This is a genomic window from Streptomyces sp. NPDC005566, assembly GCF_040605575.1.
Classification (GTDB): domain Bacteria; phylum Actinomycetota; class Actinomycetes; order Streptomycetales; family Streptomycetaceae; genus Streptomyces.
Map to the genome: position 1 here is coordinate 246740 of NZ_JBEXDB010000009.1, position 55400 is coordinate 302139.

Annotated in this window: 58 protein-coding genes and 2 pseudogenes (2 of these 60 running past the window's edge); 32 read left to right on the top strand and 28 right to left on the bottom strand. The window is 70.3% G+C overall.

Features of this window, described 5'->3' with window-relative positions; genetic code table 11:
- Nucleotides 1-123, bottom strand: partial view of a sugar ABC transporter permease gene (locus tag ABZS61_RS16960; RefSeq protein ID WP_356420848.1) — the 5' portion only. 843 nt of this gene lie to the left of the window's left edge; only the first 123 of its 966 coding nucleotides appear in the window; the start codon lies at nt 121-123; its stop codon lies off the left edge, out of view.
- Nucleotides 124-157: 34 nt separating this feature from the next.
- The gene (locus ABZS61_RS16965) at nt 158-1423 is read right to left on the bottom strand and encodes an extracellular solute-binding protein (protein ID WP_356420851.1); all 1266 of its coding nucleotides are present in this window, start codon (nt 1421-1423) and stop codon (nt 158-160) included.
- Nucleotides 1424-1671: 248 nt separating this feature from the next.
- Between ABZS61_RS16965 and ABZS61_RS16970 the strand changes: the two genes are divergently transcribed.
- The 8 genes from ABZS61_RS16970 (at nt 1672) to ABZS61_RS17005 (ending at nt 8447) form a co-directional block, all read left to right on the top strand.
- Nucleotides 1672-2514 carry a GntR family transcriptional regulator gene (locus ABZS61_RS16970; RefSeq protein WP_356420854.1) on the top strand — a complete coding sequence of 281 codons (843 nt, stop codon included), beginning with the start codon at nt 1672-1674 and terminating at the stop codon, nt 2512-2514.
- A 70-nt stretch (nt 2515-2584) separates the two neighbouring features.
- A complete protein-coding gene (locus ABZS61_RS16975; RefSeq protein WP_356420857.1) occupies nt 2585-2836 on the top strand; it encodes a hypothetical protein in 252 nt (83 codons plus the stop codon).
- Nucleotides 2833-3210, top strand: a complete 378-nt coding sequence (locus tag ABZS61_RS16980; protein WP_356420860.1) for a helix-turn-helix domain-containing protein — start codon at nt 2833-2835, stop codon at nt 3208-3210. The genes ABZS61_RS16975 and ABZS61_RS16980 overlap by 4 nt, the downstream gene beginning before the upstream one ends.
- Before the next feature lie 166 nt (nt 3211-3376).
- Nucleotides 3377-3898, top strand: coding sequence for a 2-oxo-4-hydroxy-4-carboxy-5-ureidoimidazoline decarboxylase (uraD, locus tag ABZS61_RS16985; protein ID WP_356420863.1), 522 nt, complete (start codon nt 3377-3379; stop codon nt 3896-3898).
- Between the two features lie 5 nt (nt 3899-3903).
- Nucleotides 3904-4296 (top strand): hydroxyisourate hydrolase, encoded by a 393-nt coding sequence (gene uraH, locus ABZS61_RS16990; RefSeq protein WP_356420866.1) that lies wholly within the window; start codon nt 3904-3906, stop codon nt 4294-4296.
- A 5-nt stretch (nt 4297-4301) separates the two neighbouring features.
- Nucleotides 4302-5225 carry a factor-independent urate hydroxylase gene (gene pucL / locus ABZS61_RS16995; RefSeq protein ID WP_356420870.1) on the top strand — a complete coding sequence of 308 codons (924 nt, stop codon included), beginning with the start codon at nt 4302-4304 and terminating at the stop codon, nt 5223-5225.
- Nucleotides 5226-5380: 155 nt separating this feature from the next.
- Complete coding sequence (locus ABZS61_RS17000) at nt 5381-6778, top strand: 8-oxoguanine deaminase (protein WP_356420873.1); 1398 nt, start codon at nt 5381-5383, stop codon at nt 6776-6778.
- 253 nt (nt 6779-7031) lie between these two features.
- Complete coding sequence (locus ABZS61_RS17005; RefSeq protein WP_356420876.1) at nt 7032-8447, top strand: nucleobase:cation symporter-2 family protein; 1416 nt, start codon at nt 7032-7034, stop codon at nt 8445-8447.
- Nucleotides 8448-8524: 77 nt separating this feature from the next.
- Here ABZS61_RS17005 and ABZS61_RS17010 read toward each other — a convergent pair whose 3' ends face one another.
- Nucleotides 8525-9412, bottom strand: coding sequence for a chitosanase (locus tag ABZS61_RS17010; protein WP_356420879.1), 888 nt, complete (start codon nt 9410-9412; stop codon nt 8525-8527).
- Between the two features lie 173 nt (nt 9413-9585).
- Nucleotides 9586-10386 (bottom strand): chitosanase, encoded by an 801-nt coding sequence (locus tag ABZS61_RS17015; RefSeq protein ID WP_356420882.1) that lies wholly within the window; start codon nt 10384-10386, stop codon nt 9586-9588.
- 64 nt (nt 10387-10450) lie between these two features.
- On the opposite strand from ABZS61_RS17015, the gene ABZS61_RS17020 reads away from it, so the two are divergent.
- Entirely contained in the window at nt 10451-11131 is a 681-nt protein-coding gene (locus ABZS61_RS17020) for an alpha/beta hydrolase (RefSeq protein ID WP_356420885.1), read from the top strand.
- 110 nt (nt 11132-11241) lie between these two features.
- Here the strand turns inward: ABZS61_RS17020 and ABZS61_RS17025 are convergent, their stop codons facing one another.
- A complete protein-coding gene (locus ABZS61_RS17025) occupies nt 11242-11850 on the bottom strand; it encodes a TIGR03086 family metal-binding protein (protein WP_356420889.1) in 609 nt (202 codons plus the stop codon).
- Nucleotides 11851-11978: 128 nt separating this feature from the next.
- Here ABZS61_RS17025 and ABZS61_RS17030 point away from each other — a divergent pair, with 128 nt between their 5' ends.
- From ABZS61_RS17030 to ABZS61_RS17045, 4 genes are all read left to right on the top strand, one after another.
- Nucleotides 11979-12971, top strand: a complete 993-nt coding sequence (locus ABZS61_RS17030) for a fibronectin type III domain-containing protein (protein WP_356420892.1) — start codon at nt 11979-11981, stop codon at nt 12969-12971.
- 92 nt (nt 12972-13063) lie between these two features.
- Nucleotides 13064-13636 (top strand): QsdR family transcriptional regulator, encoded by a 573-nt coding sequence (locus ABZS61_RS17035; protein WP_356420896.1) that lies wholly within the window; start codon nt 13064-13066, stop codon nt 13634-13636.
- A gap of 112 nt (nt 13637-13748) precedes the next feature.
- A complete protein-coding gene (locus ABZS61_RS17040) occupies nt 13749-15113 on the top strand; it encodes a hypothetical protein (RefSeq protein WP_356420899.1) in 1365 nt (454 codons plus the stop codon).
- 246 nt (nt 15114-15359) lie between these two features.
- Nucleotides 15360-15716 (top strand): hypothetical protein, encoded by a 357-nt coding sequence (locus ABZS61_RS17045; RefSeq protein ID WP_356420902.1) that lies wholly within the window; start codon nt 15360-15362, stop codon nt 15714-15716.
- Nucleotides 15717-15750: 34 nt separating this feature from the next.
- Here the strand turns inward: ABZS61_RS17045 and aceB are convergent, their stop codons facing one another.
- The 3 genes from aceB to ABZS61_RS17060 all read right to left on the bottom strand — a co-directional run bounded on the left by aceB (nt 15751) and on the right by ABZS61_RS17060 (nt 18231).
- Nucleotides 15751-17370 carry a malate synthase A gene (aceB, locus tag ABZS61_RS17050; protein WP_356420905.1) on the bottom strand — a complete coding sequence of 540 codons (1620 nt, stop codon included), beginning with the start codon at nt 17368-17370 and terminating at the stop codon, nt 15751-15753.
- Between the two features lie 14 nt (nt 17371-17384).
- The gene (locus tag ABZS61_RS17055) at nt 17385-17531 is read right to left on the bottom strand and encodes a hypothetical protein (RefSeq protein ID WP_356420908.1); all 147 of its coding nucleotides are present in this window, start codon (nt 17529-17531) and stop codon (nt 17385-17387) included.
- 94 nt (nt 17532-17625) lie between these two features.
- Nucleotides 17626-18231 (bottom strand): nucleotidyltransferase family protein, encoded by a 606-nt coding sequence (locus tag ABZS61_RS17060; RefSeq protein ID WP_356420911.1) that lies wholly within the window; start codon nt 18229-18231, stop codon nt 17626-17628.
- A gap of 202 nt (nt 18232-18433) precedes the next feature.
- Here ABZS61_RS17060 and ABZS61_RS17065 point away from each other — a divergent pair, with 202 nt between their 5' ends.
- Nucleotides 18434-18736 (top strand): DUF5955 family protein, encoded by a 303-nt coding sequence (locus ABZS61_RS17065; protein ID WP_329214973.1) that lies wholly within the window; start codon nt 18434-18436, stop codon nt 18734-18736.
- A 49-nt stretch (nt 18737-18785) separates the two neighbouring features.
- Here ABZS61_RS17065 and ABZS61_RS17070 read toward each other — a convergent pair.
- From ABZS61_RS17070 to ABZS61_RS17080, 3 genes and pseudogenes are all read right to left on the bottom strand, one after another.
- A pseudogene (locus ABZS61_RS17070) lies at nt 18786-19074 on the bottom strand (LuxR C-terminal-related transcriptional regulator); the annotation flags it as partial.
- Nucleotides 19075-19089: 15 nt separating this feature from the next.
- Nucleotides 19090-19723, bottom strand: a pseudogene (locus ABZS61_RS17075) (hypothetical protein); the annotation flags it as partial.
- A gap of 171 nt (nt 19724-19894) precedes the next feature.
- Nucleotides 19895-20695, bottom strand: coding sequence for an IclR family transcriptional regulator (locus ABZS61_RS17080; RefSeq protein ID WP_356420915.1), 801 nt, complete (start codon nt 20693-20695; stop codon nt 19895-19897).
- 373 nt (nt 20696-21068) lie between these two features.
- On the opposite strand from ABZS61_RS17080, the gene allB reads away from it, so the two are divergent.
- From allB to ABZS61_RS17095, 3 genes are all read left to right on the top strand, one after another.
- The gene (allB, locus tag ABZS61_RS17085; RefSeq protein ID WP_356421145.1) at nt 21069-22397 is read left to right on the top strand and encodes an allantoinase AllB; all 1329 of its coding nucleotides are present in this window, start codon (nt 21069-21071) and stop codon (nt 22395-22397) included.
- Nucleotides 22398-22399: 2 nt separating this feature from the next.
- Entirely contained in the window at nt 22400-23515 is a 1116-nt protein-coding gene (gene alc, locus ABZS61_RS17090; protein ID WP_356420918.1) for an allantoicase, read from the top strand.
- Nucleotides 23516-23627: 112 nt separating this feature from the next.
- Complete coding sequence (locus ABZS61_RS17095) at nt 23628-23957, top strand: putative quinol monooxygenase (protein WP_356420921.1); 330 nt, start codon at nt 23628-23630, stop codon at nt 23955-23957.
- A gap of 57 nt (nt 23958-24014) precedes the next feature.
- Here ABZS61_RS17095 and ABZS61_RS17100 read toward each other — a convergent pair whose 3' ends face one another.
- From ABZS61_RS17100 to ABZS61_RS17125, 6 genes are all read right to left on the bottom strand, one after another.
- Entirely contained in the window at nt 24015-24851 is an 837-nt protein-coding gene (locus ABZS61_RS17100) for an aldo/keto reductase (protein ID WP_356420924.1), read from the bottom strand.
- Between the two features lie 77 nt (nt 24852-24928).
- Nucleotides 24929-25366: a hypothetical protein gene (locus tag ABZS61_RS17105; RefSeq protein WP_356420927.1), complete on the bottom strand. Its 438-nt coding sequence runs from the start codon at nt 25364-25366 to the stop codon at nt 24929-24931.
- Nucleotides 25367-25424: 58 nt separating this feature from the next.
- Nucleotides 25425-26162, bottom strand: a complete 738-nt coding sequence (locus ABZS61_RS17110) for an SDR family oxidoreductase (protein ID WP_356420930.1) — start codon at nt 26160-26162, stop codon at nt 25425-25427.
- A gap of 137 nt (nt 26163-26299) precedes the next feature.
- The gene (locus ABZS61_RS17115) at nt 26300-27085 is read right to left on the bottom strand and encodes a maleylpyruvate isomerase family mycothiol-dependent enzyme (protein ID WP_356420933.1); all 786 of its coding nucleotides are present in this window, start codon (nt 27083-27085) and stop codon (nt 26300-26302) included.
- The gene (locus ABZS61_RS17120) at nt 27076-27534 is read right to left on the bottom strand and encodes a hypothetical protein (protein WP_356420936.1); all 459 of its coding nucleotides are present in this window, start codon (nt 27532-27534) and stop codon (nt 27076-27078) included. The genes ABZS61_RS17115 and ABZS61_RS17120 overlap by 10 nt, the downstream gene beginning before the upstream one ends.
- Nucleotides 27535-27628: 94 nt before the next feature.
- A complete protein-coding gene (locus ABZS61_RS17125; RefSeq protein ID WP_356420938.1) occupies nt 27629-28273 on the bottom strand; it encodes a TetR/AcrR family transcriptional regulator in 645 nt (214 codons plus the stop codon).
- A 223-nt stretch (nt 28274-28496) separates the two neighbouring features.
- Here ABZS61_RS17125 and ABZS61_RS17130 point away from each other — a divergent pair, with 223 nt between their 5' ends.
- Complete coding sequence (locus tag ABZS61_RS17130; protein WP_356420941.1) at nt 28497-29435, top strand: DMT family transporter; 939 nt, start codon at nt 28497-28499, stop codon at nt 29433-29435.
- Nucleotides 29436-29594: 159 nt separating this feature from the next.
- On the opposite strand, the gene ABZS61_RS17135 is transcribed toward ABZS61_RS17130, so the two are convergent.
- From ABZS61_RS17135 to ABZS61_RS17170, 8 genes are read right to left on the bottom strand one after another with little or no spacing between them, the layout of a single operon-like run.
- Nucleotides 29595-31346 (bottom strand): ABC transporter ATP-binding protein, encoded by a 1752-nt coding sequence (locus ABZS61_RS17135; RefSeq protein ID WP_356420943.1) that lies wholly within the window; start codon nt 31344-31346, stop codon nt 29595-29597.
- Nucleotides 31343-33103, bottom strand: coding sequence for an ABC transporter ATP-binding protein (locus ABZS61_RS17140; protein ID WP_356420945.1), 1761 nt, complete (start codon nt 33101-33103; stop codon nt 31343-31345). Before ABZS61_RS17140 ends, ABZS61_RS17135 begins: the two co-directional genes overlap by 4 nt.
- Nucleotides 33100-34296, bottom strand: a complete 1197-nt coding sequence (locus ABZS61_RS17145; RefSeq protein WP_356420947.1) for an alpha/beta hydrolase-fold protein — start codon at nt 34294-34296, stop codon at nt 33100-33102. The genes ABZS61_RS17140 and ABZS61_RS17145 overlap by 4 nt, the downstream gene beginning before the upstream one ends.
- Nucleotides 34289-35143, bottom strand: coding sequence for an ABC transporter ATP-binding protein (locus tag ABZS61_RS17150; RefSeq protein WP_356420950.1), 855 nt, complete (start codon nt 35141-35143; stop codon nt 34289-34291). The genes ABZS61_RS17145 and ABZS61_RS17150 overlap by 8 nt, the downstream gene beginning before the upstream one ends.
- Nucleotides 35140-36198 carry an iron chelate uptake ABC transporter family permease subunit gene (locus ABZS61_RS17155; RefSeq protein WP_356420952.1) on the bottom strand — a complete coding sequence of 353 codons (1059 nt, stop codon included), beginning with the start codon at nt 36196-36198 and terminating at the stop codon, nt 35140-35142. Before ABZS61_RS17155 ends, ABZS61_RS17150 begins: the two co-directional genes overlap by 4 nt.
- The gene (locus tag ABZS61_RS17160; protein ID WP_356420954.1) at nt 36195-37238 is read right to left on the bottom strand and encodes an iron chelate uptake ABC transporter family permease subunit; all 1044 of its coding nucleotides are present in this window, start codon (nt 37236-37238) and stop codon (nt 36195-36197) included. Before ABZS61_RS17160 ends, ABZS61_RS17155 begins: the two co-directional genes overlap by 4 nt.
- Nucleotides 37235-38245, bottom strand: a complete 1011-nt coding sequence (locus ABZS61_RS17165; protein WP_356420956.1) for an ABC transporter substrate-binding protein — start codon at nt 38243-38245, stop codon at nt 37235-37237. The genes ABZS61_RS17160 and ABZS61_RS17165 overlap by 4 nt, the downstream gene beginning before the upstream one ends.
- 32 nt (nt 38246-38277) lie before the next feature.
- Entirely contained in the window at nt 38278-40143 is a 1866-nt protein-coding gene (locus tag ABZS61_RS17170; protein WP_356420958.1) for a siderophore-interacting protein, read from the bottom strand.
- A gap of 128 nt (nt 40144-40271) precedes the next feature.
- Here ABZS61_RS17170 and ABZS61_RS17175 point away from each other — a divergent pair, with 128 nt between their 5' ends.
- From ABZS61_RS17175 to ABZS61_RS17185, 3 genes are all read left to right on the top strand, one after another.
- Nucleotides 40272-41879, top strand: coding sequence for an AraC family transcriptional regulator (locus tag ABZS61_RS17175; protein WP_356420960.1), 1608 nt, complete (start codon nt 40272-40274; stop codon nt 41877-41879).
- 95 nt (nt 41880-41974) lie between these two features.
- Complete coding sequence (locus tag ABZS61_RS17180; RefSeq protein WP_356420962.1) at nt 41975-42463, top strand: hypothetical protein; 489 nt, start codon at nt 41975-41977, stop codon at nt 42461-42463.
- 171 nt (nt 42464-42634) lie between these two features.
- Nucleotides 42635-43219 (top strand): S1 RNA-binding domain-containing protein, encoded by a 585-nt coding sequence (locus ABZS61_RS17185; RefSeq protein WP_356420965.1) that lies wholly within the window; start codon nt 42635-42637, stop codon nt 43217-43219.
- A 17-nt stretch (nt 43220-43236) separates the two neighbouring features.
- Here the strand turns inward: ABZS61_RS17185 and ABZS61_RS17190 are convergent, their stop codons facing one another.
- Complete coding sequence (locus ABZS61_RS17190; RefSeq protein ID WP_356420967.1) at nt 43237-43446, bottom strand: hypothetical protein; 210 nt, start codon at nt 43444-43446, stop codon at nt 43237-43239.
- 145 nt (nt 43447-43591) lie between these two features.
- Between ABZS61_RS17190 and ABZS61_RS17195 the strand changes: the two genes are divergently transcribed.
- From ABZS61_RS17195 to ABZS61_RS17205, 3 genes are all read left to right on the top strand, one after another.
- Nucleotides 43592-44812 carry a histidine kinase gene (locus tag ABZS61_RS17195; protein WP_356420969.1) on the top strand — a complete coding sequence of 407 codons (1221 nt, stop codon included), beginning with the start codon at nt 43592-43594 and terminating at the stop codon, nt 44810-44812.
- Complete coding sequence (locus tag ABZS61_RS17200) at nt 44809-45528, top strand: response regulator transcription factor (protein WP_356420972.1); 720 nt, start codon at nt 44809-44811, stop codon at nt 45526-45528. Before ABZS61_RS17195 ends, ABZS61_RS17200 begins: the two co-directional genes overlap by 4 nt.
- 180 nt (nt 45529-45708) lie before the next feature.
- Entirely contained in the window at nt 45709-46131 is a 423-nt protein-coding gene (locus tag ABZS61_RS17205; protein WP_356420975.1) for a PaaI family thioesterase, read from the top strand.
- Nucleotides 46132-46160: 29 nt separating this feature from the next.
- Here ABZS61_RS17205 and ABZS61_RS17210 read toward each other — a convergent pair whose 3' ends face one another.
- On the bottom strand, nt 46161-47165 hold the full coding sequence (locus ABZS61_RS17210; protein WP_356420977.1) for a Gfo/Idh/MocA family oxidoreductase: 1005 nt from the start codon (nt 47163-47165) through the stop codon (nt 46161-46163).
- A 93-nt stretch (nt 47166-47258) separates the two neighbouring features.
- On the opposite strand from ABZS61_RS17210, the gene ABZS61_RS17215 reads away from it, so the two are divergent.
- The 7 genes from ABZS61_RS17215 (at nt 47259) to ABZS61_RS17245 (ending at nt 54226) form a co-directional block, all read left to right on the top strand.
- Nucleotides 47259-48020 (top strand): GntR family transcriptional regulator, encoded by a 762-nt coding sequence (locus tag ABZS61_RS17215; protein WP_356420980.1) that lies wholly within the window; start codon nt 47259-47261, stop codon nt 48018-48020.
- Nucleotides 48021-48185: 165 nt separating this feature from the next.
- Entirely contained in the window at nt 48186-49184 is a 999-nt protein-coding gene (locus ABZS61_RS17220) for a sugar ABC transporter substrate-binding protein (protein WP_356420983.1), read from the top strand.
- A gap of 182 nt (nt 49185-49366) precedes the next feature.
- Entirely contained in the window at nt 49367-50350 is a 984-nt protein-coding gene (locus ABZS61_RS17225; protein WP_356420986.1) for a sugar ABC transporter substrate-binding protein, read from the top strand.
- On the top strand, nt 50347-51399 hold the full coding sequence (locus tag ABZS61_RS17230; RefSeq protein WP_356420990.1) for an ABC transporter permease: 1053 nt from the start codon (nt 50347-50349) through the stop codon (nt 51397-51399). Before ABZS61_RS17225 ends, ABZS61_RS17230 begins: the two co-directional genes overlap by 4 nt.
- A complete protein-coding gene (locus ABZS61_RS17235; protein ID WP_356420993.1) occupies nt 51396-52259 on the top strand; it encodes an ATP-binding cassette domain-containing protein in 864 nt (287 codons plus the stop codon). Before ABZS61_RS17230 ends, ABZS61_RS17235 begins: the two co-directional genes overlap by 4 nt.
- Before the next feature lie 131 nt (nt 52260-52390).
- On the top strand, nt 52391-53557 hold the full coding sequence (locus ABZS61_RS17240; RefSeq protein ID WP_356420996.1) for an ROK family glucokinase: 1167 nt from the start codon (nt 52391-52393) through the stop codon (nt 53555-53557).
- Nucleotides 53558-53617: 60 nt separating this feature from the next.
- Nucleotides 53618-54226: a hypothetical protein gene (locus ABZS61_RS17245; protein ID WP_356420999.1), complete on the top strand. Its 609-nt coding sequence runs from the start codon at nt 53618-53620 to the stop codon at nt 54224-54226.
- A gap of 45 nt (nt 54227-54271) precedes the next feature.
- Here the strand turns inward: ABZS61_RS17245 and ABZS61_RS17250 are convergent, their stop codons facing one another.
- Nucleotides 54272-54457: a hypothetical protein gene (locus ABZS61_RS17250; RefSeq protein ID WP_356421002.1), complete on the bottom strand. Its 186-nt coding sequence runs from the start codon at nt 54455-54457 to the stop codon at nt 54272-54274.
- Nucleotides 54458-54540: 83 nt separating this feature from the next.
- On the opposite strand from ABZS61_RS17250, the gene ABZS61_RS17255 reads away from it, so the two are divergent.
- Nucleotides 54541-55400: the 5' portion of a helix-turn-helix domain-containing protein gene (locus ABZS61_RS17255; RefSeq protein WP_356421005.1), read on the top strand. The gene runs 151 nt beyond the window's last position; the window shows 860 of its 1011 coding nt (coding positions 1-860); its start codon is at nt 54541-54543; the stop codon falls past the right edge of the window.

Consider the following 55400-nt stretch of genomic DNA (forward strand, 5'->3'; position numbering starts at 1 on the left):
GCCGATCGCGGGGGCGATCAGGGCGTACGGCCAGAGGTTGTGCGAGGGGCGGGGCCGCCGCCCCGGCGGTGCTCCCGCGGGGACTCGGGTGCGTGGTGCGGTCCGTTCCTGGACGACCGGCACGGCAGGCCTCCTTTCGGCGAGGGGAAGGGACGGTTCAGGAGCCGGCGTTCATGGCCCTGGTGATGTCCGCCGAGGCCTTGGCGGCCGCCTCCGAGGCGTTGCCGCCGGTGAGGACGGCGGTCATGTAGTCCTTGATCGGGTTCTCGGCCTCCACCGCGGCCCAGCCGGGCGTGTTGGGCGTCGCGTGCCCGTTCGCCGCGCCGACCGCCATCGCGGAGGCGCCCGGGTCACCGGCCACGGACGAGGCCAGCGTGGTCCGGTTGGGGACGTAGCTCATGGCCACGGCGAGCTTCTTCTGCCAGGTGTCGCCGGTCAGTTCCTTGATGAACGTCAGCGCCTCGTCGGGGTGACCGGCCGCGGCGGGCACGACCAGATCGGAACCCCCGGTGAACACCGCGCCCGGAGTGCCGGCCGTCTTGCCCGGAATCGGGAAGAAGGCGAGCTTGCCCTTGAGCTCCGGGTTGTTCTCCATGACCACGTTCGCCCCGCCCGGGGTGGAGATCACCTGGGCCACCTGCCCCTGGGCCATCACCTCGGCCTGCGGCGGATCGTCCTCGTCGGAGTCCTTGGGGCCCTTGCCGAGTGCCTGGAGCTGTGCGTAGAACTCCATGCCGCGCAGCGCCTCGGGAGTGTCCAGTGCGCCCTTCCACGTGCCGCCGGACTCGGTGGCGAAGTCGCCGCCCTCGTCCCAGATGAATCCGCCCAGCGCGTACCAGAGCTGGCCGGGCAGATAAATGCCCTGTGTACCGCCCTTGTTGAGCTTGGTGGTGGCATCGATCCACTGCTCGCGCGTGGTGATGGAGGCGGCGTCGACCCCGGCCTTCTCGAACAGGTCGGTGCGGTAGATGACGACCCGGTTGGCCGCGTAGTACGGGATGCCGTACTGCTTCCCCTTGTACGAGCCGGGCTCGGCCAGGCCCTTCAGCCAGTCCTCGCCGTTCAGCTCGTCCTTCTTGTCGCTGAGGTCCAGCAGCCCGCCGCTCTCGGCGAACTGCGCCACCTGGGTGTTGCCCGCCTCGATCACGTCCGGGGCGTCGTTGCTGGCCAGTGCTGCGGTGATCTTCTGTCCGATCCCGTCCCACTCCTGGATCTGGACCTTGACCTTGATCTCCGGGTGCTGGGCCTCGAAGCCCTTGACGAACTCCTTCTGGAACGCGGCCGAGACGCTGTCACGCATCAGCCAGACGTCGACCGTCGTCACACCCCCGGCCTCATCGGCGCCGTCCGAGGAGGAACTACAGGCACTGAGGGCGGCGGCCATCACAAGCGCGGAACCACATGCGAGCAAGCGGTACTTCACGGTTCACCTCAACGAGAACGAGACCTGACCACCTGACCAGTGAAGCCCACTGGACAGCTCACCTCTTGATGGTGGATGAAGGTGGCATAGACCAATGAGGTCGTCAACCCCTTGGGAATAAAGGGCTCTTGAAGATCTCCACGTTCCGGAGACCGCTTCCCCCCTCGCGAAGGACGGCTACACTGTCCTGACCAGTAGCCACCAGTTGGTCAACTGGTAAGGGAACCTGATGTCAGGAGGGTGAGGGCATGGCAGACGACGTACCGGGGACGGTGCTCAAACGGGAGCGGGCCCGCGACGCCGTCCTCGAGCTCATCGAGTCGCGCAGTCCGGGGGACGCCATTCCCTCCGAGCGGGCCCTGTGCACACTGCTCGGCGTGTCCAGGCCCACGGTGCGCGCCGCGATCGACGAGCTGGTGGCCACCGGGCTCCTGGTCCGCGAACACGGCCGCGGCATGTTCGTCGCACCCGAGAAGATCACCCAGGAGCTCGTCTCCGCCGACCTCGCCCTGAGCGTCCCGCAGGCGGCCGGAGCGTGGTCGAGCCGCCTGCTGGAGTTCACCACCCTCCAGGCCGGCGCCCGGGTCGGCCGCAAGCTGCGGATGTCGCCCGCCGAGGAGATCGTGTACGTCGCCCGGCTGCGCCTGGTCGACGGCGCACCCATGGCCATCGAGTACCTGCACATCAGGGCGGCGCTCGTCCCCGGCCTCTCGGCCCAGGAACTGGAGCACGGCGACCTGTACGAGCATCTGCGGGACACCCACCACGTGCACGTCCACGAGGCGGTCCAGGCCATCGAGCCCACGGTCGTCACCCGGGCGGAGGCACGGCTCCTGGAGGTTCCGGAACTGTCCCCGGCGCTCCTCTTCGAGCGCCTGACCTCGGACACCACCGGCCGGCCCGTGGAGTACGTCCACTCGCTCTACCGGGGCGACCGGTACCGGATCGTCTCCCGGCTCGCACTCGGTCCGGCGGCCGCCGCCGCAGGGCTGGTCAGGGACGGGCACCACCCCGGGATCCCGCCCGGCGACTTCGCGCACGGCGACCCGATCACCTCCTCCACCCGGGGGGACATCCAGTCGGGCTCCTGATCGCCGTGCCATAGGGTCGGGAGCCAGCCGTGCGAGCCGACGACCGCGGCGGGGACATGAGGGAGGCACTGTGCGCTTGAGGGTGGAATTCACCACCGAGCCCTTCGATCTCGACGAGGCGCCCGCCCACGCGGTGGTGGCCCGCGAGGTGATCCGGACGGCCGAACTGGACTCGGTGGACGTCGGCCCGTTCGGCAACACGGCCGAGGGCGGCGCCGACCAGGTCCTCACAGCCGTGGACTCCCTGCTGCGCAAGGCCCTGGCCTCGGGTGCCACCCGGGTGTCGCTCCAGGTCAACGTGATCGGGGAGGGCACCCCGTGACCGGACAGGGGGAGCACCCCCTGATCGCCGCGGTGAAACCGCTCGTGGACGCCATGGGCGCCGAGCTGCTGGGGCCCGGGCAGGCGCAGGCCGACGACGTGGTGCTCGCCTGGGAGGGGGAGGACGTCATAGCCGTGCGGCTCCCGCAGCTCTCCGACTCGCTCGACCACATCCTGGCCGGAATGGAGCGGCGGCACGGGATGCCGCTCGCCGACCTGGACCGCAAGACCAAACAGCGGATCGTCCGGACTCTGGAGGCACGCGGTGCCTTCGCCGTGCGGCACGGCGTGGAGACCGTGGCGGGCGCCCTGGGCGTCAGCCGCTTCACCGTCTACAACTACCTCAACCGCGAGAACGGCGCCAAGGGTGAGTAGTTGACCGAGGGGTGAGCCGTACGCACCGAGAGCCGCTGTCCGGATGCCGGGACGGCGGCTCTTCGCGTTCGCGGAATTTCAACAAACTGTTGACGTGATGTTGTGAAAGGCGTTAGCTATCCGCAGCCCGTACAACGCACAGCGAAAAACAGCCACGGAGGCTCCCGTGACTTCGAGCTCCACACCGGGCCTCGCCCGGTTCAACACCCTGGCGGCCGCAGAGGCCACTGCCGAGCTGCACGAGGTGTGCGCCAGCGCGGCCTGGGGGAGCGCGGTTCTCGCCCACCGGCCGTACGCCACCGCAGAAGCCCTGTTCTCCACGAGCGACGCCGCCACGGCCCGTCTCTCCCCGGAGGACCTGGCCGAAGCGATGGCAGGCCATCCGCCGATCGGCCGCCCCAAGCCCGGGGACCCGGCCTCCGCCCGTGAACAGCGGGGGATGGCCGGAGCGTCGGAGGAGCTCAGGACCGAGATGCTCGAACTGAACCTGGCCTACCAGGAGCGGTTCGGCCACGTCTTCCTGATCTGCGCCACCGGAGCCACCGGTGAGCAGATGCGCGACGCGGTGAAGTCCCGGATCGGGAACTCACCCGAGCAGGAGCGCGGACACGTACGCACCGAACTGGGCAAGATCAACCGTATCCGGCTGACCCGCCTCGTACAGGAAACCCCGGAACAAGGAGCGTGACGGCCTTGAGCACCGACACCACCGCATCGGTGTCCACACACATCCTGGACACCAGCATCGGCCGCCCCGCCGCAGCCGTCACCGTCTCCCTCGCCGCCCGCGGCGGCGACGACGCGCAGTACGTGACGCTCGGCGGATCCGCGACCGACGCGGACGGGCGCTGCAAGGACCTGCCGGCCCTGCCGGAAGGCACCACCCACGTACGGCTCGTCTTCGACACCGAGTCGTACTTCACCAGCCAGAAGCAAGCCGAGGCGCAGCAGGACGCCCCCCGCGTAAGGGACAGCGGTGCGTTTTTCCCGGAGGTGGCGATCGCATTCGCCGTCACACCGGGCGAGCACTACCACGTACCGCTGCTGCTCAACCCGTTCGGCTACTCCGTTTACCGAGGGAGCTAGCAGACATGCCCACGATTCTCGGCCAGAACCAGTACGGCAAAGCAGAGAACCGCGTCGTCAGGATCACGCGGGACGGCGACACCCACCACATCAAGGACCTCAACGTCTCGGTCGCACTCTCCGGCGACATGGACGACGTCCACTACTCCGGCTCCAACGCGAACGTCCTGCCGACCGACACCACCAAGAACACGGTGTTCGCGTTCGCCAAGGAACACGGCATCGCGTCCGCCGAGCAGTTCGGCATCCACCTCGCCCGGCACTTCGTGACCTCGCAGGAGCCGATCAAGACAGCGCGGATCCGGATCGAGGAGTACGCCTGGGAGCGCATCGCGACCTCCGACGGCAACTCCAAGTTCATCGGCGCCGACGAGGTCAACCACTCCTTCGCCCGCAAGGGCCAGGAACTGCGCACCACCCAGATCACCTTCGACGGCGAGAACTGGGAGATCATCTCCGGTCTCAAGGACCTCACCGTCATGAACTCGACCAACTCGGAGTTCTGGGGCTACGTCAAGGACAGGTACACGACGCTCAAGGAGGCATACGACCGCGTCCTGTGCACCGACGTGTCGGCCGCCTGGCGTTACAACTGGACCCGCGACGACGAGCGGATGCCCAACTGGGAGAAGTCGTACGAGCAGGCCAAGAAGCACATGCTCCAGGCCTTCGCCGAGACGTACTCCCTCTCGCTCCAGCAGACCCTCTACCAGATGGGTTCGCGGGTCATCAACAGCCGCAGCGAGATCGACGAGATCCGCTTCTCGCTGCCGAACAACCACCACTTCCTGGTGGACCTGGAGCCCTTCGGCCTCAAGAACGACAACGAGGTCTACTTCGCCGCCGACCGGCCGTACGGCCTCATCGAGGCGACGGTTCTCCGGGACGGTGTCGAGCCGAGGATCCCCGTCGACATGACCAACCTCTGACACAGCACCGAGCCGGCCTCCCGCCACCCCGCAGTCGTGCGGGGGGCCGGACGTCCTCCTCCTACCTCGGCACCCACAGCCGCGACGCTGTGGCACTCAAATCCTCCTAGGGTCCTGCCGTGCCCACATCGCCAGAGACAGAAGAAGGAAGCACCATGGCAGCTTCGGCGGACCCCAGGCCCACACAGCGCATCGTCATCGAGAACTGTTCGATCGCGACCGTAGACGCCCACGACACCGAGTACGCCTCGGGCCATGTCGTCGTGGCGGGCAACCGCATCGAATCCGTCGGCGCGGGCAAGGCGCCCGAAGGCCTCACCGATGTCGTACGACGCATCGACGGCACCGGCCACCTCGTCACACCCGGACTGGTCAACACCCACCACCACTTCTACCAGTGGATCACCCGGGGGCTCGCGACCGACCACAACCTCTTCGACTGGCTGGTAGCCCTCTACCCGACGTGGGCGCGCATCGACGAGCGGATGGCCGGCGTGGCCGCGCAGGGCTCGCTCGCGATGATGGCCCGCGGCGGTGTCACCACCGCGATGGACCACCACTACGTCTACCCGCAGGGCGCGGGCGACCTGTCCGGCGCGATCATCGGCGCCGCCCGCGACATGGGCGTGCGGTTCACGCTCGCCCGCGGCTCCATGGACCGCAGCGAGAAGGACGGCGGACTGCCGCCGGACTTCGCGGTCGAGACCCTCGACGGTGCCCTCGCCGGTACCGAGGCGACCATCGACGCACACCACGACGCGTCGTTCGACGCGATGACCCGGATCGCCGTCGCGCCCTGCTCGCCCTTCTCCGTGTCGACCGAACTCCTCAGGCAGGGAGCCGAGTTGGCCCGCCGACGCGGAGTGCGGCTGCACACGCACGGATCGGAGACCGTCGAGGAGGAGCAGTTCTGCAAGGAACTGTTCGGCATGGGCCCCACCGACTACTTCGAGTCGACGGGCTGGCTCGGCGACGACGTGTGGATGGCGCACTGCGTCCACATGAACGACTCCGACATCGCCGCCTTCGCCCGCACCGGCACCGGCGTCGCGCACTGCCCGTCCTCCAACGCCCGCCTCGCCGCAGGCATCGCCCGTGTCCCCGACATGCTCGCCGCCGGCGTCCCGGTCGGTCTCGGCGTCGACGGCACCGCGTCCAACGAGTCCGGCGAACTCCACACCGAACTGCGCAACGCCCTCCTCATCAACCGTCTCGGCGCCCACCGCGAGAAGGCCCTCAACGCCCGCCAGGCCCTGCGCCTGGGGACGTACGGCGGTGCACAGGTCCTCGGCCGCGCCGAGGAGATCGGTTCCCTGGAGGCCGGCAAGCTCGCCGACCTCGTCCTGTGGAAGCTCGACACCCTGGCCCACGCCTCCATCGCCGACCCGGTGACCGCACTCGTCTTCGGCGCCGCGGCGCCCGTCACCCTCTCCCTCGTCAACGGCAGAACCGTCGTCGAGGACAACCACCTCACCACGGTGGACGAGGACGCCATCGCCCGCGCGACCCGCGACGAGGCCAGGCGCCTGGCGCAGATCGCCGCCGGGGCCTGACCCCCGGCCGCCGGAGCCTGACGCTCCGCACCCTCCCCCGACTGGCCGGCCGAGGGGGACGGCCCTGGGCCGGCCGCCGTGGCCCGAACCGGGTCAACGGCAGCCGTTGCGAGGGCGCGTGCCCATACGTACGCGCCCTCGCACCGGTGACGAAAGCTGCCGCATCAGCTGCACGACCTGCACCAACGCACCACTCAGCACCACCTCCCTGACACCCGCGTCCCCGACGCGTACCCGACCGGAGGAAGCCGCCGTGGCAGCTACGCCCAGGTTTCGCACAGAGATATCCGAAGGAACCGACCGGAAACACCCGGTCGACGAGACACTTCCCCCACTGAAGATGTTCACCAGCGGCCTGCAGCACGTGGCCGCCATGTACGCGGGTGTCGTCGCGCCGCCGATGATCGTGGGACCCGCCGTAGGACTCACCGCGAAGGAGACCGCCTTCCTGATGGGGGCGAGCCTCTTCACCGCGGGCATCGCCACCCTCCTCCAGACCCTGGGCTTCTGGCGCGTCGGCGCCCGGCTGCCGTTCGTCAACGGGGTCTCGTTCGCGGGGGTCACCCCGATGATCGCGATCGGCAAGGACCGGGGACACGACGGCATCGCCGTCATCTTCGGCGCGATCATCGTCGCCAGCCTCCTCGGCTTCGTACTCGCCCCGTACTTCTGCAAACTCGTCCGGTTCTTCCCGCCCGTCGTCACCGGCACCGTCATCACCCTGATCGGCGTCTCGCTGCTGCCGGTCGCCTTCAACTGGTCCCAGGGCGGCAACGCGGGCGCCGACGACTACGGTTCGACGACCAACATCACGATGGCCGCCGTCACCCTCGTGATCGTGCTCGCCCTGCGCAAACTCCTGCGCGGCTTCCTCCAGCAGATCGCGATCCTGCTCGGCCTGGTCATCGGCACGCTCATCGCGATCCCGGTCGGCATCACCGACTTCGGGACCCTCGGGGACGCCGACCTGGTCGGCTTCCCGACCCCGTTCCACTTCGGGGCCCCGCAGTTCGAGATCGCCGCGATCGTCTCGATGTGCATCGTGATGCTGGTCTGCATGACCGAGTCCACCGCCGACATGCTCGCCCTCGGTAAGATCGTCGGGCGTCCGGCGGACGAGCGGACCATCGAGGGCGGTCTGCGCGCCGACACGCTGGGCAGCGCCATCAGCCCGCTCTTCAACGGCTTCATGTGCAGCGCGTTCGCCCAGAACATCGGGCTGGTCGCGATGACCAAGGTCCGCAGCCGCTTCGTCGTCGCCGCGGGCGGAGCGATCCTCGTGGTGCTCGGACTGGTTCCGGTCGCCGCGTCCGTCATCGCCCTCGTACCGCTGCCCGTACTCGGCGGCGCCGGCATCGTCCTCTTCGGCTCGGTCGCCGCGAGCGGGATCCAGACGCTGGCCGCCGCGGCCCTGGAGAAGGGCGAGAACGCGCTGATCGTCGCGACCGCCGTCGGCATCGGCCTGATCCCGATCGCCGCGCCGGACTTCTACCACGCCTTCCCCGAGGACCTGCTCGTCGTCCTGGACTCGGGCATCTCCACGGGCTGTGTCGTGGCGATCCTGCTGAACCTTGCCTTCAACCACCTGGGCCGGAAGCCGGAGGGCGGCGAGGAAGTCGCCGGAATCGAACCGCCGAAGGATCCGGTGGCCCTGCCTGTCGCCCACTGACCGGGCGGCTCGGCGTCCGAGGCGCGTACGACGGCCCTTTGCGGGAACCGCCGTACGCGCCATGGGCGTTGGCGGGGTCAGCCGATGTGGAAGCTGTCGCCGTACACGTGCCAGTCGAGCGGCGGATCCAGGTTCAGATTGCCGTTCCGCAGGAACACCCGCTGGGCGGTGTCCACCCGGCTGGTGTCCGAATGGGCCTCCTCCTGCTTCATCGCCCAGACCCGTGCGTCCAGGAACGCGTTGAGGTAGGCGACCTCGTCGCCGCCCTGCGACGGCGGTTGTGCCTGGGCCAGAGCCATCCGGCGGATGGAGCCGAAGCTCGTGCTGTCACCGCCGCCGCCGTGCATGACGATGGCGTCGTAGTACGCGAACTGGCCGAGCGTTCCGAGGCCGTCGGACGTGCCCTGACTCACCGCCGGATCGAAGTACACCCGGTCCCGCTCGTCGTTCTGGGCCTGTTCGAAGGCCGGGTCCGACGCCGCCTCGGCCCAGTCCCTGGTGAAGCCCGGGTCGAGCCCGTCGTGGGAGTCGGAACCGTCCACCGCGCGCAGGGCGGGCAGGTACTTCGCGAGCACGTTGCCCGGCTTGCGTTCCGTGTACAGCTCGACGAGGTCGAGCATGTCGCCGGTGCCGGAGCAGAACCCGATGATGCCGGCGGTGTAGCCGCGGCCGTCGCCGATGTCCTCGATGTAGCCGTACTGGGCCTTCCAGTCCAGTGAGGAGTTCTCCGCGCTGGACACCAGCTGCATGGCGATGTCCTTCTTCGCGGGGTCGTCGAGCCCGTTCGCGGCGGCCTCCAGGTGATGCGCGGCAGACGAGGTGGGGGCGCCTGCCTGAGCGGTGAACGGAATCGCCGTGAGCGTCAGCCCGAGGGCCACTGCGGCGAGACCGAGGGGTCGGGTGAGACGGGGGAGTTGGGTGAGACGGGTGGTGCGACGTGCGGTGCCATTGTGGGGGTAGTGCACCAGTCCTCCAAACGGGAGTTCGTCGTTCCGATGTTCTGTTAGGAAGCTTTCCTATCAGGTGGTCGAGCCTGCGGTACAGACCCCGGACACAGATGTACGGGGCTCCTTTTCCGTACACGCAAGAGCCCCGCACCGCGTGCAGACACGCAGTACGGGGCTCGGAACGGTGACGCTCAGTAGTCGATCTGGTAGCTCTCGCCGTACACCTTCCACCGCAGCGGCGATTCCAGCTGAAGCTTTCCTTCGCGTACGAACACGCGTTGGGCGGTCTCCACGCGGCTGGTGTCGCTGTGGGAGGGCTCCTTGCGGATAGCGGCCACCCGGGCATCGAGGAAGGCGTTGAGATAGGCCTCCTCGTCCCCTCCGGCCGAGGGTGGCTCGGCAGCCGCGACGGCCTGGGCACGCATCGTGCGGAAGCCGACCGTGCCCGCCGCGTCCTCGTAACCGTGCATCACATAGGCGTCGTAGTAGATGAACTGGCCCAGGGCGCTGAGCCCGTCGGACTCGCCCTGACCGACCGCGGGATCGAAGTAGGAGCGGTCACGCTCCGTGTTCTGTGCGGCCCGGAAGGCCGGGTCCGACGCGGACTTCGCCCAGGCCTCCGTGAACGGTGCACCGAGCCCCGCGTGCGAATCGCCGCCCTTCACCGCGCGCAGCGCCGGCAGGAAGCGTTCGAGCGTGTTTCCGGGGCGCGCCGCCCCGTAGCGTTCGACGACCTTGAGCATGTCGCCGGTGCCGGAGCAGAACCCGATGATGCCGGCGGTGTAGCCGCGGCCGTCGCCGATGTCCTCGATGTAGCCGTACTGGGCCTTCCAGTCCAGCGAGGAGTTCTCCGCGCTGGACACCAGCTGCATGGCGACGTCCTTCTTCGCGGGATCGTCGAGCCCCTTCTCCGGGGCGTCGGCGGCCGGTCCGGAGCAGCCCGACAGGGCGAGGGCCACGATTACGGCGAGGGCGCGACACAGGTTCTTCACGCGACAAGCCTGCCAGGCGCGTGCACGGGACCGGACCACGCCCGACGGCTGTAGCGTTCGAGACATGGAAGATCGGTCTGTCCTGGATGTCGGCGATGTGCGGCTGGCGTACCGGACCTGGGGTGACCCCCTCGGCTCGCCGGTGGTGCTGCTGCACGGCCTCGGCGGCTCCGCCGTGAGCTGGGAGCCGGTGGCGCGGCTGCTCGGCGAGGAATGGCGGGTGTACGCACTCGACATGCGCGGCCACGGCGAGAGCGACTGGCCCGACGAGTACGCGCTCGAGCAGATGCGTGACGACGTCCTCGGCTTCCTCGACGAGTGCGAACTCGACCGGGTGGGCGTCGTGGGCCACTCGATGGGCGGAGTCGTCGCCTACCTGCTCGCCGAGGAGCACGCCGACCGGGTCGAGCGGCTGGTGCTGGTGGAGACCCCGCCGCCGTTCGCGGGACAGGAGCCGGCCGATCGCCCCAACGGACCCGTGGACTGCGACGAGAACGTACTCGCGGCCGTCAGGGCACAGATCGCCGCGCCCGACCCGCGGTGGGAGGAGGAGCTGGGGCAGATCGTCGCACCGACACTGATGATCGCCGGCGGCCCGGAAAGCGGTATGCCGCAGGGGCGGCTGCCGGACATGGCCTCCCTCATCCCCGACTGCCGGCTCATCACGCTGGGCGGGGGTCACCAGGTGCACGAGCGGCACGCGGACGAGGTGGCCCACCAGATCACCGAGTTCTTCACCAGCTGAGCCGTCCCGGAACTCCTGCCTGCCGCCCTGGGGACTCCTGCCTGCCGTCCCGGCAACTCCTGCCTACCGCCCCGGGAACTCTTGCCTGCCGTCCCGGACCCCCGCTTCCGTCAGTCGCCCGGCTTCCAGTCCGGCCGGCGACCGCTCAGCGCGATCACGCGGTCGAGCAGCGGCGCGTCCTGCGCAACCGGAACCGGCGGGCCGAAGATCGCGTCCGGACCGGACCTGTCGTCGTCCCCGGGCGCCAGCAGCGCCTCCGACGAGCGCAGGCTCGCCTCGTCCGCCCGGAATTCCTGACCGGTCGACCGGGCCAGATCCCACCCGTGCACGATCAGCTCGTTCGACACGACCATGGCGGCCACCGAGCCGGGCAGGTCCACCCCGCCGGCCTGGGTCATGCCCTCCACGGCGGCCGGGTCGCGCCACGCCGCGACGAGCTCTTCCAGCAGGGGAGGCAGCGACTTCCGCCAGTCGTCGGGGAGGACCGGCAGTGCCGAGCCCGGTGAGGTGCCCGTCGTCGGCCCCAGGTCCTTGCGTGCCGCGTCACGGAAGGCGACGGACAGGCCGAACACATGGGCGAGCAGCTCACGGACCGCGTAGTCCGGGCAGGGTGTGGGCCCGGAGAGCTGCCGGTCGTCGATGGAGCTGATCAGTTCGCCGATCTGTCTGGTCGCCGGTTCCAGATCGAGGGCGGGTGCGTTCCCGCTGAGCGTATCCATACTCCTCAGACTGCTCCGGCCCCCGGAACTCATCGCACTCATCGCAGGACATTGCGGAACGTTCTGATCCACGCCCTTGTGGACACCCCCACCTGCATGGCATACAGGTCTGGACCAATTGCTGCCGGATGGAAGGCATCACCGTGCAACGCCCCCACGCACGCACCGCGTTGGCCTGCTCCGCCGCCCTGCTCCTCGCCACCCTCACCGCCTGCGCGGGCGCCGCGGAAGCGGACACCCAGAAACCGACGGCACCCCAGGGGGTGACCGCACAGGCGGGCAGCGCCACGTCCGTCCACGTCATGTGGGAACAGGCCACGGACAACAAGAAGATCACCGGCTACGAGGTCTACCGCGAAGGGAAGAAGGCGGCATCCGTCCCGGCGACCAAGCAGATGACCGACATCGTCGGCCTGACCCCGGCCACCGCCTACACCTTCACCGTCCGCGCCCGTGACGGCGGCGGGAACCTGTCCGCACCGAGCGCGGCCGTCCCCGTCACCACCCCCGCTCCCACCCCTGCCGACGAGGAGCCCCCGACCCGCCCGGCGAAGCTGCGCGGCACGGCCGACGGCAGCCGGATGGCCACCCTCTCCTGGGGCGTCTCCACGGACAACGTGGGCGTCACCGCGTACGACGTCTACCAGGAGGACGCCAGGATCCACACCGTGCCGGGCACGCAGACGACGGCCCGGCTGACCGGACTGCGCCCCGGCACCGTCTACACCTTCACCGTCCGGGCCAGGGACGCCGCCGACAGGTCCTCACCCGACAGCAACGCGCTCGATCTCACGACGGCCTCCGCCCCCGGAGCTCCCGCGAGCACGGCACCCACCGGGCTGCGGACGAAGACGACCGCTGCGAGCAAGGAGTTCCAGGTCGACCTCTCCTGGGACCAGCCGGACACCGGCGGCACGATCCCGGCATACCAGCTGTACCTCAACGGGAAACTGACCACCACCATCGTCTGGGGCGGCACCCCGCCCGCAGGCCGCGCGACGTACCGGCTCACCCTCAGCGACCCGCCCGGCACGCGCTACTCGCTGAAGATCCGGGCCAAACTCCCCGACGGGACGTGGGGCGACTTCTCCGCCCAGCGCACGGTCGAGCTCACCGGCTGAGGGCACCGCCCGGGTGAGGGCCGCACGCGGTAAGGTACCGGCCCCCGTCCCGGGCCGCCCGGGGCGTCGGCGGAGGAGGAGGCGAGCCTGCCATGCCGGGTGCGGTACCTGCCCGACGCGTGGTGAGCCGGGGCCACGTCGTGCACGGCGCCTGCCGGTACTTCCTGCGGCACGGCACGGTGGACATGGACGCGCTCGCCCAGGACCTCGCGGTCAGCCGGGCGACGCTCTACCGCGTGGTCGGCAGCCGGGACGGCCTCCTGGCCGACGTGCTGTGGCAGCTGGCCGACCACCTGCTGGACCGGGCGCGGCGCCGCCGTACCAGTGCGGGCGTGGACGGAGTCCTGGAGATCACCAGATACTTCGTCACGTCACTGCGCGGCTCCGCCCCCTTCGGTGTCTTCCTGCGGGCCGAGCCCGAGACGGCACGACGTCTGCTGACCGGCGGTTGCGTGCACCGGCGGGCCGTCCTGGCTCAGCGAAGCATCCTGCTGGAAGCGGGGGAGCGGGACCGCCTCTGGCCCCGTTCCGGCATCGACGACCTGGCCTACCTCTACGTCAGGGTCGTCGAATCCACTCTGTACGCAGAACTGCTGAGCAGCCGCCGACCGGACCTCGCCCTGGCCGAACGCACTGCCCGCGCCGTACTCCAGCAAACCCGCTGAACGCCACCGGGCACGATCTGAGACCGCTGTCTCACCCTCGGACCGCCGACTGGTGGGCCCGTAGCCCCCGGCCGTAGTTTCCGACTCCGACGACGCCAACTCGGAGGAATCGATGACTCGTTCGCAGTCGGCCCGGACGGGCCGGGCCACGCTGCTCGCTGTGCTTCTGGCGCTCGTCGGGACACCGGCAGCCCTGACAGCCCCGACGCAGGCCGCGACCGCGCCGCGCACCACGGTCAATCCCGTGATCTTCGTGCACGGCCAGGAGGGCTCGGCCCAGCAGTGGCAGTCCCAGGCCAAGAGGTTCGCCGGCAACGGCTACCGCGACGACCTGCTGTACGTCCACGAGTACGACACCTCCCTCGCGACCGACGCCCATGCGATCGCCGGGCTGGAGGCACTGGTCGACTCCGTCCGGGCACGCACCGGCGCGGAGAAGGTCGACATCCTGGCCCACTCGCGCGGCACACGGGTGATGCACGCGTACCTCTCGGTGCCGGAGCGCGCGGCGGAAGTCGCCAAGTACGTGAATTTGGACGGCCGTACGGCGGCCGCACAGCCCGGCGGGATTCCCACCCTCGCCATCTGGAGCAGCCTCCAGCCGAACGGGTCGATCGGCGGGGCGCTCAACATTTACGAGCCACAGGCGGGACACACAGAGAGCGCCACATCCGCCGAGAGCTTTGCCCACATCTACACGTTCCTCCGCGGCAGGCCGCCGCTCACCACCCGGGTGATTCCCGAGCTGCCCGCCTCCGTGGAGATCGCCGGCCGTGCCGTGCACTTCCCGCAGAACAAGGGGCTCGCGGGGCGCCTCGAGGTGTGGAGGCTCGATCCCGCCACCGGCGCCCGGGCCGGTCTTCTTCCGCAGCACGTCGTGCGAGTCGGCGCGGACGGTGCCTTCGGCCCGCTCGGAGTCGGTGGACGCGGGCACTACGAGCTGGCGTTCATCCGCTCCGGCGAGCGCACCAACCACTTCTACTTCGAACCGTTCGAGCGCAGCGACCGCTTCGTGCGGCTGCTCGTCTCTCCTCCGGGCGGTGTCGCGGACTCCATCGACGCCTGTCCCGGGCACACCGCGCTCACCATCGTCCGCGCACGCGAGTGGCGGGCGGGCACGGTGGACGACGACCGGCTCCGCATCGGCGGGACCGATGTCCTCAACCCCGCCGTATCTCCCCAACTCCGTCAGATTCTCGGCCTGTTCGCCTTCGACAAGGGATGCGACGGGATCAGCCACCTCGACGCGGCGCTGCCGCCCTTCGACCGCGTCCCGTTCCTGACGGCCACCGACCTCTCTCTCCCGGCCGACGCACAGGCCCGCGGAGCAATTCCCGTCACCCAGACGATGCGCGGCACCGGTGGGGTCGACGAAACCCTCGCGGTACCCAACTGGCCCTCGGACCGGCACACGGTGTCGCTGCTGTTCAAGGACTACGTGGACATCCCGTTCGGCGGAGTGACGGCAGCGCGCTGAGCTCTGCGGGACGGTGATCGTGGCGGCGCAGCCTTCGCGCGTACCCGCACTCGGCAGGTTCGCCCGACTGCGCGAGCTGGAGGACGAGTTCGGTGATCCGTTCGGCCAGGGCGCAGCCGGGCGGGTTCGCAGTGGGGTGCCTCCCTGTGGCCAGGTGGTAAGTTTCGAACATGTTCAATAGTGGAGTTGCGGTCGTTCGAGCCGAGCGGCCGTACTCCTGTGCGCCGTGACGAGAGGCCCGCAGCGATGAGCCGTACCAGCCGTCCCCGTACAGCCCGGGTCGTGGCCCTCGTGTACGTCGTCGCCATGGTCGTCGGCGGGTTTATCCTGGGTGCTCAGGGCCCCTCGCACGCGGGTCCGTTGCTGTTCTGGTTGTCGCAGCCCGGTCTGAACTTCCTGTACGTCTTCGTCCTCATGCCGCTCACCGCGGTGTTCGACGACCTCGGTGGGGGCGGGGGTGACGCCGGTCCGTACAGCCTGGCGCTCTCGTGCGGGCTCGGGGCGATCGTGAATGTGCTGCTCGTCCGGGCCGTGGTGTGCTTCGTGCGCATGGTCGCCGCCGACCTGCCCGCATGCCGGAAGCGCCGCACCCCGGCGCGGTGATACGCGGGGTACGGCGCTTGCCGGGGGCCTGCCGTCAGCCCAGCTGCTCGTACGCCGGCAGCGTCAGGAAGTCCGCGTAGTCCTGGTCCAGCGAGACCTGGAGCAGCAGGTCGTGGGCCTGCTGCCACTTGCCTGCGGCGAAGGCCTCGTCGCCGAGTTCCGCGCGGATCGCGGCCAGTTCCTCGCCGGCGACCTTGCGGGCCAGGTCCGCGGTGGCGTGTTCGCCGTTCTCGAAGACCACGTCCGCGTTGATCCACTGCCAGATCTGCGAGCGCGAGATCTCGGCGGTGGCCGCGTCCTCCATCAGGTTGAAGATGGCGACCGCGCCCATTCCGCGCAGCCACGCCTCGATGTAGCGGATGCCGACCGCGACGGCGTTGTGCAGGCCGTCGAACGTGGGCTTCGCGTCGAGGGTGTCGATGGCGATCAGGTCGCCCGCCGCCACCGAGACGTCCTCGCGCAGGCGGTCCTTCTGGTTCGGCTTCTCGCCGAGGACCGCGTCGAACGAGGCCATCGCGATCGGGACGAGGTCGGGGTGCGCGACCCAGGAGCCGTCGAAGCCGTCGTGCGCCTCGCGGTCCTTGTCTGCCTTGACCTTCTCGAAGGCGACCTTGTTGACCTCGGCGTCGCGTCGCGAGGGGATGAAGGCCGCCATGCCGCCGATGGCGTGCGCGCCGCGCTTGTGGCAGGTGCGGACCAGGAGTTCGGTGTACGCGCGCATGAACGGGGCGGTCATCGTGACGAGGTTGCGGTCCGGCAGGACGAACTTCGAGCCGCCGTCGCGGAAGTTCTTGACGATGGAGAAGAGGTAGTCCCAGCGGCCCGCGTTCAGCCCGGAGGCGTGGTCGCGCAGCTCGTAGAGGATCTCCTCCATCTCGTACGCGGCGGTGATCGTCTCGATCAGGACGGTCGCGCGGACCGTGCCCTGCGGGATGCCGACGTAGTCCTGGGCGAAGACGAAGATGTCGTTCCAGAGGCGTGCCTCCAGGTGCGACTCCGTCTTCGGGAGATAGAAGTACGGGCCCTTGCCGAGGTCGATCAGCCGCTGGGCGTTGTGGAAGAAGTAGAGGCCGAAGTCGACCAGGGCGCCGGGCACCGGGGTGCCGTCCAGCTGGAGGTGGCGCTCGTTCAGGTGCCAGCCGCGCGGGCGCGTGACGACGGTCGCGAGCTCCTCGGCGGGCTTGAGGGCGTACGACTTGCCGGACTTCGGGTCGGTGAAGTCGATGTTCCGGGTGTACGCGTCGATCAGGTTGAGCTGGCCGGTGATCACGTTCTCCCACGTGGGGGCGGACGCGTCCTCGAAGTCGGCGAGCCAGACCTTCGCGCCCGAGTTCAGGGCGTTGATGGTCATCTTGCGGTCGGTCGGACCGGTGATCTCCACCCGGCGGTCGTCGAGCGCGGCCGGGGCCGGTGCGACCTTCCAGGTGTCGTCCACGCGGATCGCTTCCGTCTCCGGCAGGAAGTCCAGCGTGGAGGTGCGGGCGATCTCGGCGCGGCGCTCGCCGCGGCGGGCGAGCAGCTCGTCACGCCGGGGCGTGAACTGCCGGTGCAGCTCCGCCACGAACGCGAGAGCCGCATCGGTCAGGACCTCGTCCTGCCTCGGCAGGGTCTCGGCGTCGACGATGGCCAGCGGGGACGGCGCTGGTGCGGACATGAGCTGTCACTCCTTCAGCGGGTGGCGCGGGCGGCGGCCCACAGCCGCCGGGTCGCCTGGAACGGCACTGCGTGCCATGGCTCCGGGATGCGGTCGTGGGTGCCGTCCGGGTGCGGAAGCGGCACTTCGCGCTTCTGATCAGTGGATATTAGTTTCCTCATGGTGGAAGTTCAATGGTTTGTTGATGTCGAGATTCTCCCGCTCGACAGAAGTGCGGAAGCGATGGCGCACCGTGCCATGGCGGGTACCCTCCGTTCATTCCAGGTACCCCAGGTCCTCCGCCGTGTCGATGTCGTACGCCTGAGCCACATCGGAACACTCGACGAGCGTGATCGCATCGCGGTGCGTCCGCAGGTACGCCCGCGCACCCTGGTCGCCGACCGCGCCCGCCCCGACGTCCGCCCACCGCGCGGCGCCGAACATCACCGGATGGCCCCGCTGCCCGTCGTACGTCGCCGCGACCAGGCTCGTCCGGGACCGGTACGCCGACCGCACCCGCGCCACCGCCTCCGCGCCGATACCCGGCTGGTCGACCAGGAGGACCAGGGCCGCATCCGCGTCCGAACCGGTGAGCGCATCGAGCCCCGCACGCAACGAGGAGCCCATGCCGTCCTCCCAGCGGGGGTTCACGGTCACCGTGCACCTGGAGAGGTCCGCCCGGGCCTGTGCCTCCTCGGCCGAGGCGCCCAGCACCACATGGACCGGGCCGCACCCGCCGTTGCGCAGCGCGCGGACCGCGTGCTCGACCAGGGGGCGCCCGCGGTGTTCCAGCAGCGCCTTCGGCCGGCCGCCGAGCCTGCGGCCGCCACCTGCGGCGAGCAGCACCCCGGCGACCACGGGGATCGATTGTTTGTGAGCCATGCGCTCTGGATACCACTGCACTGTTCGCACTGGCGAAATGGAGGTCACTCTCAGGGAGTACTCTCATTTTCCGGCCGCGGAGTGGCGCACGCCACCTTTCATGGCGTTAACTTGACGACGGACCCAGGCACTTGACCGCCGCCCGGGACCTGGTCGATACACGGCACAGGAACGTGCGAGGGGGAGTGCTTTGTTGCGAAGCGTGGGGCAGAAGCGGTTGACCGGCAGTGATGAGGATCCGAGAGTCGCGGAGTTGCGTACGGCCGTGTCCCGGCTCCGCCGTGAACTGGCCGGACACCCCGTGGAGTTCCCCGACCGCGGAATCGCCGAGGACGAGCTGGCCGCGCTGGACGCCATGGCGGTCAGCGGAACGCCGGAGATCCCCCGGCTGCGCCGTTCCCTCCTGCTGGTCGCGGGGGCGATCGGCTCGGTGAGCGCACTCGCTCCCGGCCTGCGGGACGTAAGGATCGCCGTGGACCTCTTCGGGGAGCCGCCGCGCCCGTGAGGGTGGTGTGAGTGCCCATCCGCCGCGCCCGTGAGGGAAGCGCGCCCGGTCAGCGGCGGATCGGGCGGCGTGCCGTCGCCGCAGCGACCGCCGAGGTGCGGGCGTCGACGCCGAGCTTGGCGTAGATGTGCACCAGATCGGACTTCACCGTCGCCGGGCTCAGGAAGAGCCGCTTGCTGATCTGCTGGTTCGACAGGCCCTCACCGACCAGCTGGAGCACTTCGAGCTCCCGTTTGGTCAGGGCCTGGGGCAGGGGTCCGCATCCGGTCCATCAGGCGGTGCGCGACCGCCGGGGCGAGCGCCGAGCGGCCGGCGGCAGCCGTACGTACCGCCGCCGCCGGGTCGAAGGCCTACCCGTCGTCGACGACGTCCAGGGGCAACGCTGTCCCCATGAAGCTGAGGGTGACCTCCGTCCGCAGCGCACCCGAGTCGCGCACCGCGTCGGCCGGCGCCGACCGGGCGGTACGGAGCATCGCCGCCCCGTACGGGGTGGGCAGCTCCACCGGCGTACCGCTGACCGCGCGAACTGCAGGGTGAGTTCCGGTGCCGAGGTGCGTGACGAGAGACGGGCGAGGGCCGCTGCCGGCGAACCGTGCTCCAGGTCCGGCGGGCTCAGGGCGCGTACGAAGCGGCGGGCCTCGGCCAGGTTGTCCTGCGCCGCCTGACGGGCCCGGCGGACGTGTGCCGTGGCCGCGCAGGACGGCCACCCACAGGCCCTCGGACGACAGGGCGAGCAGAGCGAGCCAGAACGCGCACAGAGCAGTGAGCCACACGGCGGCGGCGCGCGCGTCCGCGGCTGTACGACCGGGGCCGACGCACCCGATGCGTACAGCGCGGCCATCACCCCCGCCACGACGACGACGGCCGTGGAATGCGTAGTGCCGTCACTCACCGCTCGTGCCGCGGCCGGTGCCGGCAGCCCCATCGGCTGTGCGTGCAGGCAGAGCCGCAGCGCGGCGGTGACGGGGTGTGCGAACGCGAATCCATAGTCGGGCCAGATGCAGGTGGCCTTGCACTCGCGGCATGAGGCTCGTCCCCCCTGTAAGGCTCGAGGATCCCGATCCGCACCCGTCGGCACGCGTCCCACCCCGTCACACGCGGGGCAACGATCTCCCAGGCTCAAAGTCAACTGCATTGGCCGTCGACGGCCCCCGAGGTTCAGGCCGTCGAGCCGTTGCTGGCCAGTGCCTCGGAGAGCTCCTTCGAGATCTGCTGGAGGATCGGCACGATCCGCTCCGTCGCCGCCTCCGTCACCCGTCCCGCCGGACCCGAGATGGAGATGGCGGCCGAGGTGGGGGAGTTGGGCACGGACACCGCGAGGCAGCGGACCCCGATCTCCTGCTCGTTGTCGTCCACCGCGTAGCCCGCCCTGCGCACCTGTTCGAGTGCGTCGAGGAAGCCGTCCGGTGTGGTGATCGTCTTCTCGGTGGCCGCGGGCATTCCCGTACGTGCCAGCAGCGCCCGGACCTCGTCCGCCGGCGTGTTCGCGAGCAGGGCCTTGCCCACACCCGTGGAGTGCGGGAGCACCCGGCGTCCCACTTCGGTGAACATACGCATCGAGTGCTTCGAGGGCACCTGTGCGACGTACACGATCTCGTCCCCGTCGAGCAGCGCCATGTTCGCCGTCTCGCCGGTCTCCTCGACCAGGCGCTGGAGGTACGGACGCGCCCAGGTGCCCAGCAGCCGGGACGCGGACTCGCCGAGCCTGATCAGCCGAGGGCCCAGCGCGTAACGGCGGTTGGGCTGCTGGCGTACGTAGCCGCACACGACCAGCGTGCGCATCAGCCGGTGGATGGTCGGCAGCGGAAGGCCACTGCTCGCGGAGAGTTCGCTGAGCCCGACCTCGCCCCCGGCATCCGCCATGCGCTCCAGCAGGTCGAAGGCGCGCTCGAGAGACTGCACCCCGCCACTGGGACCGGCGGGCTTGGAGTCGGATGTGCTGGCGTGGGACGGCGGCACGTCAACGGTCCTTTCGAAGCGGAGGCAAGGCAGCAGCCTACCGGGCTGCTCCCGATCGGCCCACTGCTCCCGGTGCGGCGTCCTTGCCGGTCAGCACCTGTTTTGTCCCGGTGTCGACAGTCCCGGCCGCGGTCTGTCCGGGGTGCGGTGGTGCCGCTTCTGTCCCATTCTACGTTCCACCTGACGAAATTGGACTTCTACTTTGTGGAAATCTCCAACCAGCGCCGTCCCGGGGGCCGCCGGTGGCCCGCTCGGCGCCCCGCGGGGAAGGTGAGGTCTTGACGGGGTGCTTTCCCGAGTGAAGACTCCTTCAACAATTCGTTGAAATTCTGAGTGAGGAGCACGGGTGCCCGGTGCGGACGTGAAGGCGGACATGAAACTGGTACTGCGCTCGACGCGCGTCGTCACCCCCGAGGGGACCCGCGCGGCCGCGGTCGTCGTCGCCGGCGGGACGATCGAGGCGGTCCTGCCCTACGACACCGAGGTGCCCGACGGGGCCCGTATCGAGGACTTCGGCGACGACGTCCTGCTGCCCGGCCTCGTCGACACCCACGTCCATGTGAACGACCCCGGCCGCACCGAGTGGGAAGGCTTCTGGACCGCGACCCGGGCGGCGGCGGCAGGCGGCATCACCACTCTGCTGGACATGCCGCTCAACTCCCTCCCGCCGACCACCACCGTCCCGCACCTGCGTACCAAGCAGCAGGTGGCGGCGCCCAAGGCGCACGTCGACACCGGATTCTGGGGCGGTGCGATCCCGTCGAACACGAAGGATCTGCGTCCGCTGTACGAAGCCGGGGTCTTCGGCTTCAAGTGCTTCCTCTCGCCCTCCGGGGTCGAGGAGTTCCCCGAGCTGGACCAGGAGCAGCTGGCCCGCTCCATGGCCGAGATCGCCGGATTCGGCGGACTCCTGATCGTGCACGCGGAGGACCCGCACCACCTGGCGTCCGCACCGCAGCGCAGCGGCCCCGCCTACGCCGACTTCCTCGCTTCCCGGCCGCGCGATGCCGAGAACACCGCCATCGAGGGCCTCATCGCCCACGCCAAGCGGCTGGACGCCCGCGTCCACGTCCTGCACCTCTCCTCCAGCGACGCCCTCCCGCTGATCGCCGCAGCCAAGCGTGAGGGCGTACGCGTCACCGTCGAGTCCTGCCCGCACTTCCTTACTCTCACCGCGGAGGAAGTCCCCGACGGAGCAACGGAGTTCAAGTGCTGCCCGCCCATCAGGGAGGCCGCCAACCAGGACGCGCTGTGGGCGGGACTCGCGGACGGGACCATCGACTGCATCGTCTCCGACCACTCGCCCTGCACCACCGACCTCAAGACACCGGACTTCGCCTCCGCGTGGGGCGGTATCTCGTCCCTCCAACTGGGCCTCCCCGCCATCTGGACCGAGGCGCGCAGGCGCGGCCACACGCTCGACGACGTCGCCCGCTGGATGTCCGCCGCCCCCGCCGCGCTCGCCGGACTCACCCGCAAGGGCGCCATCGAAGCCGGGCGCGACGCGGACTTCGCGGTCCTCGCCCCCGACGAGACCTTCACCGTCGACCCCGCCGAGCTCTTCCACCGCAACCAGGTCACCGCCTACGCCGGCCGGACGCTCCACGGCGTCGTCAGGTCGACCTGGCTGCGCGGCCGGCGGATCGCGGCCGACGGCGTACTCGGCGAACCCGCCGGCCGCCTCCTCGAAAGGAACCACTGACCATGACGGCGACACCGCACTTCACCGGCGACGCGAACCCGTACGGAGGTGGCGACCCGTACGCCGACTACCGGACCGCGGACTTCCCCTTCACCCACCTCGTGGACCTCGCGGACCGCCGGCTCGGCGCCGGTGTGATCGCCGCCAACGACGAGTTCTTCGCCGAGCGCGAGAATCTGCTGAAGCCGGAGCCCGCCGAGTTCGACCCGGAGCGCTTCGGGCACAAGGGCAAGATCATGGACGGCTGGGAGACCCGCCGCCGACGCGGCACGGGTGCCGCCGAGCCGCACCCCACCGACGAGGACCACGACTGGGCCCTCGTACGCCTCGGCGCACCCGGAGTCGTGCGCGGACTCGTCGTCGACACCGCCCACTTCCGTGGCAACTACCCGCAGTCGGTCTCCGTCGAGGCGACCTCGGTGCCCGGCTCCCCGTCGCCCGAGGACCTCCTCGCACCCGACGTGAAGTGGACAACGCTCGTACCCCGTACAGCTGTCGGCGGCCACGCGGCCAACGGCTTCACGGTCGACGCCGGGCAGCGCTTCACCCACCTCAGGGTCAACCAGCACCCGGACGGCGGCATAGCCCGGCTGAGGGTCCACGGCGAGGTGGCCCCCGACCCCGCGTGGCTGTCCGCCCTCGGTACGTTCGACCTCGTGGCCCTGGAGAACGGCGGCCAGGTCGAGGACGCCTCCGACCGCTTCTACTCCCCGGCCACGAACACCATCGCACCGGGCCGCTCCCGCAAGATGGACGACGGCTGGGAGACGCGGCGCAGGCGGGACAAGGGCAACGACTGGATCCGCTACCGGCTGGCCGCGCAGTCGGAGATCCGTGCCGTCGAGATCGACACCGCCTACCTCAAGGGCAACGCGGCGGGCTGGGCGACCCTCTCGGTGCGCGACGGGAGCGACGGTGACTGGGCCGAGATCCTGCCCCGCACCCGGCTGCAGCCCGACACGAACCACCGCTTCGTCCTTCCCGAGCCCGCGCTCGGTACGCACGTCCGGATCGACATCTTCCCGGACGGCGGGATCTCCAGGCTGCGCCTCTTCGGCTCATTGACCGCGCAAGGGGCGGACCGGCTGACCGCCCGTCACGAGGAGCTGGGCGGATAGGGACCGCAGGGCCCGTCGGCAGCACACGGGTGTGCCGGGCATGACCTGATTGACGGCATATGGGACCCTGGTCGACGCCCGCACCGCGGCACGCCGTCGACCAGGAGTCGCCATGATCTTCATCGCCGTCAAGTTCACCGTCCGTACCGCCGAGCGCGACAACTGGCTCCCGGCGGTCGACGACTTCACCCTCGCCACCCGTCAGGAGCCCGGCAACCTCTTCTTCGAGTGGTCGTACAGCGTCGAGAACCCGGACCAGTTCGTCCTGCTCGAAGCCTTCGCCTCTCAGGAGGCGGGCGTGGCGCATGTGAACTCGCAGCACTTCAAGGCGGCGATCGAGACGATGTCCGGGCTCGTCGCCGAGATCCCGGAGATCATCAATGTCGAGGTGCCGGGCGACGACTGGTCCCGGATGTCGGAGGTCACCCCGCGCAATCGGTGACCCGCCGGGGCGTCCGCCTGCCGTCGGCGGCGATTGTTCGCCCCACCCGGCCGGGCGTCAGAACTCCTCATGCGTCTCGGGGTCGCCGCCGAAGCGATGCTGCGGCCGGCCCCCGATCCGTGCCAGCTCCTCGGGCGTCAGCTCGAACCCGAACAGGTCCAGGTTCTCGCACTGACGCCCGGGATCGGCCGACTTCGGGATCGGTACCGCACCGAGCTGCGTGTGCCACCGGAGCACGACCTGGCCCGGTGTCACCCCGTGTGCCCCGGCGGCAGCCACGACCTCCGGGGCCTCGAGCACCTTGCGCCCCCGGGCCAACGGGCTCCAGCTCTCCGTGACGATGCCCTTCTCCGCGTGCAACGCCCGCAACTCCTCCTGAGGGAGCAGCGGATGCATCTCGATCTGGTTCACCGCGGGGAGCACGCCCGTCTCCTGCTCCAGCCGGACCAGATGGGCCGCGGTGAAGTTGGAGACGCCGATGGAACGTACGAGCCCTTCCTCACGGAGCTTGATCATCGCCTTCCAGGTGTCCACGTACCTGCCGACGCCGGGAAGGGGCCAGTGGATGAGGTACAGGTCGACGTACTCCAGCCCGAGATTGCCCCGGGACTCCTCGAAGGAGGCGAGCGTCTCCTCGTACCCGTGATGCCGGCCGGGTACCTTGGTCGTCACGAAGACGTCCTCGCGCGGTACGCCACTGCGGGCGATCCCGCGTCCGGTGCCGGTCTCGTTGCGGTAGTTCAGCGCGGTGTCCACGAGCCGGTAGCCGAGGCCCAGCGCCCCGGCGACCGCCTGGTCGGCCGCCTCGTCGTCGAGCGGCCAGGTGCCGAGCCCCACCGCGGGGACGGTGCGGCCGTCGTTGAGGGTGTGAACCGGGATCGGGGTCTGGCTCATGGTCTCCCACTTCGTTCGCTGTCGTCCCGGCCAGCGTAGGACCGGCAGCGTTACGGGGCGGCGCGGCGCGGTCCCTGTCAGCAGGTGTCGTTGTGCCACCCGCCGTCCTCCAGGACCCATGAGGACGTCTCGTCGAACCTCGGCTCACCGACGCCGTAGGTCACTTGCGCGGTGTCCTTCGTAACCCTGCCCACGGTCAGTCGCCGCAGGGCGTACGTCGTCCCGAGCTGCTGGGCCGTCGCCGCCGCCCGTTCGGGGAGTCCGGCGAAGGACTCCTCGGTCCACTCGTCCCGGCACGTCGCCGAGAGGAGCCGGTAGGCCGCGCCGGTGTCGGGCTCGTAGTAGGCCTTCACGTACGCGCGTACGGACGATTCCAGCGCCGCGGTGTCCACCGGCGCGCTCGCGGGCGCCGAAGCGGCCGGCCGCTTCCCGGGCGACGTCGCCGCCTCCTGCGTGCAGGCGGTGAGTGCCACCAGTGCGCAGACTCCGGCGGCGGTGGTGAGTATGGCTCGCATGGAGCCATCCCACCCCACCCCCGTGCGAGCCGTGGCCGAAGTGTTCGATCCGTGACGGTCAGGCCGCGTGGCCGCCGTCCACCACCACCTCGGTCCCGGTGATGTACGCGGCCTCATCGCTCGCCAAGTAGGCGATCAGAGAGGCGACTTCGCCCGTCGTGCCGAACCTGTCCAGTGCGGTGGCGGACCGCTGCCCGGCGGCGAACGGGCCGGACGCCGGGTTGAGGTCGGTGTCGACCGGGCCCGGCTGGATGATGTTCACCGTGATGCCGCGCGGGCCGAGCTCGCGGGCGAGCGGCTTGGTGAGGCCGGCCAGGGCGGACTTGCTCATGGCGTAGAGCGTGCCGCCGGGCCCACCCGCGTGCCTGCTCAGCGCGGTCCCGAGCGTGATGATGCGTCCGCCGTCCGCCATTCGTCCCGCGGCCGCCCGGCAGGCCAGGAACACGGCGCGCACGTTGACGGCGAGTACCCGGTCCACATCGGCCGTGGTCAGGTCCGTGATGGGGCCGAGGACACCGATTCCCGCATTGTTGACGAGGATGTCGAGCCGGCCCAGCGTGTCCGCCGCCTCGTGCACGGCCGCCTCTGCCGCGCCGGCGTCGGCCGCGTCCGAGTGGAGGGCGACCGCACGCCGCCCGTACCCCTCCATCCGGCGGACGACAGCCTCGGCGGCGTCCTTGTCACGGACGTACGTCAGTGCCACGTCGACGCCGTCCCGGGCGAGGCGGAGGGCGGTCGCCGCACCGATGCCGCGGCTTCCGCCGGTCACGAGCGCGGTCCTGCTGGTGCTGGTCATTGCGTATTTCCCTGTCTGCCGGGGCTGCCGCGACCGTTCGGCGGCGACAAGAACAAGGAAAGCCCTCCGGGCGCCCGCTCACCGGCGGGAAACGGACACGGTGCCCGGGGGCGCTCGGGGAGGAACCGGGCCGAGGGTCACCGCGTGTCCGGCGGCGTCCAGCCGGGGTGGCGCCCCAGGCAGGTCAGGATCAGGGAGAGCGTGCCGGACCCGTCGCTGCCGGTGGGCTCACCTGCCGAGGGAGCGGACCGGCGCCCCGGGTCCGGGGGGAGCGCCGGGCGGAACGCCGAGTCAGGTGCGCGCCGTGCCTCTCCGCCCGGTACGGCCAGGGCGATCGGCAGGGCCGCGCGAAGCACCGGTTCCGGCAGCAGGACCCGGAGCCCGAGCGTGGCGGCCACGTCCCACGCGTGTACCACGTAGTCGATGAAGTGGAACCCGATGGCCCGGTGGCCGGGCACGGTCCGCGCGCTGATCTCCGGAAGGACGAACGGCCTGTCGGTCGTACCGGGGCGGGCGAAGGCGTCCAGGACCGTGCCGGCGGCGCTGCGGTAGGCGCCTGCCGGGTCGTCCCAGGGATCCGGGGGCCGGCGGGCCGCCGCACCCGCTCGCTCCCCGCGCTCCGCCGTCGCACCCGCTCGCTCCCCGCGCTCCGCCGTCGCACCCGCTCGCTCCCCGCGCTCCGCCGTCGCACCCGCTCGCTCCCCGCGCTCCGCCCTCGCACCCGCTCCCTCCCCGCGCGCTGCCGTCGCGAAGGCGTGGTGCTGTGCGGCCATGTGCGCCACCAGCTCACGCAGGGTCCACCGGTCGCACGGCGTGGGGCGCCGCCAGTCGCCCGGGCGGGCCTCGCCCACGAGCCGGACGGACTCCAGGACGGCGGCGCGGTCGAGCGCGACGATGTCCGCGGGTTCCCCTCTCAGTTCCACGGGACGTCTCCGCTCAGGATCTGCTCCGCGTCCGCCCAGAGCGGCCCGAGCGCGGTGCCGGAGGCCGGTGGGATGCCTGCGTCAGGGGTTCCCAGCGCCGTCTCGTGGAGGACCGCCCGCATCACTCCGCGCCCCCGGAACGCCCGGACGATACGCACGTGGTCGGGCCGGGCGACGAACTCCCTCAGGGAAGCCTCGTCGGCCCATACCGTGACCGACCCCGAGCGGTTCAGACGGGGGCCGGGGTCCATCCAGAGCCGGATGGCGACCGCTCCAGTCGTCTGTGGCCAGCTGCGCCGCAGCCGCATGCCCTCGAACGCGACGGCGGGCGTACCCCAGGGGCGGTGCGTGCTGAACTCGGTGACGCTGACGACGACGGGCGAGCCGGGGCTCGTGCTGTGTGCCGCCGGACCGAGCTTCCAGGATGTCTTCCAGATGCCGGAGGGCATGATCCGGACCCTTCGTCGAGGGGGCGGGCAGGGCTGGTGCCCCGGCCTCCCGTCGACCCTATAACTATACGAACGATCGTGCGGCTAGTTTTGCTCAGGGGGCTTCCGGCAGCAGGCAGGGCTCCGTGGCGGCGGCACGCAGCCGCCCCAGGATGGCGCGGGCCGCCTTGGTGTAACCGGGGTTGTTGTTGTGCAGTACGGATTCCGCATTGGCCAGTTCCATGAACGCGATGAGTTCGAAGGCCAGTTGGGAGACGTCCGTGTCCGCAGCGAGTTCGCCCCGGACCCTGGCCTCCTCGATCGTCTCCTCCACGAAGGTCACCCAGCCCGTCTGGGTGGAGGCCAGTGCGTCGTGCACCTTGCCGGCCCGTGAGTCGAACTCGGCGATCGTCGCGTAGAAGAAGCACCCGCCGCTGAACACCCGGCGCTGGGAGTAGGAGAGCCAGCTCTCGCACATCCGCCAGACGCGTCCCAGCCCCGGCGCGGCGGCCCGGGTCGGTGTCAGTACGTGCTCGACGAAGACGGTCACGGCGGCGCGCACGGTGGCGAGTTGCAGTTCCTCCTTCGAACCGAAGAGGGCGAAGACGCCGCTCTTGCTCAGCTTCAGTTCCGTGGCGAGCCGGCCGAGCGACAGGCCCTCCAGCCCCTCGGTCGAGGCGACGTGGACCGCGCGCCCCAGTACCAGCTGCCTGGTCTGGTTCCCCCGCTCGACCCGTCCGTCCGGCCGCGCTCCACCCATGTGCCAACTCCGTGTGTCCGACCGTCCCAAGACCGACATTCTAGGAGGAGCCGACACCGCCGGGAGACCGCTTCGGCCAGGGTCGACCCTTGCGAACAGGTGGCCGGATCATCCTGCGGAAACGGGTTTCCGACAGGGGTGTCCGTTCGGTACGGTGATGGCTCCGCGTGTGAGCCGGCGAAGTCTCCACATCGTTCCCGTTGTGGAGAACCAGGAGCACCGCGTGTCCTCTGTCGCCCTGTCCGCTCCCGCCCCGCCCCGCCGCGCGTGGGCCACCGATCTGCCCGTCCTGCTCGTCGCCTTCGTCTGGGGCGCCAGCTACCTCGCGGCCAAGGGCATCACCACCACGCACACCGTGATCGCCGTTCTCGTGCTCCGCTTCGCGATCGTGCTGCCGGTCCTCGTCGTGGCCGGCCGGCGCAGGCTGCGGGCGCTGAGCGCGCAGCAGTGGCGGGGCGCCGGGCTGCTGGGGCTGGTGCTGAGCCTGATCTTCCTCCTGGAGACGTACGGCGTCGTGCACACCTCGGCGACCAACGCCGGGCTCATCATCAGCCTGACCATGATCTTCACGCCGCTCGCCGAGGCCGCAGTCACCCGGGTCCGGCCGCCCAGGGCCTTTCTCGCCGCGGCCGGCCTCTCCGTCGCCGGTGTGGTGCTCCTGACCCAGGGCGGCGGGTTCACCAGCCCCTCGGCGGGCGACTTCCTGATGCTGCTCGCCGCCCTCGCCCGTACCGTCCACGTCCTCGCCATGGCCCGCATCGGAGCGGTCCAGGAGGCGGACTCGCTGTCGCTGACCACCGTGCAGCTCGCCAGTGCGGTCGCCGTGTTCGCCGTGCTGGCCGCAGTCCCCGGGACGGGCCCCGCCCCTTGGACGGTGGCGGCGGACTTCGGCGCCACCGAGTGGGCCGGGCTGGTCTTCCTCTCCGTCTTCTGCACGCTCTTCGCGTTCTTCGTGCAGGCGTGGTCCGTACGCCGCACCTCGCCGTCCCGGGTCAGCCTGCTGCTCGGTACGGAACCGCTCTGGGCAGCGGCGGTGGGCATCTCCCTCGGGGGCGAGCGGCTGGGCCTCCTCGGAGGGCTGGGCGCGGTGCTCGTGCTGGGGGGCACCGCATGGGGGCGCCGCAGCGTGGACAGGCTGACGGCCGAGGCCGGCCGACCATGACGATCCGGCGGACGTCGGCGACCTCATGGCTGGTGGAGTGCCGGGAGTTCTCATACTGCCGCGGGCTCAACCCGGTGATCGGGGCTGTCCAGGCGCCACGGAGGATCGGGACGACAAGCTCCGCGGACCGCGGCGAATCCTGGCCCGGTCGTGCTGGTGTCACCGAGCGGCCTCCCAGGCCGTCCACAACCTGGCGTACACACCACCGGCGTCAACCAGCTCTCCGTGGGTGCCGGTCTCGATGATCCGGCCGCGCTCCATGACCATGATCCGGTCGCAGGTCGCTGCTTGGGAGAGACGGTGAGCGACGACGACTGCGGTGCGCCCGGCGAGGACAGCATCAGCAGCGCGGTCGAGCTGTGCCGCGTAGGTGGAGCCGGCCTCGGCGGTCGCTTCGTCGAGGATCACCAGATCAGCGTCGGTGAGCAGCAGGTGGGTGAGGGCGAGTTGCTGCGCCTGTGCATCGGTGAGCGGGTGTCCGCCGACACCTAGCAGGGTGTCCAAGCGGTCGGGGAGAACATCGAGTATCGATGCAGCGCCGGTGGCTTCCAGCGCCGCATGGAGGTCGTGGTCGGTGGCCCCGGGCGCGGCGAGGGTGAGGTTGTCGCGCAGGGTGCCCGCGAAGACGTGGACCTCCTGGGTGATCATCGCGGTACGGCTGGGACGCGTCACCCTCCCGGCCTCAGGCAGGTGGGTGCCGGCGACCACGCCGGCGAGCGTGGTCTTGCCTGCCCCGGACACGCCGACGACGGCCACGCGCTGACCGGACGGTATGTCGAGGGTGATGTCGTCGAGCACCCGTGGCCCCTCGCCGTAACGGAAGGAGACCCCGTCGAGCTGTACGGCGGTACTCGCGGCCTGCGCCGGGACATCCGCCGAGCTGATCGGAATCGTGACGACTCCGATCATGCGGCTCAGTGATGCGAGGGCGGACTGGAGGGTGTCGATGACCAGCAGCAGCTGGTTGACGGGTCCGAGCAGGCGTAGGACGAGCAGCATGGCGGTGGTGGCGCCGCCGACGGTCGATGCGCCCTGGTCGATGAGGACGAAGCCGACGATGAGCACGGCGGCCAGGCTCAGGCACTCCCCGAGGTTGAGCCGGGCATTGAGCATGCTCAGCACGGTACGTGCGCGCAGCGACTGCCTCGCGACGCGCCAGGAGTCCGTCATCACAGCCCGGTGTCGTGGCTCGGCGAGCCCGAAGCCGAGCACGGTGGCGTAGCCGCGCTGGGACTCGAGGATCTGCTGGGTACGCGAGCTCATCGCCGTGCGCTCGGTGCGGTAGACCCCTGGTCCGATGCGCAGGTACCACCGCACGGCCAGCACGTAGACCGGCAGCACGACGGCGAAGGCGGCTGCGTAGGGCCACTCCAGTGCCGCGAGCCCGCCCAGCGACACGAGGATGGTGAAGGCGGTGACGGTGAGCACCGGGATCACGGCGGGGGCGGCGTCGGCGACAGCGGTGACGTCGTCGCTGGACCGGGATATCAGGTCTCCGGTGCCGGCGCGCTCGACGAGGTGCTGTGGGAGTGCCATCGCGTGGCCCACGACCTGCTCGCGCAGCGCGGCGAGGATGGAGTGGTAGACGCGGGTGGCGAGCACGATCGTCAGCGCGGTGCCCGCAGCACCGAGGACCGCCGAGAGTGCCATGACGACGGTGACCGTCAGCACTGTGGCGAGGTCCGCGGTGCCGGCCTGCACGCGGTCGACGAGGAATCCGATCGCCACGGAAACGGTCAGGTCGACGCCGGTGCTGACGATCCCCAGCACCCCGGTCGCCGCGAGCCGGAGCCGGTACCCGTGGCTGAGCCGCCACACCTCCCTGACCGTCTCGCGGCCGCTTGCGACGGGCAGCCCGGACAGCCCGACATCGGAAGCCGCGGTCTCGGGCACGGCGGAGGTGCCGCTCACTGCGCCGTCCTTGAGAGCTCGGGTACGTCGACAGGCAGCTCGACGACGCGGTCGCAGGCAGCGAGCAGCGCCGGGCTCGAGGCGATCAGCAGCGTCGAGCGGCCTGCCCGGACACCACGCAGACGGCCTGCGATCGTGTGCTCGGTGACCGAGTCGACCGCGGTGGTCGGGTCGTGCAGTACGAGCACCGGGGCGTCGCTCGCCAGGGCGCGGGCGAGCGCGACCCGCTGGCGCTGGCCGCCCGAGAGCCGGTTGCCGCCCTCGCCGACCGGGACGTCGAGGTCGGCCGCGAAGTCGTCGCAGGCGGCGGCTCGCACCGCGGCGTCCACCCGCTCGGGCGCGCCCGCGATCACGGCGACGTTGGCGCGGAGGGTGCCGCTGAACAGCGTGGCGCGGTGCGGCGCGACGGTGACCCGGGAGCGGTACTCGGCCGCGGACAGCTCCCGCGCCGCGATCCCGTCGAGCCGCGCCTCGACCCCTCCCTCGGGCCGCGGGTCCAGCAGCGCCTCGACGACACGGGCGGCGATCCGGTCGTCGGCGCGCACGCCCACGAGCTCGCCGGGCTCGACCCGGATCGTCACGTCGGGCCCGGAGATGCCCGGCACGACCACGTCCAGCTCCGGCAGCGCGGTGACCTCCCGCCGGGTCGCGTCATAGGGCCCAGCCGTCGACGTGGTGTCGTCCCGCAGCACGTCGAGGACACGCACGGATGCGGCGCGGCCGCCGGCGAGGTTGGGGATGGACGTGCTCGCGATCGCCTGGATCTGCGGCAGCAGCGCCTGGGCGAGGCCGACGGCGGTGATCAGCCCGCCGATGCTGAGCTGTCCGTCCACGGCGAACCAGCCCGCCAACCCCAGCACCGCGGCGACGAACGTGCCGCTGACCACGCCCGAGCCCACGAGGAACCTCCCCAGCAGGCCCGCGTTGCGCCTGGCGCCGACAAGGGTCTCCTGGCTTGCCTGCCGGTACCGGCTGGTCGCCTCGGCCTCGGCGCGCATCCCCTTGATCACCCGGTAGCCGGCGACCAGGTCCGTGGCCTGTCCGACCGTGGAGGCCAGCAGTTCCTGGTACTCGCGGGTGTCCCGGGAGAGCCGCTCGCTGAGCACGCCCATCGACCAGACCGCGAGCGGCGCCCCGAACAGCACCACGAGTCCGAGCAGCCAGTGCGTCGCCAGCAGCGATACCGCGATGAATCCGATGGCCGCGATCCTCGAGGGCGGGATGATCGTCAGGATCACCGCGTTGGCCAGGCGCGCGACGTCGTTCGTCATCACCGAGACCACGTTGCCGCCCGGCGCACGGGTGGTGCCGCCGACCGGGTGCAGCACGCCGGTGGAGAGAGTGCCGCGGAGTCGGTGCTGCAGTACCTGCACCGCATGGGCGGTCAGCCGCAGCGAGAGCCTCGCCGCCGACGTCAGCGCGACGTAGAGGGCCACCAGCAGGCCGAGCCACAGGACCAGCTGTCCCTCGTCCCCGGTCGCAAGGGCCCGGTCGATCGCGAGTCCCATCACCACCGGGACCGCGGACTCGCCCACCTGCCACACAATCGCCATCAGCATCGCAGGAACGCTGATCCGCTTCACCGAGAAGATCACGCGCAGCAGGAACCGGCCCGAGGTGGTCCCCGGCCCGGACTCGAACGGCCGAGCACCGAGCGGCTCGGCGGGAGCGAGCAGGAGCACCGGCAGCCGGCGGGTCAGCGGTCCTCGCCCCAGTCCTGCGGTGTCGGCGCCCGAGAAACGCACGGAGTTCCTCATGCCTGGCTCCGATTCCCGCTCCGGAGCGGGAAGCACCAGAGCAGGGCATCGGCGAAGAGACCTCGCCACCATGCGTAGTCGTGTCCGCCGGCGAACTCTCTGTACAGCGTGTCGTAGCCCTTCCCGGTGAGTACGTGGTCCAACCAGCGGCTGTGGGTGTTCGAGCTCTCCAGCTCACCGACGTCGTGGAAGATGCAGATCGGTGCCGTTTCTGCGGCCAGGTAGTCGGCGATCAGTGTCGGTACGGGGGTGCGGCGCAGCAGTTCGCCCGAGCCGGTGCCCCACCTGAGGTCCGGGTGGTACCCGCACGACGGGGACTGGAGGATGGCGTTGCCGAACGTCGTCGGGTGGTGGAGCACTGTCCAGCCGGCGCACAGACCGCCGAAGCTCTCGCCGGCCAGCGCGACGTCACCGGGGTCCCGCGAGAGCGGATACCGGTGGTGGAGCCACGGCAGCAGTTCCTGGACCAGCATCTGGGAGAACGCCGGGTTGCAGAGCAACTCCTTGTCGCGCCGAGGTGCGGGCTGATCGACGAGGACCACCGCGCAGGGTCGGACCAGTCCCGCCCGGACCAGGGCGTCACGCACGCTCGGCGCGCTGTGGTCCGGCGTCCCGTCCAGGTGGATCACGAAGGGCAGTGCACTCTCGTCCGAGAACTCTCCCTGGGGCATCGAGACCCAGATGCGGCGTTCGTCTCCCAGGAGCTCGCTCGCCAGCACGGCAGTTTCCACTGCCGGGGCCGGCCGTGCTTCGGCCTGATCGAGCCAGGGCAACAGCACCGCGTCGGGCAGCACTGCCACCGAGGCCCCGGAGAACCGCTCGACCGAGCACTCCGAGAACCTCGGTGGCGGGTTGAACGGGTCCGGGACCCGTTCGTCCTCACCCCTCGGCCCACGTCGTGCGAACACGTACGAGAAGCGCAGGTCGGAACGCATCCGCAGGGTGAGAACGCGGAAGGGCGTCCCCGCCACCGGGGCGAACTCCGTGTCGATCGGGTTGAAGCCGATTCTGGGGCCGATCACCACCGAGAAGGTGACCGTCGTGCCGTCTCCGGGCTCGTCGACGAACGTCACGTCCACCTCGTCCGCGGAGACCCGCTCGACAAGCGGTGCGCCCGTCTCCTCGAGGTGTCGTCTGAACCTTTCCGGGCTCCACTCACCGGTCGACAGTCTCTCGACCAACGGATCAGCCATTTCTCGCACTTTCTACGTCGGCGTTGTCAGCGGATCTCTGCCGGGTTCGTTCGCGGCCGAGCGGCACCACCTGAGGGCTGCCGGCCACCGGATCGGGCACCACCAGGCAGCGCAGACCGAACACCTCCTCGACCAGCTCGGCCGTGACCACCTCGTCCGGAGTGCCCTCGGCGACCACGGCGCCGTCCTTCATGGCGATCAGGTGGGTGCCGTAGCGGGCAGCGTGGTTCAGGTCGTGCAGTACGGCGACCAGAGTGTGGCCGACGTGGTGCAGATCGGTGAACAGCTCCATCAGCTCGATCTGGTGGGTGATGTCGAGGAAGGTGGTCGGTTCGTCGAGCAGCACGATGTCGGTGTGCTGCGCGAGCGCCATCGCCACCCACACGCGCTGGCGCTGCCCGCCCGACAGCTCGTCCACCAGGCGCCCGGACAGGTCGGCGACCGAGGTCTGGTGCATCGCCCTGAGCACGGCCTGTTCGTCGTCCTCGGTCCACTGCCGGATGAACCCCTGGTAGGGGTACCGTCCCCGGGCCACGAGGTCGGCGACGGTGATGCTGTCCGGGGCGATCGAGGTCTGCGGCAGCAGTCCGACCTGCCGCGCCACCTCTTTGGTCCTGTAGGAGTTGATGTCGGCACCGTCGAGGACGACCTGCCCGGCCGACGGCTTCAGCAGTCGGGACAGGCTGCGCAGCAGGGTGGACTTGCCGCACGCGTTCGGGCCGACGATGACGGTGAACGACTCGTCGGGGATCGCCACCGAGAGGCGCTCGGAGATGATCCGCCTGTCGTAGCCGATCGTCGCCGACTCCACACGGAGGCGCGCGGTGTCGGCCGGGGTTGCGCTCACAGGCGTCTCCTGGCTTCGGTGAACAGCAGGTATCCGAGGTAGCCGCCGCCGAGCACGACGGTGACGATGCCGACCGGCAGCGGGGTGGGGGCGACGTGCTGGGCGAGGTGGTCCGACGCCAGACACAGCAGCGCGCCGACGAAGGCGGCGGGGGCGAGGGTGATGCCGGCGGTGCGGGCGAGTCGGCGTCCGATCTGCGGGGCGACCAGGGAGATGAACGCGATCGGCCCCGACGCGGCCGTGACCGTCGCCGTCAGCGCCACTCCCACCAGGATCAGACCGAGGCGTACGGGCGAGACCCGTACCCCTTGCGAGGCGGCCGCGTCGTCACCCAGTTCCATCTGCCGCATCGGCCGGCCCGACATCCCGGCCAGCATCAGCAGTACGGCGATGCAGGCGCCGCCGACGACGACCTGCTTCCAGGACACGCCGTTGAGCGACCCGGCACCCCACGCGGCCGCGGACATCGCCTGGTCCAGGTCGGCCTTGAGGATCAGCCAGGTGTTGAGCGACCCGAGCATCGCCGAGACGCCGATGCCGACGATGATCAGCCGGAACCCTTGCACCCCCCGTCGGTAGGCGAGCACGTACACGGCCACGGCGGTGGCCATCCCGCCCAGCAACGCCCCGCCGACCAGCTGCACGTAGGTGCCGTTGACGACCAGGATCACGATCAACGCGCCGGTGTAGGAGCCTTGGGAGAGCCCGACGATGCCGGGGTCGGCGAGAGGGTTGCGCAACAGTGACTGGAACACCGCCCCGCTCACACCCAGCGCTGCGCCGAACACCAGCGCCGCGGCCACCCGGGGCAGCCGCCACTCGACCACGACGTCGTGGACGATGCCGGTCTCCCGGCCGGTCAGGGCGGAGAGCACCTGCCCGGGGCTCAACGGGTAAGAGCCGGTCATCAGCGCGAGCACCGCTGTACAGGCGATCGCGACCGCGAGCACCGTGCAGACGACGACCGAACGCCACTGGAGCCGTACGGCGATCCGCCGGCGCCGCAGCACCAGCACCCGCCGCCCGAAGTCCACCCGCGGAATGTGCGTGCTCATAGTTCGCTCGACTTCTTCCGCCGCACCAGCGCGACGAGAACGGGGGCGCCGACGAAGGCGGTGACGATACCCACGGGGATCTCGCCGGGGCTCATCACGATGCGGCCGAGGATGTCGGAGACCAGCAGCAGGCTCGGGGCGAGGAGAATGCTGTAGGCGAAGATCCAGTGCTGGTGCGGGCCGACGATCCAGCGGGCCACGTGCGGCACCATGAGTCCGACGAATCCGATGGGTCCGGCGATCGCGGTGGCGCCACCGGCAAGGAGGGTGAGCGCGATCACCGCCAGGACGCGGGTCCGTACCAGCCGGACACCTTGGGCGACCGCCAGCTCGTCACCCAGAGCCAGAGCGTTGAGCGGGCCCGACACCGCGAAGGCCAGGATGAGTGCCACCGCGAAGAACGGCAGGATCGGCCACACGACCTCGAGCGGGCGACCCGCGATCGACCCGGCGTTCCAGTTCCGCATCGCGTCGAAGGCGTCCGGGTCGGTCAGCTGGAGCGCCTCCCTGGCGCCGCCGAGCACGGCACCGACGCACACCCCGGCGAGCACCATGACCACCGGCGAGGAGCCCTGCCGTGTCGACCCGAAGGCGAGCACCAGGAGCGTGACGATCAGTGCCCCCGCGAACGCGAACCACATGTAGCCCTGGACGTCGCGGACGCCGAGCAGGCCCACGGCGACCGTCACCGCGAAGGACGCACCGGCATGGACGCCGAGGACGCCCGGATCGGCCAAGGGATTGCGGGTGAGCGCCTGGATCAACGCGCCCGACAGACCGAGGGCGACGCCGACGACCAGACCCACGATCGTGCGCGGCAGCCGGAAGTCACGGATGGCGAACTGGTCGATGTCGGCCGAGGAGTTGAACAACGCGTCCCACACCACTGACGGCGCGACCGCCGTCGACCCGATCATCACACTCAGCACCAGCAGGACCACCAGCACCACCAGTGCGACGACCAGGCCGAGCAGACGACGACGCGGGCCGGGCACCGTCTCGGTGCCCGGACCGTCCTGCCGCAGGGCGAGGGCTGTCACTGCTTGCCGGGGAGGGTCGCCAGTGCGCCGTCGAGCGAGTCCAGGTACTGGATGACGGGCCCGTAGGAGTTGTTGCCGGGGCAGAAGACCCCCAGCGCCCGACCGGAGCTCACGGCAGGCAGCGCCTTCCAGGTGTTGGTCCCGACCACCGGCACGAAGGGCTTCTTCGGCCCGCCATCGGCGTCGACGGGGTAGGTGATCACGTCGTACTCGGACAGCTCACCGATCTGCTCGAACGGCAGGGACTCGTAGGCCAAGGGGTCCTTGCCCTCGGCCGCCTCGGGGAGGTTGAGGCCGATGTCGTCCCGGGCGATCTCGGAGCAGCCGATGTCCGCGATGTAGAACGTTCCGGGATCGCTCCAGTCTCCGCGGGAGACGTCGACGAACGAGGTGCTGTCGATGATCTTGCCGTAGGTCTCCTGGATCTTGGTGACCTTTTCCTTGTACTCCGCCTTCTGCCGGCTGAGCTCATCGGTGACGTTGCCGGCCTGCGCGATGGCGTCGGCGAAGGCCTTCCACTCGGTGTCGAGCCCCCAGGACACGGTCGGGGCGATCGCTTCGAGCCGCTTGCCGACCTTGGCCCAGTCGTCCGAGGAGAACTGGACCAGGATGAGGTCCGGCTTGAGGGCGGCGAGCTTCTCGACGTCGACCTCGCCACCGCTGCTGCCGATGATCTCGGCTGCCTCGTACGCGGTCCTCTGCTCCTCCGGCAGCACGGCGAGGTCGGACTCGGACGCCTCGGTGACGCCCACCGGCTTGCCGCCCAGATCGATGAAGGGGAGGTTCGTGTTGCCGATCGTGACGATTCGCCGGGGGGCGACGGGAACCTCGATGGTGCCGTTCTCGGCCTTGACGCTGCGGGTCTCGGCGGCCTTGTCGCTGCGGGCCCCGGCGGCCTTGTCGCCGGTGTCGTCGCCGTCACTGCCGCAGGCGGTGAGGACGAGGGACGCGCTCATCAGTGCGGCAGCAAGGGCTGCGCCGCGTCTCATCAGGGAGATGTTGCTCATGGGTGTTCTCTTCTTCTCGGTATGGAGGGGGTTCAGTCGGCGGTGGAGCGGAGGAGCTCATGGACGGTGGCGCCCAGGCCGACGGTGTGCGCCGACCTGCGCGTGAGGCCGGCCCGGGCGATGACGGCGTCCAGCTCCGCTGCGGTGCGAAGGCCGGAGCCGTGGCAGACCAGGCCGATCAGGTCTTCCTCGCCGTCGTGCTCGTCGAGGTCGTCGGTGTCGAAGACCTCCTCGATCAGCAGCACCCGACCGCCGGGGACGAGGTTCTCGGCTGCCCGGCGCAGTGCGTGAGCGGCGTCGGCGTCGGGCAGGGTTTTGAGGGCGCGGCTGATGAGCACGGCGTCGGCTGCCGGTCCGGGCTCGAAGACGGACTGCTCCAGCACGCTGACCCGCGTGCGTTGCCGCTCGTCGGGAATCGTGGCGGGCAGGTCGCGGCGCAGCCAGTCGGCCTGGGCGGGCAGAGCGCAGATCGTCACACGCAGGCCTTCGTGGGCTGCGACGTACGCACCGGCGTGGGCGCCGGCACCACCGGAGTGGATCACCAGGTGCTGCACTCCGGCGAGCAGGTCGGACGTGGCGATCGGCTCGGCCAGTGCGGGCTGGAACTTCGCCAGGCGCTCCAGGTGACGGTCCTCGTAGTCCTGCTCGGCTCGCACGTCGGCAAAGGTCCGGCCGGTCACCGAGGCGTAGGCGGGTCGGCCGGTGCGCACCGACTCCGTGAGGCCGTGGATCCCGAGCATCTCGCGGCCGACCACCCCGGCGGAGTGGAGCCGGTCGGCGATGAATTCGAGAGTGAGGACGTCGCCGACCGGCGTCAGGGCGTACTGACACGGCCCTGTCTCGGTCACCACGTCCAGGGTGTGCAGGTAACGCAGCAGCTTGCCCAGAGCGCGCTCGTCGGCGCCGACCTCGGCGGCCAGCTCGGTCACGCTGGACACGCCGCGGGAGACCAGATCGGGAACGCCCAGCTCGACGGCGGTGCGGATCGCGATCGGCGCGACAAGCTCGGTCAGGTAGTGGAGCTTCTGGAACGGGGTGACCGTCCTCTCCGGGTCGGGTACCGCCCCGTCGGTCTCCAGCGCGACGACCTCGGAGCGACGCCAGTAGCCGGCGAAGTCGATGTCCTCCTTGGGTACTCCACGGTCCTCGACCAGGTGCCGGCGGATGTCCCGGACGGCCGTGTGCTCGCCGGCCAGCCATGCGAACGCCTGGCCGGACCACCACTCCGCACTGCGTACGGTCTCGGTGAGCAGCGACACGGTCCGGGCCGTCGCGCCGGGGCGGACCAGCCACGTCACGTCGACCCCCGGCAGCTCGCGCAGCTCCTGGCGGTGGGCCTCCTCGGTGATCTCGATGAACACCTGTGCCCGGGCGTCGGGCGGGAGCTCGTCGAGCAGGCGGCCGATCGCGGGGAGCGCGGTGTCGTCGCCTGCCACGAGCAACCAGTCGGCGCCGGTCGGGAACGACTTGGACGTGCTCGGGCCGCTGAGGTGGATCCGGTCACCCGGCCGGGTGCGATAGGCCCACGTCGTACCCGCGCCCACCCCGTGCTTGACGAAGTCCACGTCCAGCTCGCCGGACTCGGGGTCCCACCGGCGGACCGTGTAGGTCCTCGACAGCGGCCGAGGATCCTTGGGCACGATCAACTTGGCCTCGCCCTGGACCGGGAGCACCGGATCGCGCTGACCGGGGTACGGAAAGTAGAACCCGAGGTCGTCGTCGAAGCCCGGGGACTCGAAGGCCGGCCGCACGAAGCCGTCCGCAGTGGTGAACGCACGCAACTGTGCGCCGCTCAGCGTGACCCGCCGCATCCCCGGGGTGATGTCGACAGTCCGGACTATCTCGACCTCACGCAGGGTCGGCGGGTGCACGGTGAGTCGGCGCGAGGTCTTGGGCATGCGGGAACTGACCTTTCCGGTCGCTTCGAGGGCGGGAGTCGCGCACCGGTAAGGGGAGGGGCGCGCACTGCTAAAGTTAGGCAAACCTTACCTTCAATGGTGTGCGCAGACTGCCGCATGATTAGGGCATGGTGATTCCCTCCTCGTCCGCGGCCGGCACCGGCGACCCGCCACCGATTCCGACCGCGCGGCTGGGTTCGGCAGATGCGCCCGTTCGACCGCTGCTGCTCTGGGTTCGCACCGGCGCGGCGCAGGTGCGCCTCGACGGCGGGCCGGTGCTCCGCCTCGAGGCCGGCGAAGGCGCCTGGATTCCCGCAGACGGCTGGGCAGAGCGGGCGATCATCACCGAGCCGGGCACGGTCGCCTTCCCGCTGTGGCCCCACGTCGGCGTCGGCGCTCGGGAGTTGTCGGAACCCACGCGGTTCGACGTTCCCAGTGGCTGGCAGGACTGGTTGATCCAGCTCTTCAACCTGCAGGTCACCCCGTTCAGCGGCCGCGGGTACTCCCCAGAGGCGATCGAGGAGCTCCTTCGGCGTCCTGGCCCGCGCTCGCCGGCGCCCCTCGGGGTCGGGCGACATCCGAGCTCAGAGGGGTTCGCCTCGCCGGCGATGCCGCGAGCCCTCGGCGCCAGAGCAGTCGCCGAGGAACTGATTCGCGACCCCGCGCTCGACCTCACGGTCGAGCAATGGGCTGCGCGTGTGCTCTCCAGCGCGCGCACCCTCCGCCGTGACTTCCTCGCCGACACCGGGCTCACGTTCGAGCAGTGGCGGCTGCTCTGCCGACTCGGCGCTGCCGTGGAATTCCTTGCTGCCGGTTACGACGTGGACCAGGTGGCCGCTCGAGTGGGCTTCGCCAGCCGCAACGGCCTCACGCGGGCCTTCAAGGGACGGTTCGGTCTGACCCCCCACGAGTTCGGACGATCGCTCTCCGCCCGACCCGGCACCGGCGGGCTGACGCAACGGGGAGCGGCGGCACGGCAGACCGACGACCTGATCCGGATGATGCGCAGGACGGACACTCCCGCTGCGCCCGAGATGCTGCCCGCGGCCAGCACGCCGTCGCACACCAACGACATCCACGTCCTCAGCTGGATGTATCGAGGCAGCGGGTACCTGGACATCGGCGACCAACGCTACGAGCGGGAGCGGGGGGTGGCGACCTGGATCCCCGCAGAGATGGAGCATGTCACCGGCCTCCGCGAGAACTCCGTCTCCCTGCCGCTGGGCAACGCGAGTACCGGCGACCTCCAACTGTCAGTGCCGCTGCAGGTGAGGTTCTCGCCTGCATGGGACGACTACTTGATGTTCAGCTCGATCAGCGCCCGTTCCGGACTGCGTCCTGACGACCACAACCCGCGCCACATCCTCGACCTGTTCGCGGAGCAGGTTGCCGCGCAGCGAGCGCTGTCGGTGCCGATGCCCACCGATCCGCACGCGCGTGCTGTCGCGATGGAGTGCTTGCGTCGTATCGGCGAGCCTGGCGGGACGCATGATGTTGATGTCACCGCCGAGATCCACCGTGCCTTCCGTGACGAGACAGGTATGACACTGGGTCGCTGGCGCTACGCCGCCCGCATGCGCATCGCTCGCGACCTGCTCGCCGGGGGCGCCCCGCCCAGCGCCGTCGCGCGCCGGACCGGGTACGCCCACCTACCCACGTTCAGCGCCGCCTTCTCCCGCTTCCACGGTCTGTCTCCGCGCGACTACCAGCAGCGCGAGTCCGAGCGGAACCGGTAGCACCGTTGCTGTTACGTGACGGCCGACTGCCGGCCCAGGGCGCTGATGGCGTTCTGCCGTCTGGCCGCGCCAGGCCAGGGGGGGAAGATGGCCGCGTGGCCAACGACCTGCAGGTTTTCGCGGACTACTACCAAATCCATGTCTTGGACGAGGGCTCAGATGCTGGTCTCGGTGAGGTGTGGACAGAGCAAGCTCTACTCGACGGACTCGGTGTCGCCCACGATGCACTGGTCATCGGGACTGCGGTCAACGTCGATGTCGCGGTCAGGGTGGATCTTCTGGGTGGCGAGCCGGGCGGCGACAGCAGTGAATTCGACCACGTCGTCGAGGCGAGCCTCCACGTTCCCTCGGGGTGCTTGGTGGTGATGGGCTGCACCGACTACCTGCCGGAAGCTCCGCGTTTCGAAGCCCCCGCCGGATGGATCCGAGTCCGGGCATCGCGCCGGAACCTGGCCAGTGCAGTGCGCGCGGACATCGAATCCGACGAGTCTTCCGAGACCATCGAGCAACTGCGGCTGCAGGCGTGGGCAGCACCGCAGACCGCCCCGCAGATCATCAGGCGATGGTCTCGGCCAGCAGCGTAGAAATCGTCGACCGACGCGGGGCGTGGGAAGGGCCATACAGGTTGGGTGAGTTGGGGAGCTCGCCTGGTCCAGCGCGGCCTGTTCCCATCCTGAGGTGCGGCGGGATGGCGGACGGTCGATTCAGCTTGAAGACATGGCTGGCACACGACGTCGTGTGCCAGGGTTGCGGGTATGGATTGGCAGTCTGAGAGCCCGGAACTCTGGGCGTTCCTGGAGTCCCTGCGCCGCGGCGACATCCTGTCCGGCACCGTCGCGGCGATCGAACGGTTCGGGGTCTTCGTGGCCCTCGACGACGGGCCTGAACACCCCACCCTGCCCGGTGTCGGGTTCCTCGGTATCCCCGAACTGTCCTGGCGGCGCTTCGATGATCCCACCGATGTTGTTCAGGTAGGACAGCGTGTCTCGTGCGAGTTCATCGGGTCCGACACCCACAACGCTGAGGCCAGACTGTCTTTGAAGGCACTGGAGCCCGACCCCCTCCAGGCTTTCGCCGACCGCACAGTGGTGGGCCAGGATTTCCGCGGGACGGTTGACCGGGTGGTTCCCATCGGTGTCTTCGTCGACCTCGGGGATGGGATTTTCGGGCTGGTTTCCTTCAGAGAGATCGACGGCCGCCCAGCGGCGAGTCCGGCAGAGGACTTCGAGGTCGGAGAGGAGATTGACGTCGTCGTCACGGAGATCGACCTGCCAACCCGCCGGGTGTTCCTCTCCAAGCCGGACAGCAGCCAGTACGCAGGTGTCGTGCTGCCCACATGACTGCGGCCGTACCCAGATCAGTTCGGCGACCTGATGCTGTCCGCCGCGATCATCAGCGCCCCACCGGTCACCGCCAGCACGATGCTGACGAAGAGCCCGTAGTCGTCGAGGAAGTCCAGTCTCGCCACCACGACCCACAGCCGGAACCACCCCGTCCATTCGTGGAGCAGTCCGGCGGCTCCCTGGACGAACACGATGAACCCGGCCGTCTCCACGAACTTCTTCATGATCCGAGCCTGTCGCGCACGGCGCCGTCCCGGCATCGGCCACCGGTCGTGCGTGGCCCGCCGAAAGTCTGGGATCGTGCGACTTTGGTCTCTGCGGGGGCCGCAACGGGCCTGCGGAGGCTCCGGCCTGCGTAGCTTTGTCGATATGACGCGCACGGAGTACCGCTGGCTGCTGCCCTCGGCCCTGGCCGACCACGAGCTGTCCGGCGGCGACCGGGGCCGGTCGCGCCGGACCGCACGGGACTGGATCGACGACATCACGGCCTTCCTGTGCGCCGCATTCATCGGGGTGCTCGCCCTCGCCGCGATCGACGCGGACCACACCACCCCGGACGGTGTCGTCTTCGCCGACACCCTGATCGGGGCCGCGGCCTGCTGCGCCCTCTGGCTGCGGCGCCGTTGGCCCGTCGGGCTCGCGGTGTCGCTGACCGTCGTCGGCACCGTGGAACCCGTCGCGACCGGAGCGCTGCTGATCGCCCTGTTCAGCCTGGCTGTGCACCGGCCGTTCAAGCCGGTGGCGATCGTCGGCGCGGGCGCTCTCGCCGTGGCCCCCCTGCAGCCCCTGCTGCGCCCGGACCCGGCGACCTCCTTCATCGCCTCCACGATCATCGGGGTGCTGCTGGTCCTGCTGGTGGTCAGCTGGGGCATGGTCGTACGGTCACGGCGCCAGCTCGTCGTCACACTGCGCGAACGGGCGCGCCGGGCGGAGGCCGAGGCGGCGCTCCGGGCCGAACAGGCCCAGCGGCTGGCCCGTGAGGCCATCGCCCGCGAGATGCACGACGTGCTCGCCCACCGCCTGACCCTGCTCAGCGTCCACGCGGGCGCCCTCGAGTTCCGGCCCGACGCGCCCCCGGCCGAGGTCGGCAGGGCCGCCGGAGTCATCCGGGACAGCGCCCACGAGGCGCTCCAGGACCTCCGCGAGATCATCGGCGTCCTGCGCGGCCCCGGGGAGGGCGACGAGGGCAACCGGCCGCAGCCCACGCTCGTCACCCTGGACGCGCTGATCGAGGAGTCGGTATCGGCCGGGGCGAAGGTCACCCTGGACAACCGCGTCGCCGACCCGGCCGGCGCGCCCGCGGCCACCGGACGCACCGTCTACCGCATCGCGCAGGAAGCCCTCACCAACGCCCGTAAACACGCACCCGGCGCCCCGGTCGCCGTGACCGTGACCGGCGGCCCGGGCGACGGGCTCACGATCGAGGTCCACAACCCCGCTCCCACCGAACCCTTCGAGAGGGTCCCCGGATCGGGCCAGGGCCTCATCGGCCTCACCGAGCGCGCCACCCTGGCCGGTGGCCGCCTGGAGCACGGGCCGGGGGCCGATGGCGGGTTCGGCGTCCGGGCCTGGCTACCGTGGCCCGCATGAACACCCCCACGCCCGCACCACCGCCGGTCCGGCTGCTCATCGTCGACGACGACCCGCTCGTCCGGGCCGGGCTCACCCTGATGCTCGGCGGAGCCGACGGCATCGACATCGTGGGGGAGGGCGCCGACGGCACCGAGGTCGACGCCCTGGTCGACCGGCTGCGCCCGGACGTGGTGCTGATGGACATCCGGATGCCCGTCATGGACGGACTGGCCGCGACCGAGGCACTGCGGCTCAGGCCCGAGGCCCCCGAGGTCATCGTCCTCACCACCTTCCACGCCGACGAGCAGGTGCTGCGGGCCATCCGTGCGGGGGCGGCAGGATTCGTCCTGAAGGACACCCCGCCCGCCCAGATCGTCGAGGCGGTCCGGCGCGTCGCAGCCGGAGAGCCCGTCCTCTCACCCGCTGTCACCCGCCGCCTCATGGCCCACGCCGCGGGCGGCACGGCGGACGACCGGCCGGTCCGAGCGGACCGCGCGCGGCAACGGCTGGCCGAACTCGCGGACCGCGAAAGGGACGTGGCGGTGGCGGTCGGACGCGGCAGTTCCAACGCGGAGATCGCCGCCGCCCTGTACCTGAGTGTGGCCACGGTGAAGACGCACGTCTCCCGGATCCTCGCCAGACTCGGGCTCAACAACCGCGTCCAGATCGCGCTGCTCGTCCACGACGCGGGCCTGCTGGACGAGGACGGACCGCCCGACGGCGGCCTGCGCTGAACGGTTCGGACCGGAACAGGGGCGGGCCGATCGGGGGCGGATCGCGATCCGCGCCCTGCTGGACCGATGGCCCCGGCCTCGTACGGGATTCCGGACAGCGGGGAGCCTGACCGGCCGCCGAGGATCGGGGGGTCCGTAGTCTGCCCGTGAGCTCGTAGGAACGGAACCGGGAGAAGCGACATGACGGAACCATCTCTACGGATGGCACAGAAGATCCTCGACAGCCAGCCCTTCAGCGGGCTCGTCGGTGCGCGGATCACGGAGTTCGGGGACGGGGCCGCCACCCTCGAGATCGACGTCCGCGAGGAACTCGAGCAGCAGAACGGGTACCTGCACGGAGGCGTGCTGGCCTACGCGGCCGACAACTCGATCACTTTCGCGGCCGGGACGACGTTCGGCCCCGCTGTGCTCACGGGCGGCTTCTCCATCCAGTACGTCCGTCCCGCGGCAGGCCGCACCCTCATCGCCAGGGCCGCCGTCGCGCACACCGGTCGCAGACAGGCCGTCGTGCGCTGCGAGTTGTACACCGTGGACGAGGACGGGGCTGAAGTGCTGTGCGCGGTGGCCCAGGGGACGGTTCTCCAGACCGGGCCGGCAGCCTGACGTCGGCCCCGGCCGGTTCGGGCCTGACGTCAGGCCCCGGCCAGCTCGGCCATCGCCACCGGGCGGCGCTCGCGGCGCGACAGTTCGCAGGCCTCGGCGATGCGCAGGGCGTGCAGCGCCTCCCGGCCGTCGCAGGGGTTCGCCAGTTCACCGCGAACGACGCGTACGAACGCGTCCAGCTCGGCCTCGTACGCCGGGGCGAACCGCTCCAGGAAGCCCGGCCACGGCTTGTCCGGAGCCGCAGGACCCTGCGGCTCCGCCGATGTGAGCGGCGTACGGTCGTCGAGGCCGACCGTGATCTGGTCCTGCTCGCCCGCCAGTTCCATCCGTACGTCGTACCCCGCCCCGTTGCACCGGGTCGCGGTGGCCGAGGCGAGTGTTCCGTCGTCCAGGGTCAGCAGAGCGGCCGCCGTGTCCACGTCGCCCGCTGCCCGGAACATCGGGTGCCCGGCATCCGACCCGGTGGCGTACACCTCGGTCACCTCGCGGCCCGTCACCCAGCGCAGGATGTCGAAGTCGTGCACCAGACAGTCCCTGAACAGGCCCCCGGAGAGCGGCAGATACGCGGCGGGCGGCGGAGCGGCGTCGGAGGTCGTCGCCCGTACGGTGTGCAGCCGGCCCAGAGCACCGCTGCGCACGGCGGCGCGCGCCGCGGCGTAGCCCGGGTCGAACCGCCGCATGAAGCCGAGCTGGAGCACACTGCCCGCCCGGTCGACCTCGCGCAGTGCGCTCAGCGTCCCCGGCAGGTCGAGCGCGATCGGCTTCTCGCAGAAGGCGGGCAGACCCGCTCGTGCCACCCGGCCGATGAGCTCCGCGTGCGCGGAGGTGGCGGAGGCGATCACCACAGCGTCCACCCCCGCGCCGAGGACGTCGGCGGCGGAAGCGACGGCCGTGGCGCCCGTCAGGTCCGCGACCTGTGCGGCGCGAGCCGCGTCGGGATCCGTCACCACCAGGGTGTCGACCCGGGGATGGCGTGCAAGGACGCCCGCGTGGAAGGAGCCGATCCGGCCGGTGCCGATGAGTCCGATGCGCATGGACCCAACGTGCCGCCCGCCGGGTGCCCTGTCAACTATATGTCCTGACAAATCGAAGGGTGCTGTGGTGCGCGACGGGGTACGCTCCCTGCCGTGTCCAAACCCACCGCCGACTCCGCCGCTCTGGGGCTTGGCGTGGACCGCACCAGCCCCGTCCCGCTCTACTACCAGCTGGCCCAGCAGCTGGAGGCGGCGATCGAGCAGGGCCGGCTCACACCCGGAAGCCTCCTCGGCAACGAGCTGGAACTCGCCGCACGGCTCGGGCTGTCCAGGCCCACCGTCCGCCAGGCCATCCAGTCGCTCGTCGACAAGGGGCTGATGGTGCGCCGCAGGGGCGTGGGCACCCAGGTCGTCCACAGCCGGATCAAGCGACCGCTCGAACTGAGCAGCCTCTACGACGATCTGGAGGCGGCCGGTCAGCACCCCGCTACCCGGGTCCTGCGCAACACCGTCGAGGCGGCGACGGCCGAGGTCGCGGCGGCGCTCGGTGTCGAGGAGGGTAGCGACGTCCATCTCGTGGAACGGCTGCGGTACGCACACGACGAGCCCATGGCCCTCCTGCGCAACCACCTGCCCCCGGACCTGCTCGACCTCACCACCGAGCGGCTGGAGTCGACGGGGCTCTACCGGATGATGCGCCTGTCGGGGATCACGCTGCACAGCGCCCGCCAGTCCGTCGGGGCGCGGGCCGCGACGGCGGAGGAGGCGGAGCGGCTCACGGAGGCCGAAGGGGCGCCGCTGCTGACGATGGAGCGGACCACCTTCGACGACGGGGGCAGGGCGGTCGAGTTCGGCTCCCACGTCTACCGGGCCTCGCGGTACGCGTTCGAATTCCAGCTGCTGGTAAGGCCCTGAGCTCTTCTCTCCGTGCCCTGCGCCCATCTCCCCCTGCGCCTTGAGCTCTCCTCCCTGCGCCACCCGTGGGTAAGAATGTTCGGACAAACTCTTGACGGGGTCATGTAAGGCAGCTAGAACTCCCCCAGCCGCACTCGGGCGGCCGGGAGAGAAGGCGGGCCCACGATGCGTACCACTCGCACGGCAGCAGTCCTGATCGCCGTATGCGCCCTGGCGGCCGCCGGATGCAGCGGTTCCGGCGGCAAGGACTCCGAGGCCGGCTCCGGGGACGGCGCCCCGAAAGGCCCCCGGGGCGTCTCCACCCCGGAGATGAGGATCGCGATGATCACGCACTCGGGCGAGGGCGACACCTTCTGGGACATCGTCCGCAAGGGCGCCGAGCAGGCCGCGGCCAAGGACAACGTCGAGTTCCTCTACTCGGCGAACAAGGAGGGCAAGGAGCAGGCCCAGCTCGTCCAGGCCGCCATCGACCAGAAGGTCGACGGCATCGTCGTCACACTCGCCAAACCGGAAGCGGTCCGGGAGGTCGTGGCCAAGGCCGTGAAAGCGGGCATCCCCGTCGTCACCATCAACTCGGGCGCGCAGCACTCCCAGGCGGTGGGCGCCCTCAGTCACATCGGGCAGGACGAGGCGGTCGCGGGCGAGGCGGTCGGCGAGGAGCTCAACGGACGCGGCCGGAAGAAGGCCCTGTGCGTCATCCACGAGCAGGGAAACGTGTCTCTCGAAGAGCGCTGCGCAGGCGTGAAGAAGACGTTCGGCGGCACGGTGGAGAACCTCGGCGTCGAAGGTACGAACATGCCCGCCGCCACCTCCTCCATCGAGGCGAAGCTGCAGGCGGACAAGGGCATCGACACGATCGTCACCCTCGGTGCCCCCTTCGCCGCCGCATCGGTCAAGGCCAGGGCGGGCGCCCGGAGCACGGCCGAGATCGACACCTTCGACCTCAACGCCGAGGTCGTCGAGCAGCTCAAGGCCAAGGAGATCGGGTTCGCCGTCGACCAGCAGCCCTACCTCCAGGGGTACCTCGCCGTCGACGAACTCTGGCTCAACCGGTCCAACGGAAACGTCATCGGCGGCGGGAAGCCCGTACTCACCGGCCCCGCGATCGTCACCGCCGACGACGTACCCCTGCTCGAGAAGTACACCGCCCGCGGAACCCGATGACGGGCCCGGACGTGGCCACGCCGAATCGTCGCCGAGCCCCTGCCGAGCGACGGCGGCACCGGCTCGGGGATACTTGTGCGGCCGGGCCGGGAGTCCACTCTCCCCGGCTCCACCAGGCAGCACAGCGAGCAGCACAAGAAGGGCACGGCGTCGTGGCAAGGGTTCGGACAGGGGTACGTGCGATGGGTGCCGTGCTGGCAGCGGTCCTGGGAGCCTCCCTCATGGGATGCAGCAGCACCGGTGGCAAGCGGGCGGAGGAGCGCGCGGCCAAGGAGGCCGCGGAGGGCCGGTCCGCGGTGAACACGCCCCGCTGGACCTTCGCCATGGTCACCCACTCGGGCGACGGCGACACCTTCTGGGACATCGTCCAGAAGGGTGCCGAGCAGGCGGCCGTCAAGGACAACATCAACTTCCTCTACTCGCACAACGACGAGGCGCAGCAGCAGGCCCAGCTCGTCCAGACCGCGATCGACAAGGGCGTCGACGGACTGATCGTCTCGCTGGCCAAGCCCGACGCGATGAAGGCCGTCGTCGCCAAGGCAACCAAGGCCGGCATCCCCGTGATCACGGTGAACTCCGGCTCCGCCGAGTCCAAGGCCTTCGGCGCCCTGACCCACATCGGCCAGGACGAGGCCATCGCGGGCGAGGCCGTCGGCGACGAGCTCGACGAGCGGGGCCGCAAGAAGGCGCTCTGCGTCCTGCACGAACAGGGCAACGTCGGCCACGAGCAGCGGTGCGGCGGAGCGAAGGAGAGCTTCGACGGCACGATGCAGAACCTGTACGTGGACGGCACCAACATGCCCGACGTCCAGGCCTCCATCGAGGCGAAGCTCGAGGCCGACAAGAGCATCGACGCGGTCGTCACCCTCGGCGCCCCGTTCGCCGCGGCCGCGGTCAAGGCGAAGCAGACCGCGGGCAGCAAGGCCGAGATCGACACCTTCGACCTGAACGCAAGCGTCGCCACCGGCCTGCAGAACAAGACCCTCGGCTTCGCCGTCGACCAGCAGCCCTACCTCCAGGGGTACGAGGCCGTCGACCTGCTCTGGCTCTACCGCTACAACCGCAACGTGCTCGGCGGAGGCCTGCCCGTCCTGACCGGGCCGCAGATCATCACCGCCGACGACGCCGACGAGCTCGCCGAGTACACGAAGCGGGGGACCCGATGACAGCGACCGGGCAACCGGTGGCCCCGGAGAAGACCGACGAACGGCTGCTGCGCACCTCACCGCTGCGCAGGCTCCTCGGCCGTCCCGAGCTCGGCTCCGTCGTCGGCGCCGTGGCCGTCTTCCTCTTCTTCGCGATCGTCGCCGACAACTTCCTGCAGATGTCCAGCTTCGGCACGGTGCTGTACGCGGCGTCCACCATCGGGATCATGGCGGCGCCGGTGGCGCTCCTGATGATCGGCGGCGAGTTCGACCTCTCCGCCGGTGTGATGGTGACCAGCTCCGCGCTGATCTCGTCGATGTTCAGCTACCAGATGACGGCCAACGTCTGGGTCGGCGTCTTCGTGTCGCTGCTGGTCACCCTGTGCTTCGGTGCGTTCAACGGCTTCATGCTGACCCGCACCAAACTGCCCAGCTTCATCATCACGCTCGGCACGTTCCTCATGCTGACCGGCCTCAACCTCGGCTTCACCAAGCTGATCAGCGGCACCGTGTCGACCAAGGCGATCGGCGACATGGAGGGCTTCGAATCGGCCCGCAAGGTCTTCGCCTCCCACCTGACGATCGGCGACATCGAGCTCAAGGTCACCATCCTGTGGTGGGTGGTGATCGTCGCCGTCGCCACCTGGATCCTGCTCCGCACCCGCTTCGGGAACTGGATCTTCGCCGTCGGCGGCGAGTCCGACGCCGCGCGGGCCGTCGGCGTGCCGGTGATCCGTACGAAGGTCGGGCTCTACCTCGGTGTCGCCTTCGCCGCCTGGGTCTCCGGACAGCACCTGCTGTTCTCCTACGACGTGGTGCAGTCGGGCGAGGGCGTCGGCAACGAACTGACCTACATCATCGCGGCCGTCATCGGCGGCTGCCTGATCACCGGCGGCTACGGGTCCGCGATCGGATCCGCGGTCGGCGCGATCATCTTCGGCATGACCAGCAAGGGCATCGTGTACGCGGAATGGAACCCCGACTGGTTCAAGTTCTTCCTGGGAGCGATGCTGCTCCTGGCCACCCTGCTCAACGCATGGGTACGCAAGCGCGCGGAGGCGACGAAATGACGGCCCCCCAGGATCCGGCTCCCCGGGACACGGCCCAGGGCCGGGCGCTCGTCGCGCTCGAGCACGTCAGCAAGTTCTACGGCAACATCAAGGCCTTGGAGAACGTCTCGCTGGAGGTCCACGCGGGCGAGATCTCCTGCGTCCTCGGGGACAACGGCGCAGGCAAGTCCACCCTCATCAAGATCATCGCGGGACTGCACCGGCACGACTCCGGGACGTTCCTGATCGACGGCGAGGAGACCACGCTCGCCAACCCGCGCGACGCACTGGACCGGGGCATCGCCACCGTCTACCAGGACCTCGCCGTCGTCCCGCTGATGCCGGTCTGGCGCAACTTCTTCCTCGGCTCGGAGCCGACGAAGGGGGCAGGCCCGTTCAAGCGCCTCGACGTGGAGCTGATGCGCACGACGACCCGCGCGGAACTGCTGCGCATGGGCATCGACCTGCGGGACGTCGACCAGCCGATCGGCACCCTGTCCGGCGGTGAGCGCCAGTGCGTGGCCATCGCCCGCGCCGTGTACTTCGGCGCCAAGGTCCTCGTCCTGGACGAGCCCACCGCGGCGCTCGGCGTCAAGCAGTCCGGCGTCGTGCTGAAGTACGTCGCGGCCGCCCGGGACGCCGGGCTCGGCGTGGTTCTCATCACGCACAACCCGCACCACGCCTACCTCGTGGGCGACCGTTTCGTCCTGCTCAAGCGCGGCGCGATGTCCGGCAGCCACACCCGGGACAGCGTCACGCTCGACGAGCTGACCCGCCAGATGGCCGGTGGGAGCGAGCTCGAGGAGCTCAGCCACGAGCTCGAGCGGGCCCCCGCGCCGGACCACATCGGCGGCCGTCCGGCCGGCGACGACACCCCGTAGAGGCCCCTGATGTTTCCCGCCCCCGGGCCGTCCACCGGTCACGGGGGCGCGGGAATGGCAGAATCGAGCACGGCGGGCACCGTCCGCCGCCGGAGGAACGACCAGCCGGCCCCCCGACCTGCGCAGGGACGATGAGCACGTACCGCGACTTCGCACACCGCGGCTCCGCCCGCGCCACCGTCCTGCGGACCGTAGGAACCCGGGAGCGGCGCTCGCACCTCACAGCGCCCCGTGTCCCCACCGTCGGCATCGACATCGGGGGTACGAAGGTGATGGCCGGCGTCGTCGACGCCGACGGCAACATCCTGGAGACCCTGCGTACCGAGACGCCGGACAAGTCCAAGAGCCCCAAGGTCGTCGAGGACACCATCGTCGAACTGGTCCTGGACCTCTCCGACCGGCACGACGTCCACGCCGTCGGCATCGGCGCGGCGGGCTGGGTCGACGCCGACCGTTCCAAGGTGCTGTTCGCCCCGCACCTGGCCTGGCGCGACGAACCCCTCCGGGACGCCATCGCCTCCCGCCTCGTGGTCCCCGTCATGGTCGACAACGACGCCAACACGGCCGCCTGGGCGGAATGGCGCTTCGGCGCCGGCCGCGGCGAGGACCATCTGGTCATGATCACGCTCGGCACCGGCATCGGCGGCGCGATCCTGGAGGACGGGCACGTCAAGCGCGGCAAGTACGGCGTCGCGGGTGAGTTCGGGCACATGCAGGTGGTGCCCGGCGGGCACCGCTGCCCGTGCGGGAACCGCGGCTGCTGGGAGCAGTACAGCTCGGGCAACGCCCTGGTGCGCGAGGCCAGGGAACTGGCCGCTGCGGACTCCCCGGTGGCGCACGGCATCATCGAACGGGTCAAGGGCAACATCCCCGACATCACCGGGCCGCTCATCACCGAACTGGCCCGCGAGGGCGACGCGATGTGCGTCGAGCTCCTCCAGGACATCGGCCAGTGGCTGGGTGTCGGCATCGCCAATCTCGCCGCCGCGCTGGACCCGTCCTGCTTCGTCATCGGGGGTGGTGTGAGCGCGGCCGACGACCTCCTGATCGGCCCGGCCAGGGACGCCTTCAAACGCCACCTCACCGGCCGCGGCTACCGCCCCGAGGCCCGGATCGCGAAGGCCCAGCTCGGCCCGGAGGCGGGTATGGTCGGCGCCGCGGACCTGGCACGCCTGGTCGCCCGCAGATTCCGCCGGACCAACCGCCGGCGCGTCGAGCGGTACGAGCGGTACGCGCAGTTCTACGACCAGGCGGCGAGCACCATCCGTAACTCGCGGAGCACCCGCACCGCCGACTGATCAGCGGCACGCCACCCGTACTCCGCAACTCCGCACCGTAGCTTCGAGGGACCACCGACCATGACCGCAGCCGAGCACCGCGCCGTGCCGCGCCAGTCCCCTTCTTCCGGTTCCTCGGGCTCCGGGGGCGAGGGGACTCCTCCGCCGGACCGGCGCAGGGTGATCCGCCGACGGCTGATCACTCTGACCATCATCGTGCTGCTGATCGGCATCCCGGCCGGCTACCTGGTGATCTCCGCCGGGCAGAGCCGGCGCTCGGGCAAGGACAAGGAGGCCGAGGCCGCCGCGCAGGGACTGCGCGAGAGCTGGCCGTCCGGCATGCAGCGCCGGATCTTCGAGTTGCCGATCCCCGGCAATGCGATCGGGGTCCAGTACTACGAGACGAACAACTGGAAGGCCAGCCGGATGTACGTGAAGTTCCGTACGACATCCGCAGGGCTCGACCGGTTCCTGAGCGGCGTCGGGACCGGGCGCGCGGCGCTGGAGACCGGCAAGGTCACCATCGCCGAACGCGATGTCAAGATCACCGGCTGGTACTTCGGGCCGGGCGTCGACTGGGCGGGGACCGTCCACAAGAACAAGGACCCGCGCCCCACGCAGGACATCACCGTCAACATGACGGACCCGGCCGCCCCGGTCGTCTACGTCGTGTCTGCGGCGACCCCCTGACAGGGGAGCGGGCCGGCCGCTCACCGGCCGTTCCGGGCCGTTGGTTCAGCCCTCGTACGCCTGGTGCGGGACGACGATGTCGCGCTTGAGGATCTTGCCCGTGGCCCCCTTGGGGAGCCCGTCGCTCAACGTCTCCTCGATCTCGCGCGGGTAGACGTTGGCCGCCGCGTCGGTCGCAGCGGGCCGACGGTCCCGAGCGGGGCGTCCCGTACGCGGCAGCAATGTCGACATCCTGACGGTGAGATAAGGTCCGGCCGAGAAGAATCCCGAGCCGCGCCGAGGTCAGACAGGGCAACCGCCCGAGGGGGAGCTGGATGCTGCAGGCATTGGGGCTGAACCAGGCCGAAGAGGCCGTGTACACGGCACTGCTGGCCCGCCCGACAGCCTCCGCGCAGGACCTTGCCCGGCAGAGCGGACTTGAGAAGTCCGAGACCACGCGCATCCTGCTCGACCTGGCGGCACGCGGCCTGGTGGCGACCGCCACCGAGGCGGGGGCGCCCGACTCCACCGACTTCCGGCCTGCCCGCTTCCGGCTCACGCCCCCCTCGGTGGCCCTGGCCCCGATCCTGGTCGAACAGCGCAACGCTCTGCAGCGGGCCGAGGCGGCGTTCTCGATGCTGACCGAGCAGTACCGCAGTACCGCCGCACACCCCGCCGGCGGTGTTGTGGAGGTGGTCGTCGGTGTGGAGCAGGTTGCGCACCGGTTCCACCAGCTGCAGCTCGGCGCACAGAGGGAGTTGCTGAGTTTCCTCGTCGGCGAGCCCACCGCGGTGCCGCGCGAGGACACCGACATGTCGGAGAGTTCCGCCGTGGACCGCGGCGTCGACTTCCGGATCGTGGCCACCAAGGACTATCTCGACGACCCCGACGTGACACGGGACGTGCGTGCGGGCATCACGGCGGGCATCGAGCTTCGCGTGGCCGACTCGCTGCCGCTGAAGATGCTCGTGTCGGACAGGGAGCGCGCCATGGTGCCCTTGGACCTGGCGGACTCCGGCGGCGAACCGAGTGCGATCGTGGTGCACCGTAGTGGCCTGCTGGCGGCCCTGGTCCATCTCTTCGAGAAGGAATGGGTCCAGGCCCGGCCGCTGTACTCCACCACCGCGGGTCTGCACGCGGAGGTGGCCCCCGATCAGCAGCCGACCGAGAAGGAGCTCGAGGTCCTCGCCCTGCT

What these genes read in the sequence shown, in the direction of transcription:
- ABZS61_RS17185 (WP_356420965.1), top strand. Translation starts at nt 42,635, where the DNA reads ATGGATTGGCAGTCTGAGAGCCCGGAACTCTGGGCGTTCCTGGAGTCC.
- ABZS61_RS17055 (WP_356420908.1), bottom strand. Translation starts at nt 17,531, where the DNA reads ATGAGGAAACTAATATCCACTGATCAGAAGCGCGAAGTGCCGCTTCCG.
- ABZS61_RS17095 (WP_356420921.1), top strand. Translation starts at nt 23,628, where the DNA reads ATGATCTTCATCGCCGTCAAGTTCACCGTCCGTACCGCCGAGCGCGAC.
- ABZS61_RS17165 (WP_356420956.1), bottom strand. Translation starts at nt 38,245, where the DNA reads ATGAGCAACATCTCCCTGATGAGACGCGGCGCAGCCCTTGCTGCCGCA.
- ABZS61_RS17245 (WP_356420999.1), top strand. Translation starts at nt 53,618, where the DNA reads ATGACCGCAGCCGAGCACCGCGCCGTGCCGCGCCAGTCCCCTTCTTCC.
- ABZS61_RS17200 (WP_356420972.1), top strand. Translation starts at nt 44,809, where the DNA reads ATGAACACCCCCACGCCCGCACCACCGCCGGTCCGGCTGCTCATCGTC.
- ABZS61_RS17020 (WP_356420885.1), top strand. Translation starts at nt 10,451, where the DNA reads ATGGAAGATCGGTCTGTCCTGGATGTCGGCGATGTGCGGCTGGCGTAC.
- ABZS61_RS17205 (WP_356420975.1), top strand. Translation starts at nt 45,709, where the DNA reads ATGACGGAACCATCTCTACGGATGGCACAGAAGATCCTCGACAGCCAG.
- ABZS61_RS17235 (WP_356420993.1), top strand. Translation starts at nt 51,396, where the DNA reads ATGACGGCCCCCCAGGATCCGGCTCCCCGGGACACGGCCCAGGGCCGG.
- pucL (WP_356420870.1), top strand. Translation starts at nt 4,302, where the DNA reads ATGCCCACGATTCTCGGCCAGAACCAGTACGGCAAAGCAGAGAACCGC.
- ABZS61_RS17100 (WP_356420924.1), bottom strand. Translation starts at nt 24,851, where the DNA reads ATGAGCCAGACCCCGATCCCGGTTCACACCCTCAACGACGGCCGCACC.
- ABZS61_RS17000 (WP_356420873.1), top strand. Translation starts at nt 5,381, where the DNA reads ATGGCAGCTTCGGCGGACCCCAGGCCCACACAGCGCATCGTCATCGAG.
- ABZS61_RS17140 (WP_356420945.1), bottom strand. Translation starts at nt 33,103, where the DNA reads ATGAGGAACTCCGTGCGTTTCTCGGGCGCCGACACCGCAGGACTGGGG.
- ABZS61_RS17045 (WP_356420902.1), top strand. Translation starts at nt 15,360, where the DNA reads ATGAGCCGTACCAGCCGTCCCCGTACAGCCCGGGTCGTGGCCCTCGTG.
- ABZS61_RS17250 (WP_356421002.1), bottom strand. Translation starts at nt 54,457, where the DNA reads ATGTCGACATTGCTGCCGCGTACGGGACGCCCCGCTCGGGACCGTCGG.
- ABZS61_RS17230 (WP_356420990.1), top strand. Translation starts at nt 50,347, where the DNA reads ATGACAGCGACCGGGCAACCGGTGGCCCCGGAGAAGACCGACGAACGG.
- ABZS61_RS17105 (WP_356420927.1), bottom strand. Translation starts at nt 25,366, where the DNA reads ATGCGAGCCATACTCACCACCGCCGCCGGAGTCTGCGCACTGGTGGCA.
- allB (WP_356421145.1), top strand. Translation starts at nt 21,069, where the DNA reads ATGAAACTGGTACTGCGCTCGACGCGCGTCGTCACCCCCGAGGGGACC.
- ABZS61_RS17145 (WP_356420947.1), bottom strand. Translation starts at nt 34,296, where the DNA reads ATGGCTGATCCGTTGGTCGAGAGACTGTCGACCGGTGAGTGGAGCCCG.
- ABZS61_RS17060 (WP_356420911.1), bottom strand. Translation starts at nt 18,231, where the DNA reads ATGGCTCACAAACAATCGATCCCCGTGGTCGCCGGGGTGCTGCTCGCC.
- ABZS61_RS17125 (WP_356420938.1), bottom strand. Translation starts at nt 28,273, where the DNA reads ATGGGTGGAGCGCGGCCGGACGGACGGGTCGAGCGGGGGAACCAGACC.
- ABZS61_RS17035 (WP_356420896.1), top strand. Translation starts at nt 13,064, where the DNA reads ATGCCGGGTGCGGTACCTGCCCGACGCGTGGTGAGCCGGGGCCACGTC.
- ABZS61_RS17195 (WP_356420969.1), top strand. Translation starts at nt 43,592, where the DNA reads ATGACGCGCACGGAGTACCGCTGGCTGCTGCCCTCGGCCCTGGCCGAC.
- alc (WP_356420918.1), top strand. Translation starts at nt 22,400, where the DNA reads ATGACGGCGACACCGCACTTCACCGGCGACGCGAACCCGTACGGAGGT.
- ABZS61_RS17240 (WP_356420996.1), top strand. Translation starts at nt 52,391, where the DNA reads ATGAGCACGTACCGCGACTTCGCACACCGCGGCTCCGCCCGCGCCACC.
- ABZS61_RS17225 (WP_356420986.1), top strand. Translation starts at nt 49,367, where the DNA reads ATGGGTGCCGTGCTGGCAGCGGTCCTGGGAGCCTCCCTCATGGGATGC.
- aceB (WP_356420905.1), bottom strand. Translation starts at nt 17,370, where the DNA reads ATGTCCGCACCAGCGCCGTCCCCGCTGGCCATCGTCGACGCCGAGACC.
- ABZS61_RS17220 (WP_356420983.1), top strand. Translation starts at nt 48,186, where the DNA reads ATGCGTACCACTCGCACGGCAGCAGTCCTGATCGCCGTATGCGCCCTG.
- ABZS61_RS17120 (WP_356420936.1), bottom strand. Translation starts at nt 27,534, where the DNA reads ATGCCCTCCGGCATCTGGAAGACATCCTGGAAGCTCGGTCCGGCGGCA.
- ABZS61_RS17170 (WP_356420958.1), bottom strand. Translation starts at nt 40,143, where the DNA reads ATGCCCAAGACCTCGCGCCGACTCACCGTGCACCCGCCGACCCTGCGT.
- ABZS61_RS17030 (WP_356420892.1), top strand. Translation starts at nt 11,979, where the DNA reads ATGGAAGGCATCACCGTGCAACGCCCCCACGCACGCACCGCGTTGGCC.
- ABZS61_RS17190 (WP_356420967.1), bottom strand. Translation starts at nt 43,446, where the DNA reads ATGAAGAAGTTCGTGGAGACGGCCGGGTTCATCGTGTTCGTCCAGGGA.
- ABZS61_RS17025 (WP_356420889.1), bottom strand. Translation starts at nt 11,850, where the DNA reads ATGGATACGCTCAGCGGGAACGCACCCGCCCTCGATCTGGAACCGGCG.
- ABZS61_RS16970 (WP_356420854.1), top strand. Translation starts at nt 1,672, where the DNA reads ATGGCAGACGACGTACCGGGGACGGTGCTCAAACGGGAGCGGGCCCGC.
- ABZS61_RS17175 (WP_356420960.1), top strand. Translation starts at nt 40,272, where the DNA reads ATGGTGATTCCCTCCTCGTCCGCGGCCGGCACCGGCGACCCGCCACCG.
- ABZS61_RS17210 (WP_356420977.1), bottom strand. Translation starts at nt 47,165, where the DNA reads ATGCGCATCGGACTCATCGGCACCGGCCGGATCGGCTCCTTCCACGCG.
- ABZS61_RS17155 (WP_356420952.1), bottom strand. Translation starts at nt 36,198, where the DNA reads ATGAGCACGCACATTCCGCGGGTGGACTTCGGGCGGCGGGTGCTGGTG.
- ABZS61_RS17110 (WP_356420930.1), bottom strand. Translation starts at nt 26,162, where the DNA reads ATGACCAGCACCAGCAGGACCGCGCTCGTGACCGGCGGAAGCCGCGGC.
- ABZS61_RS17040 (WP_356420899.1), top strand. Translation starts at nt 13,749, where the DNA reads ATGACTCGTTCGCAGTCGGCCCGGACGGGCCGGGCCACGCTGCTCGCT.